Origin of the sequence: Brevundimonas diminuta (assembly GCF_050310045.1) — a bacterium.
GTDB classification, from domain to species: domain Bacteria; phylum Pseudomonadota; class Alphaproteobacteria; order Caulobacterales; family Caulobacteraceae; genus Brevundimonas; species Brevundimonas diminuta_F.
In genome coordinates this window covers 1201042-1255406 of sequence record NZ_CP190005.1, presented here as the reverse complement: position 1 = coordinate 1255406, position 54365 = coordinate 1201042, and the positions used below count along the sequence as shown (strand labels likewise).

Annotated in this window: 62 protein-coding genes and 2 tRNA genes (1 of these 64 running past the window's edge); 18 read left to right on the top strand and 46 right to left on the bottom strand. The window is 66.5% G+C overall.

Going from position 1 to position 54365, the window contains the following annotated elements:
* On the top strand, positions 1–549 hold the 3' portion of the coding sequence (locus ACORJG_RS06060) for a glycosyltransferase family 2 protein (RefSeq protein ID WP_427792403.1). Its footprint begins 405 nt before the window's first position; 549 of the gene's 954 nt are visible here — the last part of the coding sequence; its start codon lies beyond the left edge, outside the window; it ends in the stop codon at positions 547–549.
* Positions 550–555: 6 nt separating this feature from the next.
* Here the strand turns inward: ACORJG_RS06060 and ACORJG_RS06055 are convergent, their stop codons facing one another.
* Positions 556–1761, bottom strand: a complete 1206-nt coding sequence (locus ACORJG_RS06055) for an MFS transporter (protein WP_427792401.1) — start codon at positions 1759–1761, stop codon at positions 556–558.
* A 64-nt stretch (positions 1762–1825) separates the two neighbouring features.
* Here ACORJG_RS06055 and ACORJG_RS06050 point away from each other — a divergent pair, with 64 nt between their 5' ends.
* On the top strand, positions 1826–2317 hold the full coding sequence (locus ACORJG_RS06050; RefSeq protein WP_427792400.1) for a MarR family winged helix-turn-helix transcriptional regulator: 492 nt from the start codon (positions 1826–1828) through the stop codon (positions 2315–2317).
* Here ACORJG_RS06050 and ACORJG_RS06045 read toward each other — a convergent pair.
* The 12 genes from ACORJG_RS06045 to ACORJG_RS05990 form a co-directional block, all read right to left on the bottom strand.
* Positions 2314–2847 carry a rhodanese family protein gene (locus tag ACORJG_RS06045; RefSeq protein WP_427792398.1) on the bottom strand — a complete coding sequence of 178 codons (534 nt, stop codon included), beginning with the start codon at positions 2845–2847 and terminating at the stop codon, positions 2314–2316. The genes ACORJG_RS06050 and ACORJG_RS06045 overlap by 4 nt on opposite strands.
* A 26-nt stretch (positions 2848–2873) precedes the next feature.
* Positions 2874–3191 carry an ArsR/SmtB family transcription factor gene (locus tag ACORJG_RS06040; protein ID WP_427792396.1) on the bottom strand — a complete coding sequence of 106 codons (318 nt, stop codon included), beginning with the start codon at positions 3189–3191 and terminating at the stop codon, positions 2874–2876.
* A gap of 59 nt (positions 3192–3250) precedes the next feature.
* Positions 3251–3877, bottom strand: a complete 627-nt coding sequence (locus ACORJG_RS06035; RefSeq protein WP_427792394.1) for a squalene/phytoene synthase family protein — start codon at positions 3875–3877, stop codon at positions 3251–3253.
* 107 nt (positions 3878–3984) lie between these two features.
* Positions 3985–4977, bottom strand: a complete 993-nt coding sequence (gene secF, locus ACORJG_RS06030; RefSeq protein WP_427792392.1) for a protein translocase subunit SecF — start codon at positions 4975–4977, stop codon at positions 3985–3987.
* The gene (secD, locus tag ACORJG_RS06025) at positions 4977–6575 is read right to left on the bottom strand and encodes a protein translocase subunit SecD (RefSeq protein WP_427792390.1); all 1599 of its coding nucleotides are present in this window, start codon (positions 6573–6575) and stop codon (positions 4977–4979) included. Before secD ends, secF begins: the two co-directional genes overlap by 1 nt.
* A 48-nt stretch (positions 6576–6623) precedes the next feature.
* Entirely contained in the window at positions 6624–6938 is a 315-nt protein-coding gene (gene yajC / locus ACORJG_RS06020; RefSeq protein ID WP_427792389.1) for a preprotein translocase subunit YajC, read from the bottom strand.
* Between the two features lie 147 nt (positions 6939–7085).
* The gene (locus ACORJG_RS06015; protein ID WP_427792387.1) at positions 7086–8159 is read right to left on the bottom strand and encodes a peptidoglycan DD-metalloendopeptidase family protein; all 1074 of its coding nucleotides are present in this window, start codon (positions 8157–8159) and stop codon (positions 7086–7088) included.
* Positions 8160–8286: 127 nt separating this feature from the next.
* On the bottom strand, positions 8287–8931 hold the full coding sequence (locus tag ACORJG_RS06010) for a protein-L-isoaspartate(D-aspartate) O-methyltransferase (protein WP_427792385.1): 645 nt from the start codon (positions 8929–8931) through the stop codon (positions 8287–8289).
* The gene (surE, locus tag ACORJG_RS06005; RefSeq protein ID WP_427792383.1) at positions 8928–9719 is read right to left on the bottom strand and encodes a 5'/3'-nucleotidase SurE; all 792 of its coding nucleotides are present in this window, start codon (positions 9717–9719) and stop codon (positions 8928–8930) included. The genes ACORJG_RS06010 and surE overlap by 4 nt, the downstream gene beginning before the upstream one ends.
* Positions 9719–11014 carry a serine--tRNA ligase gene (gene serS, locus ACORJG_RS06000; RefSeq protein WP_427792381.1) on the bottom strand — a complete coding sequence of 432 codons (1296 nt, stop codon included), beginning with the start codon at positions 11012–11014 and terminating at the stop codon, positions 9719–9721. Before serS ends, surE begins: the two co-directional genes overlap by 1 nt.
* Positions 11015–11099: 85 nt before the next feature.
* Complete coding sequence (locus ACORJG_RS05995) at positions 11100–12404, bottom strand: YceI family protein (RefSeq protein ID WP_427792379.1); 1305 nt, start codon at positions 12402–12404, stop codon at positions 11100–11102.
* Positions 12405–12480: 76 nt separating this feature from the next.
* Entirely contained in the window at positions 12481–13185 is a 705-nt protein-coding gene (locus tag ACORJG_RS05990; protein ID WP_427792378.1) for a YceI family protein, read from the bottom strand.
* A gap of 212 nt (positions 13186–13397) precedes the next feature.
* Here ACORJG_RS05990 and mutL point away from each other — a divergent pair, with 212 nt between their 5' ends.
* Positions 13398–15320: a DNA mismatch repair endonuclease MutL gene (mutL, locus tag ACORJG_RS05985; protein ID WP_427792376.1), complete on the top strand. Its 1923-nt coding sequence runs from the start codon at positions 13398–13400 to the stop codon at positions 15318–15320.
* A gap of 36 nt (positions 15321–15356) precedes the next feature.
* Positions 15357–15848, top strand: a complete 492-nt coding sequence (locus tag ACORJG_RS05980; RefSeq protein WP_427792374.1) for a low molecular weight protein-tyrosine-phosphatase — start codon at positions 15357–15359, stop codon at positions 15846–15848.
* Here the strand turns inward: ACORJG_RS05980 and rsmD are convergent.
* Together rsmD and ACORJG_RS05970 are read right to left on the bottom strand one after the other, a co-directional pair.
* A complete protein-coding gene (gene rsmD / locus ACORJG_RS05975; protein ID WP_427792372.1) occupies positions 15831–16406 on the bottom strand; it encodes a 16S rRNA (guanine(966)-N(2))-methyltransferase RsmD in 576 nt (191 codons plus the stop codon). The genes ACORJG_RS05980 and rsmD overlap by 18 nt on opposite strands.
* 5 nt (positions 16407–16411) lie before the next feature.
* Positions 16412–17932: a pseudouridine synthase gene (locus tag ACORJG_RS05970; protein ID WP_427792370.1), complete on the bottom strand. Its 1521-nt coding sequence runs from the start codon at positions 17930–17932 to the stop codon at positions 16412–16414.
* Between ACORJG_RS05970 and tadA the strand changes: the two genes are divergently transcribed.
* Together tadA and ACORJG_RS05960 are read left to right on the top strand one after the other, a co-directional pair.
* A complete protein-coding gene (gene tadA / locus ACORJG_RS05965) occupies positions 17921–18415 on the top strand; it encodes a tRNA adenosine(34) deaminase TadA (protein ID WP_427792368.1) in 495 nt (164 codons plus the stop codon). The two genes, ACORJG_RS05970 and tadA, sit on opposite strands and share 12 nt — an antisense overlap.
* A 10-nt stretch (positions 18416–18425) precedes the next feature.
* Complete coding sequence (locus ACORJG_RS05960) at positions 18426–18863, top strand: MliC family protein (protein ID WP_427792367.1); 438 nt, start codon at positions 18426–18428, stop codon at positions 18861–18863.
* Here the strand turns inward: ACORJG_RS05960 and ACORJG_RS05955 are convergent.
* From ACORJG_RS05955 to ACORJG_RS05945, 3 genes are read right to left on the bottom strand one after another with little or no spacing between them, the layout of a single operon-like run.
* Complete coding sequence (locus ACORJG_RS05955; RefSeq protein ID WP_427792365.1) at positions 18860–19447, bottom strand: GNAT family N-acetyltransferase; 588 nt, start codon at positions 19445–19447, stop codon at positions 18860–18862. The genes ACORJG_RS05960 and ACORJG_RS05955 overlap by 4 nt on opposite strands.
* On the bottom strand, positions 19444–20550 hold the full coding sequence (gene aroB, locus ACORJG_RS05950) for a 3-dehydroquinate synthase (protein WP_427792978.1): 1107 nt from the start codon (positions 20548–20550) through the stop codon (positions 19444–19446). Before aroB ends, ACORJG_RS05955 begins: the two co-directional genes overlap by 4 nt.
* On the bottom strand, positions 20550–21116 hold the full coding sequence (locus ACORJG_RS05945; protein WP_427792363.1) for a shikimate kinase: 567 nt from the start codon (positions 21114–21116) through the stop codon (positions 20550–20552). Before ACORJG_RS05945 ends, aroB begins: the two co-directional genes overlap by 1 nt.
* A gap of 72 nt (positions 21117–21188) precedes the next feature.
* Here ACORJG_RS05945 and ACORJG_RS05940 point away from each other — a divergent pair, with 72 nt between their 5' ends.
* From ACORJG_RS05940 to ACORJG_RS05925, 4 genes are all read left to right on the top strand, one after another.
* A complete protein-coding gene (locus ACORJG_RS05940; RefSeq protein ID WP_427792361.1) occupies positions 21189–22091 on the top strand; it encodes a tyrosine recombinase in 903 nt (300 codons plus the stop codon).
* Between the two features lie 85 nt (positions 22092–22176).
* Positions 22177–23127, top strand: a complete 951-nt coding sequence (locus ACORJG_RS05935) for an acetyl-CoA carboxylase carboxyltransferase subunit alpha (protein ID WP_427792360.1) — start codon at positions 22177–22179, stop codon at positions 23125–23127.
* A gap of 118 nt (positions 23128–23245) precedes the next feature.
* Positions 23246–23821, top strand: a complete 576-nt coding sequence (locus ACORJG_RS05930; RefSeq protein WP_427792358.1) for a response regulator — start codon at positions 23246–23248, stop codon at positions 23819–23821.
* Positions 23818–24297 carry a chemotaxis protein CheE gene (locus tag ACORJG_RS05925; RefSeq protein ID WP_427792356.1) on the top strand — a complete coding sequence of 160 codons (480 nt, stop codon included), beginning with the start codon at positions 23818–23820 and terminating at the stop codon, positions 24295–24297. Before ACORJG_RS05930 ends, ACORJG_RS05925 begins: the two co-directional genes overlap by 4 nt.
* On the opposite strand, the gene ACORJG_RS05920 is transcribed toward ACORJG_RS05925, so the two are convergent.
* From ACORJG_RS05920 to ACORJG_RS05900, 5 genes are all read right to left on the bottom strand, one after another.
* Positions 24294–26174 (bottom strand): ABCB family ABC transporter ATP-binding protein/permease, encoded by a 1881-nt coding sequence (locus tag ACORJG_RS05920; RefSeq protein WP_427792355.1) that lies wholly within the window; start codon positions 26172–26174, stop codon positions 24294–24296. The two genes, ACORJG_RS05925 and ACORJG_RS05920, sit on opposite strands and share 4 nt — an antisense overlap.
* A gap of 51 nt (positions 26175–26225) precedes the next feature.
* Positions 26226–27242, bottom strand: coding sequence for a threonine aldolase family protein (locus ACORJG_RS05915; protein ID WP_427792353.1), 1017 nt, complete (start codon positions 27240–27242; stop codon positions 26226–26228).
* Positions 27243–27245: 3 nt separating this feature from the next.
* Entirely contained in the window at positions 27246–28211 is a 966-nt protein-coding gene (locus ACORJG_RS05910) for a mechanosensitive ion channel family protein (RefSeq protein WP_427792351.1), read from the bottom strand.
* 151 nt (positions 28212–28362) lie between these two features.
* Positions 28363–30177 carry an ATP-binding protein gene (locus tag ACORJG_RS05905; protein ID WP_427792349.1) on the bottom strand — a complete coding sequence of 605 codons (1815 nt, stop codon included), beginning with the start codon at positions 30175–30177 and terminating at the stop codon, positions 28363–28365.
* 124 nt (positions 30178–30301) lie between these two features.
* On the bottom strand, positions 30302–30598 hold the full coding sequence (locus ACORJG_RS05900) for a BolA family protein (RefSeq protein ID WP_427792348.1): 297 nt from the start codon (positions 30596–30598) through the stop codon (positions 30302–30304).
* Between the two features lie 44 nt (positions 30599–30642).
* Here ACORJG_RS05900 and ACORJG_RS05895 point away from each other — a divergent pair, with 44 nt between their 5' ends.
* The 3 genes from ACORJG_RS05895 (at position 30643) to cobS (ending at position 33216) form a co-directional block, all read left to right on the top strand.
* Positions 30643–31317 (top strand): J domain-containing protein, encoded by a 675-nt coding sequence (locus ACORJG_RS05895; protein WP_427792346.1) that lies wholly within the window; start codon positions 30643–30645, stop codon positions 31315–31317.
* Between the two features lie 373 nt (positions 31318–31690).
* The gene (locus ACORJG_RS05890; RefSeq protein WP_427792345.1) at positions 31691–32119 is read left to right on the top strand and encodes an organic hydroperoxide resistance protein; all 429 of its coding nucleotides are present in this window, start codon (positions 31691–31693) and stop codon (positions 32117–32119) included.
* Between the two features lie 92 nt (positions 32120–32211).
* The gene (gene cobS / locus ACORJG_RS05885) at positions 32212–33216 is read left to right on the top strand and encodes a cobaltochelatase subunit CobS (RefSeq protein ID WP_427792343.1); all 1005 of its coding nucleotides are present in this window, start codon (positions 32212–32214) and stop codon (positions 33214–33216) included.
* 79 nt (positions 33217–33295) lie between these two features.
* Here cobS and ACORJG_RS05880 read toward each other — a convergent pair whose 3' ends face one another.
* A complete protein-coding gene (locus ACORJG_RS05880; protein WP_427792341.1) occupies positions 33296–34351 on the bottom strand; it encodes a COX15/CtaA family protein in 1056 nt (351 codons plus the stop codon).
* 141 nt (positions 34352–34492) lie between these two features.
* Between ACORJG_RS05880 and ACORJG_RS05875 the strand changes: the two genes are divergently transcribed.
* Together ACORJG_RS05875 and ACORJG_RS05870 are read left to right on the top strand one after the other, a co-directional pair.
* Positions 34493–34744, top strand: coding sequence for a transglycosylase (locus ACORJG_RS05875; RefSeq protein ID WP_427792339.1), 252 nt, complete (start codon positions 34493–34495; stop codon positions 34742–34744).
* Complete coding sequence (locus ACORJG_RS05870) at positions 34744–34959, top strand: DUF2842 domain-containing protein (protein ID WP_427792338.1); 216 nt, start codon at positions 34744–34746, stop codon at positions 34957–34959. Before ACORJG_RS05875 ends, ACORJG_RS05870 begins: the two co-directional genes overlap by 1 nt.
* A gap of 65 nt (positions 34960–35024) precedes the next feature.
* Here the strand turns inward: ACORJG_RS05870 and ACORJG_RS05865 are convergent.
* From ACORJG_RS05865 to ACORJG_RS05835, 7 genes are all read right to left on the bottom strand, one after another.
* A tRNA-Pro gene (locus tag ACORJG_RS05865) sits at positions 35025–35101 on the bottom strand.
* A 72-nt stretch (positions 35102–35173) separates the two neighbouring features.
* Positions 35174–35590 (bottom strand): MerR family transcriptional regulator, encoded by a 417-nt coding sequence (locus ACORJG_RS05860; protein ID WP_427792336.1) that lies wholly within the window; start codon positions 35588–35590, stop codon positions 35174–35176.
* A gap of 5 nt (positions 35591–35595) precedes the next feature.
* Positions 35596–35904, bottom strand: a complete 309-nt coding sequence (locus ACORJG_RS05855; RefSeq protein WP_427792335.1) for an integration host factor subunit alpha — start codon at positions 35902–35904, stop codon at positions 35596–35598.
* Between the two features lie 73 nt (positions 35905–35977).
* Positions 35978–36955 (bottom strand): beta-ketoacyl-ACP synthase III, encoded by a 978-nt coding sequence (locus ACORJG_RS05850; RefSeq protein ID WP_427792333.1) that lies wholly within the window; start codon positions 36953–36955, stop codon positions 35978–35980.
* Complete coding sequence (gene plsX / locus ACORJG_RS05845) at positions 36952–38022, bottom strand: phosphate acyltransferase PlsX (RefSeq protein ID WP_427792331.1); 1071 nt, start codon at positions 38020–38022, stop codon at positions 36952–36954. Before plsX ends, ACORJG_RS05850 begins: the two co-directional genes overlap by 4 nt.
* A gap of 113 nt (positions 38023–38135) precedes the next feature.
* Entirely contained in the window at positions 38136–38663 is a 528-nt protein-coding gene (locus ACORJG_RS05840; RefSeq protein ID WP_427792329.1) for a YceD family protein, read from the bottom strand.
* Positions 38660–39190, bottom strand: a complete 531-nt coding sequence (locus ACORJG_RS05835; RefSeq protein ID WP_427792327.1) for a ubiquinol-cytochrome C chaperone family protein — start codon at positions 39188–39190, stop codon at positions 38660–38662. The genes ACORJG_RS05840 and ACORJG_RS05835 overlap by 4 nt, the downstream gene beginning before the upstream one ends.
* A gap of 90 nt (positions 39191–39280) precedes the next feature.
* Here ACORJG_RS05835 and bamE point away from each other — a divergent pair, with 90 nt between their 5' ends.
* Complete coding sequence (gene bamE, locus ACORJG_RS05830) at positions 39281–39760, top strand: outer membrane protein assembly factor BamE domain-containing protein (RefSeq protein ID WP_427792326.1); 480 nt, start codon at positions 39281–39283, stop codon at positions 39758–39760.
* 131 nt (positions 39761–39891) lie between these two features.
* Here the strand turns inward: bamE and ACORJG_RS05825 are convergent, their stop codons facing one another.
* The 15 genes from ACORJG_RS05825 to ACORJG_RS05755 all read right to left on the bottom strand — a co-directional run bounded on the left by ACORJG_RS05825 (position 39892) and on the right by ACORJG_RS05755 (position 53095).
* A complete protein-coding gene (locus tag ACORJG_RS05825) occupies positions 39892–42042 on the bottom strand; it encodes a sodium-translocating pyrophosphatase (RefSeq protein WP_427792324.1) in 2151 nt (716 codons plus the stop codon).
* 187 nt (positions 42043–42229) lie between these two features.
* The gene (locus ACORJG_RS05820) at positions 42230–42658 is read right to left on the bottom strand and encodes a hypothetical protein (protein ID WP_427792323.1); all 429 of its coding nucleotides are present in this window, start codon (positions 42656–42658) and stop codon (positions 42230–42232) included.
* Between the two features lie 40 nt (positions 42659–42698).
* Positions 42699–43688, bottom strand: coding sequence for a thiamine-phosphate kinase (gene thiL / locus ACORJG_RS05815; protein ID WP_427792321.1), 990 nt, complete (start codon positions 43686–43688; stop codon positions 42699–42701).
* A complete protein-coding gene (gene nusB, locus ACORJG_RS05810) occupies positions 43675–44211 on the bottom strand; it encodes a transcription antitermination factor NusB (RefSeq protein ID WP_427792319.1) in 537 nt (178 codons plus the stop codon). Before nusB ends, thiL begins: the two co-directional genes overlap by 14 nt.
* Complete coding sequence (gene ribH, locus ACORJG_RS05805) at positions 44208–44669, bottom strand: 6,7-dimethyl-8-ribityllumazine synthase (RefSeq protein ID WP_427792317.1); 462 nt, start codon at positions 44667–44669, stop codon at positions 44208–44210. Before ribH ends, nusB begins: the two co-directional genes overlap by 4 nt.
* Positions 44666–45802, bottom strand: a complete 1137-nt coding sequence (ribB, locus tag ACORJG_RS05800; protein ID WP_427792315.1) for a 3,4-dihydroxy-2-butanone-4-phosphate synthase — start codon at positions 45800–45802, stop codon at positions 44666–44668. Before ribB ends, ribH begins: the two co-directional genes overlap by 4 nt.
* Positions 45799–46389 (bottom strand): riboflavin synthase, encoded by a 591-nt coding sequence (locus ACORJG_RS05795; RefSeq protein ID WP_427792313.1) that lies wholly within the window; start codon positions 46387–46389, stop codon positions 45799–45801. The genes ribB and ACORJG_RS05795 overlap by 4 nt, the downstream gene beginning before the upstream one ends.
* An 89-nt stretch (positions 46390–46478) precedes the next feature.
* Positions 46479–47105 carry a RibD family protein gene (locus ACORJG_RS05790; protein WP_427792311.1) on the bottom strand — a complete coding sequence of 209 codons (627 nt, stop codon included), beginning with the start codon at positions 47103–47105 and terminating at the stop codon, positions 46479–46481.
* The gene (gene nrdR / locus ACORJG_RS05785; protein WP_024352817.1) at positions 47105–47578 is read right to left on the bottom strand and encodes a transcriptional regulator NrdR; all 474 of its coding nucleotides are present in this window, start codon (positions 47576–47578) and stop codon (positions 47105–47107) included. The genes ACORJG_RS05790 and nrdR overlap by 1 nt, the downstream gene beginning before the upstream one ends.
* A gap of 12 nt (positions 47579–47590) precedes the next feature.
* Positions 47591–48883 carry a serine hydroxymethyltransferase gene (gene glyA / locus ACORJG_RS05780; RefSeq protein ID WP_427792308.1) on the bottom strand — a complete coding sequence of 431 codons (1293 nt, stop codon included), beginning with the start codon at positions 48881–48883 and terminating at the stop codon, positions 47591–47593.
* A gap of 105 nt (positions 48884–48988) precedes the next feature.
* Positions 48989–49792: an MBL fold metallo-hydrolase gene (locus ACORJG_RS05775; RefSeq protein WP_427792976.1), complete on the bottom strand. Its 804-nt coding sequence runs from the start codon at positions 49790–49792 to the stop codon at positions 48989–48991.
* 2 nt (positions 49793–49794) lie between these two features.
* Positions 49795–50580, bottom strand: a complete 786-nt coding sequence (locus ACORJG_RS05770; protein ID WP_427792307.1) for a TatD family hydrolase — start codon at positions 50578–50580, stop codon at positions 49795–49797.
* 1 nt (position 50581) lies between these two features.
* Positions 50582–51562, bottom strand: coding sequence for a DNA polymerase III subunit delta' (locus ACORJG_RS05765; RefSeq protein ID WP_427792305.1), 981 nt, complete (start codon positions 51560–51562; stop codon positions 50582–50584).
* Entirely contained in the window at positions 51559–52185 is a 627-nt protein-coding gene (tmk, locus tag ACORJG_RS05760; protein WP_427792304.1) for a dTMP kinase, read from the bottom strand. The genes ACORJG_RS05765 and tmk overlap by 4 nt, the downstream gene beginning before the upstream one ends.
* A gap of 40 nt (positions 52186–52225) precedes the next feature.
* A complete protein-coding gene (locus tag ACORJG_RS05755) occupies positions 52226–53095 on the bottom strand; it encodes a septal ring lytic transglycosylase RlpA family protein (RefSeq protein WP_427792303.1) in 870 nt (289 codons plus the stop codon).
* 154 nt (positions 53096–53249) lie between these two features.
* On the opposite strand from ACORJG_RS05755, the gene ACORJG_RS05750 reads away from it, so the two are divergent.
* Together ACORJG_RS05750 and ACORJG_RS05745 are read left to right on the top strand one after the other, a co-directional pair.
* Entirely contained in the window at positions 53250–54191 is a 942-nt protein-coding gene (locus tag ACORJG_RS05750) for a DMT family transporter (protein WP_427792302.1), read from the top strand.
* 62 nt (positions 54192–54253) lie between these two features.
* Positions 54254–54343 (top strand) — tRNA-Ser (locus ACORJG_RS05745).
* Positions 54344–54365 lie beyond the last annotated feature (22 nt).

Below are 54365 nucleotides of genomic sequence, written 5' to 3'. Positions count from 1 at the left end.
ACGCCCTATCTGGAGCGGTTCTTCGGCCGACAGGGGCCAGACCGCGACGGCGTGCTCGATCACGCCCACGGCTGCGGCAACTCCCTGCTGGTGCGGGCCACGGCCCTGCCCGGCGACCAGCCTTTCCATGTCGGCTCGGACCAGATCGGCGGCGAGGACGATGTGTTGTTCGCGGCCCTTGAGGCGCGCGGCGGCCGTTTCGGCTGGAGTGCAGACGCATGGGTGGACGAGTTCGCCCCGCCCCACCGCGCCACCCTGCGCTACGCCCTGACCCGAGCCTTCGCCTATGGCCAGGGGCCGAGCCAGACCGCCGCCGAGGCGAAGAAATGGCCCAGCCTCGCCCGCTGGATGACCATCGGCATGGCGCAAACAGCCGTCTGGGGCGCCGCGACGCTGGCCTTCACCCTGATCCGCCACCCCAGGCGCGCCGAAATGGCCGATCGCACAGCGCGGGGCCTGGGGAAAGTCTTCTGGATGAAGGGGTTCGAGCCACAGTTCTACGGCCAGCGCGAACTGGATCGGTTACAGCGCGCCTCACGCTTTAACTGAAACGCGCTAGCGCAGCTTCGCGCCGCCGGGTTTGAAGGTCAGGGTCATCGCCGCCATGGCGATGAGGCACAGCCCCATCAGCATCCAGGCCTGGCTCAGGTCCGACAGGCGGTCGCGCAGCAGCCCCGCCGCCAGCGGCGACAGGCTGGCGATGATGTAGCCGCCGCCCTGCACGAAGGCGAGCAGGTCCCCTGAGCGGACCGGATCGTCGATCTGGTCCATCGCCAGAATCAGGGTCAATGGAAACACCGCTCCGATCCCCAGACCCAGCAGCAGCATGACCGGGACCGCCAGACTGACCGGCGTCAGCACCAGCCCCGCCAGGCCCAACAGCGCCAGAGCCACCGCTGTCAGCATCGGCCCGCGTCGGTCGGGAAAGCGGGCGATGAACAGGGACACCAGCACGCCTGCGGCGACCTCTGCGCCTGTCATGCCGCTGAGCAGGAAACCCGCCGTCGCGCGCGTCTGTCCCATGTCGACATAGTAAGGCGGCAACCACGCCAGCACGAGCGTATAGGCCGAGGTTCCCAGCCCCAGAATCGGCACCAAAGCCCAGGCTCTGGGCTGTTTCCAGAACGGAAGTTCAGGATGGGTTCCTTCGGCCACGGCGACGCGGTTCGGCTCTTCCGCCGCGGGGGTGCGCGAAGCGATGATCCAGACGACCGCCGCCATAAAAGCCGGAACCGCCCACAGCGCCAGTGTCCCCGCCCAGCCGACAGTCTCGGCCAATCCAGCCGCTGTCGCCGCCGCCACCGCAGCACCGCCCATGATGCCGGTCGTGTAGACGCCCATGACCGTACCGAATCGTGAGGGAAACGCTCGCTTGATCACCACAGGCGCCAGAGCCTGAATCAGGGCGACTCCGACGCCCACGACAAGGGCGCTGGCGATCAGACCGGCCGTGTCGTCGAAAACCACGCGCGCCAGACAGGCCAGACCGATCAGGACGGCGCCCAGCAGAACGCCCATGCGCTCGCCCAGACGCCGCCTTAGCGGTCGGATCGACAGGGCGCCGACGCCGATCATCGCCACCGGCAGGGTGGTCAGCAAACTGGCCGTGGTCGAATCCATGCCGGTGGCCGCTTCGATCAGATCCAGCAACGGCCCGACCGCCGCCATCGCCGGGCGCAGATTCAGCGCAAGGGCGAAGATCGCCGCGATCAACAGCAGGCTTTCGCCGCGCGACGGCTGCGAAGCGTTTGGTTGATCCATGCGAAGTGACTCCGGCAGCAGAAGGCGATAGTGTCTCGATATCAAATATCTTGATGTCAAGACAATGACCGATCGCGCATCCCGCGCCGCCGCCCAGTGGGCAGTCGCGCGCCCCGACCTCGACCTGCTGGCCATGGAGACTCTGGGCCGTCTGCATGAAGCCTCCATACTCGTGGCGCGCGAGCGGCAGGCGCCGCTCTATGCGCGCCACGGCCTTCAGCATGGCGAGTTCGACGTGCTGGCCACTCTGCGCCGCGCGCCCTCGCCCGATGGGCTGACGCCGACGGCCCTCTATGAAGCGACGATGATGTCGTCCGGCGGAATGACGGCGCGGCTGGATCGGTTGCAGAAATCCGGCTTGATCGAGCGCACGCCCCACCCCAGCGACCGGCGCGCCTCGCTGGTCCGGCTTACGCCCAAGGGTTTCGACCTGATCGACGGCCTGATGCCGCTGCACATGGCGGAAAGTCAGGCCATTCTGGCTGACCTGTCACGCGAAGAACAGGTCGCGCTGGGCGCCCTGCTCTCTCGCCTGATCGGCGCGCTGGAGCCTTAGGCCCGCTTCATCCGGCGGTTCCAGGGCATAATCGCCAGCAGGCGCGCCATGCCGCAGAAGCCGGTCGCCCCCGCCACGAACAGGCCCACGCCGACGAAGGCGCTGATCCCCCAGAAGGCGGGATGGACCATGACGCCCAGCGCTCCGCCCAGCAGGATCAGTCCGCCCGCCGCCATCTGCACCTGACGCATCAGTTCCAGCGGTTGCTTGCGGTCGGCGACGACCGGCAGGCCCGCCTTCTTCCAGCCATCCAGACCGCCTGCCAGCACGTGCGCCGGGCCGTCGATCCTGGCCGCCAGACGGTCGCAGCTCCCGGCCGTGCGGTTGCCGCTGCGGCACATGAAGATCGCGTCGCCACCGGGCTTGAGGCCCAGGTCGGCGCTCTCGAAAGCCGACAAAGGCGCAGTGACAGCGCCCGCGATATGTTCGCGCGCGTGTTCGTCCGGCTCGCGCACGTCGATCAGCACGGCCCGACCGCCCTTCAGGCGAGCGGCGACATCGGCGGGCGTCAGAGAGATCAGCGTATTCATCGGTTTTTCCTTCAGTGAGGCGGCGCTCAACGCGCCTCAGGCGGACAAAAGATTTCGGCCAGCACCGCGATCACTTTCAGGGCGGCCGGGTCGGCGATTCGATAGAAGACGGCAGTGCCGTTCCGGCGGGCGCTGACCAGCCCATCCTCGCGCAGCCGCGCCAGATGCTGGGACAGGGCCGATTGCGATAGGCCCACGCAAAGATCAGCGACCTGACGCTCGCCCTCGCCGATCTGACAGAGGATCATCAGACGGTGCGGGTTCGACAGAGCTTTCAACAGGCGGGACGCATCGCCCGCGCTGGCCTGAAAACGCTCAAGCGTCATGTGTTCGGGATCAAACATGAACCCAATATATGCGTAATTTCTAAATTAGCAAATTCTTATATATAAAGCCGTGCGGTTCAGACCCGTCCGCGCAGCACGGCCCAGAACAGGCGCAGGCGTTTAAACGGTTCCGGTTCGTCCGCGCGTATCAGAGCCGCCGCCGCCACGGCCGGAAAGGCGCGTGCAGGCAGGCTTTTCAACGCAGCATTGGCCTGTCGGCGCGCCGCTTGTGTCTGATCCCCCTGCCCCGTCTGGGCCAGGCCGCGCAGGCGTCCCGCCGGGCTGACGGCCGCGTCATGCCCCTCGCCCGCCAGTATGCGCGCCGCCGCCTGCATCGGTCCGACGTAGAAGGCGTCCAGATCATGCGGTTGACCGTGCACGCGGTCGATATGCGCCTCGATCAGGGCGTCGAAGGGCGCACGCGGCAACCCGTGGCGCGTCACCGCCGCCGTCAGGGCCTCAAGCACGGGATGGCCGACGCGAGGCGTATCGGCAAAAACGCCGTCCATCTGTTCCGCCCACCACGTGTAACGCATCTCGGCTAATAGAGGCTGGGTCACGCGTGCAGGTATGGCCATCAGTTCTGCCTCGAACGCGTAGAGCGCGATCAGGTCGGCGCGCGCCTGCTCATCGGCGACGAAGCGGCTGGCCAGCCAGCGGTCGGCGTCGGCGTCCCGAACCCGTGCATCAAGATCAACAGTCATGGCGACAGGCCCTTCGACCATTGCGGCGGATGCATCAAGCCCGCGAAAGCAAACGGCCCGCCTTCCGTTCGGAAAGCGGGCCGTGATCTCAGGGTTGGCGAGCGTTCTTACGGACGGCTGGCCATGCCCAGTTTGACCGGCGCGGCGTCGGCCTTGTTGCCGCCGCTGCGGTCCACGCCCCACAGCAGGATGATCGGCGCGCCCACATAGATGGACGAGAAGGTGCCCAGCACCACGCCCAGCGCCAGGGTGATCGAGAAGCCGCGCAGGGCCTCGCCGCCGAAGATCGCCAGAGCGATCAGCACCAGCACCGTGGTGACGCCGGTGATGATGGTCCGCGACAGGGTCTCGTTGATCGACAGGTCGATCACATCACGCAAAGGCATGACCTTGTACTTGCGCAGGTTCTCACGGAGGCGGTCGAACACGACGACGGTGTCGTTCATCGAATAGCCGATGACCGTCAGCAGCGCCGCGACCAGCGTCAGGCTGAATTCCATGCGCAGGGCGACGATCAGGCCGAACGTCAGCGCCACGTCATGCAGCAGTCCCGCGACCGCCCCGATCCCGAACTGCCACGGGAAGCGGAAGGCGATGTAGAGGAACATCAGCACCACGGCCACGACCAGCGCCAGCACGCCGTTCAGCAGCAGTTCGCCCGACACCTTGGAGCCGACGACGCTGACGCCGGAATAGGAGACATCGCCGACCGCCTGACTGATGGCGCCTTCGACGCGCTCGACCACGGCGGTCTGGTTTTCATTGTCCGGCACCTGGAAGCGAACGATGGCGGTCGAGCCGTCGTCCAGATTGCTGTCGCGCCTTGCGATGCCCTGCACCTGGACATCACCCAGATTCAGGCCGGTGACCGCGCCGCGCAGCTTGTCCAGTTCCAGAACCTGACCGGCAGGCTTGGCGACTTCCATCGAGGCGCCGCCCCGGAAGTCGATGCCCATGTTCAGGCCCGGATAGAAGCAGCCGATGATCGCCGCGACCGTCAGGATCGCCGATACAATGGCGAAGCCCTTGGCGTATTTGACGAACTGGAAGTTCGTCTTGTGCGGCAGGATTTTGATTAGAGGCCATCCACGCATCGCCATCACTCCGCAATCGGCAGTTTCTTGGGCTTGGCGACCTTGAGCCAGTAGCCAAGCAGGACCTGGGCCGTCAGCACGGCCGAGAAGACGGAGGTGAACACGCCGATGGTCAGGGTCCAGGCGAACCCGCGCACGGGGCCTGCGCCGAACATGAACATGATGACGGCCGCCACCAGGGTCGTCAGGTTGGCGTCGATGATCGTGCCCATGGCGCGGTTGAAGCCCGCATCCATCGACGCCACCACAGAACGTCCCTGACGCGCCTCGTCACGCATCCGCTCATAGATCAGCACGTTGGCGTCAACGGCCACGGCGAAGGTCAGGATCAGACCCGCAATACCGGGCAGCGTCAGCGTCGCCTGGGTCAGCGACATGGCCGCAACGATCAGGATGCCGTTCAACAACAGGCCGATCACCGAAATACCGCCGAACACGAAGCCATAGGCCAGGATCATGAAGACGACGATGATGACAAAGCCCAGGGCGGTCGACAGGGCGCCCGCGGCCACGGCGTCGGCGCCCAGTTCAGCGGTGACGACGCGGCGTTCTTCGACCTTCAGCGGGGCCGGAAGCGCGCCGCCGTTCAGCAGGTTCACCAGTTCAGACGCCGAGGCGATGGTGAAGCTGCCGGTAATCTGGCCACGGCCGCCGGTGATGGGCGACTGAATGGTCGGCGCCGAGATGACCTTGCCGTCCAGAATGATGGCGAAGGGCTTGCCCAGGTTCTGAGCCGTCGCCTCGCCGAAGCGACGCGAACCCTGGCTGTCGAACTGGAAGTCGATGGCCGGGCGATTGTTCTGATCGGAACCGACGCTGGCTCGGGTCAGGTTCTCGCCTGAAACCAGAACGCGCTTCTTGACCAGGTAGGGCGTGCCCGCATCATCGACCAACAGCTCGGCATCCGGCGGCACGCGGCCTGCCATGGCGTCGGTCAGCCCCGTGGGCGAGGTATCAACCATCTGGAAGGTCAACTGCGCCGTGCGGCCCACCAGTCGTTCCAATTCGGCTGGGTCGCTCTGGCCCGGCGCCTGAATGACGATTCTGTCCGCCCCCTGACGGGTGATGGCGATTTCCTTGGTGCCCGAACTGTCCAGACGGCGGCGGACCACTTCGATCGACTGATCGACCGCCGTCGCGCCCATGCCGTTCAGGGCGGCGTCGGTGAAGGCGAAGCGGATGCGACCGCCGCCCAACTTCGTCGCCACACGATCCGGCTGGCCGGTCGGGCCGACGCCCTGCTGGCTCATGGTGCGCAGGGTGTTGAAGGCCGTATCGTAAGCTGCGCCCTCGGCGACCGTCACGACGACGCCGCCTGCTTCGCGCTGCATTCCGGCGATATTGACCTGATCTTCCCGCAGGCTGACGCGGACGTCTTCCATCAGGTTGGTTATGCGCTTGGCGCGCATCTCGGGCACATCGACCTCGAGCAGGAGGTAGGAGCCCCCCTGAAGGTCAAGGCCCAGGTTCAGGCCATTGCTCGGCAGCCAGCTCGGCAGGGCCTCGCGCTGTGCAGGCGACAGCACGCTCGGATAGGCCAGAAACAGGCCCAAAACGAGCGACAGCGCGAGCAGTGTGATCTTCCAGCGTGAAAGCTGAATCATGTCTCGGTTCTCTTCAGGGCCGGCGCACGGGGCGCCGGGGCGAGGCTATCAGCCCTTGTCGTTGGCGGCGATGGCGGTGCGGTTGCGCACCTCGGCGATCATCGACTTGACCACGCGGACGTTCACGCCCTGCGAGATCTCGACCATGGCTTCCGCATCCTCGACGCGCGTGACCTTGCCGACCATGCCGTTCGACAGGACGACTTCGTCGCCGCGCTTGACGCCGGCGATCAGAGCCTGATGCGCCTTCATCCGCTTCTGCTGCGGACGGATCATCAGGAAGTAGAACAGGATGAAGATCGCGACGATCGGCGCGATTTGAACGACAAGAGCCATCAGGCCGCCGTCTTGGGCTGCAGACATTAGGAAACTCCCCGACGCGGGCCGCGCCTCCATTGGGGGCCCTTCGAAATCAAGGCGCGGAAACTAGGGTGCGCCGGGCCGATTTGCAACGCGACCTGATGACAAGAGCGTCCGGACGCAGCCGCCCGGACGCGTCTTTTTACAACATCAGCGCGGCAGGACCGTCAGCGGGTCCAGCGCGACCGGATCATCGCCGCGCATCTGACGCACTTCATAGTGGATCGACGGACGACCGTCTCCAGCGGTCAGCCCCACCGTGCCGATGCTCTGACCGGCGCGAACCTGCGTCCCGTCACGCACCGTGGCCGAGCCCAGATGGCCGTAGACCGTGCGCCAGCCGTCGCGGTGAACGACCAGCACCGTCAGCCCCTGCCCCACGATGTCGTCGCCGACATAGGCCACGGTTCCGGCGGCCGAGGCCTTCACCTCTGTTCCGGCCGCAGCGCCGATGTTGATGCCGTTGTTGCGCTCGCCCATGCCCACCGGGCCGAAACGACGCAGGATGTCGCCGCGCACCGGCCACTGCAGGGCCAGCGGCTGGCCGACCGGAGCCGCAGGGGCCGTCGGCGCTGTCGCCGCAGGCGCTCTGGTCGGCGGCGGCAGGGGCGCATTGCCGCTGGGCGGCGGCGGCGGAGGCGGCGCCACGCCGTTATTCGGCGTCCTGACCCCGACCGGCGAAGGCCCGGTAGCATAGGGGTCCGAGCCTCCATCCACCGCGCTGTCAGGCAGGATGATGCGTTGGCCGGCTGAAATGGCGCCGCGCGGCCCCAGACCGTTCAGGTCGATCAAAATCTGAACCGGGGTGCGGAAACGGCGGCCCACGCCGGAAATCGTGTCGCCCTGCTGGATCACATAGGTCGCGCCCGGCATCCTCGGATTGCCCGCCGCTGGCGGCGGCGTCACCGTGACCGGCGCGCCCGTCGACGGATAGGCCGGGCCGCCCGCAGGCGGCAGACCGCCTCCCTCGATATTGCCCGCCGGGGCGCGCGGCCCTTCATCGACCGGCGGCTGGACAGGCTGTTGGGGCTGAGTCGGTTGGCCCTGATAGTAGGGATTGTTCGGATTGGCGCCGGGCTGTTGGCCCGGCTGCTGCGGATAGGCGCCCGGCATGTTCGGCCGGGTCGAATAGCGCGGCTCGCTCGGATAGGTCGAACACGCCGTAACCGCCAGCGCTCCGCCGACGACCGCCGCCGCCCTGATCCAGCCTGTAAAGCCGCTCATGCGTCTCTCCGTATTAACCTTGATCCAGCATTCAGAAGCCGGTTTGCCCCGACCCGTGGCCGAATCCAACCCGGTAACCCGCGCGAAAGTGGGGCGGAAAGGTTAATGGAGCGGTGAGATTTCGCCCTCAACCCTCTTTTGCCGTTCCCTCGACCAGAGGGACAAAGCGGACTTCGCACAGGCTTTCGCGCTGGAAACTGCCGTCCGGCTGGCCGGTGTAGCGGTTCAGCATCTGCACCGAAGTGCGCCCGACCGGCGCAACCAGAACGCCGCCCAGCTTCAACTGTTTCAGCAACTCCGTCGGCTCATGGGGCGAAGCAGCCGTGACCATGATCCGGTCGAACGGCGCCTGTTCCACCCAGCCCTGCCCGCCGTCGCCATGACGGGTGAAGACGTTGTCGATACCCAGGATTTTCAACCGGTTCTCAGCCTCGGTTAAGAGGCTTCTGTAACGCTCGACCGAATAGACGAAGCGCGCCATGCGGCTGAGCACCGCGCACTGATATCCGCTGCCGGTGCCGATCTCGAGCACGCGGTGGCGCGGTCCGACCTGCAGCGCCTGGGTCATCAGGCCGACGATATAGGGCTGGCTGATCGTCTGGGCGCAGTCGATCGGCAGGGCCTGATCCTCCCACGCCTGATCGAGGAATTTCTCATGGACGAAGACGGCGCGGTCGATGGACTCCATCGCCTTCAGCACCCGCGCGTCCGTCACCCCCTGACGCCGCAGCGACAGGATCAATCGGCCCGCGCGGTCGTCCTTGAGACTCATTTTTCCTGCGGCCCCTTGGGCGGGGCGCCGCCCAGCACCTTCTTCAGGTCATTGACCGACTGCATGTGCGTCAGGTCGATGTGCAGCGGCGTGACCGAGATACGGCCCTCGTCCATCGCCCGCAGGTCGGTGCCGTCGGCGTGCTCCTGCGGCGCGCCGCGGAAGGCCATCCAGTAGTAGTCGCGTCCGCGCAGGTCGGTACGGCGCACGGCGTGCATCTCGCCGATGTCGCGGAAGCCCTGACGCGTCACCTCGACCGTCTTGACCAGTTCCGGCGGCAGGCGCGGGAAGTTGACGTTCATGACCACGCCCTCACCCCATTTCTGCTCCAGCAGACGGGCGACGATGCCGGGACCGAAGGCCTCGGCCGTTTCCCAATGGGCGATCGCCTCGTCGTGGAAACGCTCCAGCGACTGCGACAGGGCGATGGAGCGAATGCCGAAGGCCATGCCCTGAAGGGCGCCCGCCACCGTGCCGGAATAGCTGACGTCCTCGCCGACGTTGTGGCCGCGATTGACGCCCGACAGCACCAGATCGGGCTTCTCGGGCATGATGTCGTTGACGGCCAGGATGACGCAGTCGGTCGGGGTGCCGGTCACGGCGAACCGCTTGTCGCCCAGTTGATTGACGCGCAGCGGCTCGGTCAGGGTGATGCCCCGCCCCTTGGCCGACTGCTCGGTCTGGGGCGCGACGACCCAGACGTCGTCCGACAGCGCGCGGGCGATCTTCTCAAGGCAGGCCAGGCCCTCGGCCTCGATGCCGTCGTCGTTGGTCAGAAGGATACGCATCAGTTGGACGCCACGCCTACAGTCTTGAGTCCGCCCATATAGGGCTGCAGGGCGGCCGGAACCGCGATGGTCCCGTCCTCCTGCTGATAGTTTTCCATCACCGCGACCAGGGTGCGGCCGACCGCCAGTCCCGAACCGTTCAGGGTGTGCAGGAACTCGGTCTTCTTCTCGCCCGCGCGCTTGAACCGGGCGTCCATTCGCCGGGCCTGGAAGTCGCCGCAGTTCGAGCAGGAGCTGATCTCGCGATAGGTGTTCTGCGAAGGCAGCCAGACCTCGAGGTCATAGGTCTTCTGCGCCGAGAAACCCATGTCGCCCTTGCACAACAGCACCTTGCGATAAGGCAGCTCCAGCGCCTGAAGCACCGCCTCGGCGCAAGCAGTCATGCGTTCGTGCTCGGCCTCGGAATCCTCCGGGCGGCAGATGGAGACCATCTCGACCTTGGAGAACTGATGCTGGCGGATCAGGCCGCGCGTATCGCGCCCCGCCGAACCGGCCTCGGCGCGGAAGCACGGCGTCAGCGCGGTCATACGCATGGGCTGGGCGACATCGTCCTCGGACAAAATCTGCTCGCGCACGAGGTTGGTCAGGGAGACTTCGGCGGTGGGGATGAGCAGGTGTTCGCCAGCGCGGAACAGGTCTTCCTCGAACTTCGGCAACTGGCCGGTGCCGAACATGGCGTCGTCCTTGACCATGTAGGGCGGAGCGACTTCCTGATACCCGTGCTTGTCAGTCTGCATATCCAGCATGAACTGGCCGATGGCGCGTTCCAGACGCGCCAGTTGGCCTTTCAGCACGGCGAAGCGCGAGCCGGACATCTTGGCGGCGGCTTCAAAGTCCAGCAGGCCCAGAGCCTCGCCCAGATCGGCGTGATCCTTGGCCGGGCCGGTCGTGCGGGGCTCGCCCCACTTCAGGACTTCGACGTTGTCGTTCTCGTCCTCGCCGTCCGGCACGTCGGCGGCAGCCAGGTTCTTCAGCCCGGCCAGCAGGTCGCGCAGTTCGGCGCCCTTGGCGGTTTCAGCATCGCCCGCCTCGGCGATTTCGCCCTTGAGCGCCTCGACCTCGGCCTTCAGGCGGTCGGCCTCGTCCATGTCCTTCTTGCCCATGGCGGCGCCGATGGCCTTGGACGCGGCGTTGCGCTTGGCCAGGGCGTCCTGACCGCGCGTCTGGGCGGCGCGCAGGTCGACATCCAGCGCCAGAATGCGCGCGACGACATCGGCCGCGTCATCCACGCCGCGCGACGACCAGCCCGCAACGAAGGCTTCGGGATTGTCGCGAATGGCTCGGATATCGTGCATGGCGTCGCTCTTTCGGCGCTCAGGGAAGGAGAGCCGAAGGCTGTAGCGCCCCGCGCGGAGTCGGGCAAACCCCGCGCCCGATTTCTTAACCCTGACGCGCCGCCTTGACCTTGATCTCGACGCCGATGGCCTTGGACACCCAGTCGCCGCCCGCGTCGGACGCCATGCCCATGTTCAGCGCCGTGCGGTCCAGTTCCAGCTTGCCCGCGACCGTCGCCGTTCCACCCGCCTCGTCGAAGGTGAAAGGCAGGACGACCGGGACCGTCGTCGTCTTGATGCGCAGGGTTCCGGTCGCCTCATAACGGTTTCCGCCCAGCGCCTTGAACGCCGTCGCCTCGAAGCGCGCGGTCGGATAGGTCGAGGTGTCGAACCATTCGGCGCCCGGCAGGCTGCCTTCCTGCGTCGCGTCGCCGGTCTTGGCCGTGCCGGTCTGGACCGTCACCACGGCTTTGGAGCCCGCCAGATCGGCCGGGTCGAACCAGACCTGCGCGTCCCACTGCTCGAACCGGCCGGTGAAGGCCTTGCCGGTGTGGGTTCCGGTGAACTGGATCGTCGAGGCGGCCTTGTCTACGGTCCAGGCGGCGGCCGTGCCCGGCGTTACGGTCGCGTCCGTCGCAGGCGCGGCGGCAGGGGCCGAGGCGACCGCCTGCCCTTCCGTCTTCGGCGCAGGCTTGGCGGCCAGACCGAAGGCGACGCCGATCACGACCACAAAGGCCACGCCCGCCAGCCGCTCGGCCCAGCGGACGGCCGGCGTCGGCTCGGCCGCGACGCCGTGCGCGTCATCGCCATGCGGCAGGACAGGGATCATGTGCGACAGCACGCCGTCGCGCTCTAAGAACTGGTGTTTCAGCGCCGCCCCGATGTGCAGGGCGACCAGCACGATCGCGCCCCACGCCAGCTTGCTGTGCGCGCCCATGGCCATCCACGCTGTCGCGCGGCGAGCGGCTTCAGAAGCGTGCTCGATGAAGGGCAGGTGCGGAATGGTGAACAGGCCGAACCAGCTGGTGGCCACGGCCAGCGGCGTGTCCGTGACCACGGCCCAGCCGGTCGAGACATAGATCCACCCCGTCAGCGGCAGGGCCAGCATCAGGGCGTAGAAGGCCGCGTGCGTCGCCCTCGCAGCGAACTGCTCCCACCCCTTCATGGCGCCGGGCAGAGCCGGGACCGGATGCGTCAGCCGCCACACGATCCGCAGCACGGTCAGCGCCAGGATCAGAAAGCCGATCGACTTGTGAATCTGGAAGACGCGATAGGCCAGCGCCTGAGTATCCGGCTGAACAATCGCGTCGCTCATCCACCAGCCCATCGGGATCATCGACAGGATGGCGACCGCGATCAGCCAGTGCAGGGTGATGGCGACAGCGCTGTATCGGCTGGGGCGGCGGGTCATGAGAAGTCTCGCGTTCGGTCTGAACATGAAGAGGGCGGGACCGAACGGCCCCGCCCTCTTGTCGTGCGTTCGCCTATCAGGCGGCCGGAGCCGCCGGCGCGGCTTCCTTGATGAACTCGGCGTCGAAGCGGATCGTCACCTCGTCGCCGACCGGACCCAGCGGCATGCCGAAGTCGGTACGTTTGAACTTGCCCTCAGCCGCAAAACCGATGGCCGGAACCGGCATGAAGGGGTGCTTTTCCAGATCGCCATTGAAGGTGGCGTCCAGCGTCACCGGCTTGGTGACGCCCAGGAAGGTCAGATCGCCCGTCACCTTGGCCGTGCGCGCGCCGGTCAGCTCGACCTTGGTCGACTTGAAGGTGATCTGCGGGAAGGCCGTGGCGTTCAGGAAGTTCTTGTTCTTGGCGATGTCCTCGCTCCAGCTCTTGAAGCCGGTTGCGGCGTGGGTGCCGACGTAGTCGCCCTGATAGTTGGCGTCGACCGAGGTCGGGTCGATGGTCGCCTCAACCGTGCTGTTGGCCAGGTTGGCGGTGTCCAGCGTGATCTTGGCGTCGAACTTGTTGAAGCGCGCCGTGTAGTTCGAGATCGAGTTGTGCGGCAGCGACCACTGCAGCGAGGCGTGGGTCGGATCCATCACATAGACGCCAGAGGTCGCCTTCAGCGCGACCGGAGCGGTCGAGGCTGCATCGGTCGTCGGAGCGCCGGCGGTGTCGGCAGGCTGGCTGCAGGCGGCCAGCAGGGCGGCGGCCGAAACGGCGATCAGGGCGGCTTTGATCTTCATGGAGAGAAAACCTCAATCAGGCGGTTGAAACGATAAGTGGACAGAAGGTCCATAAACAGGTCGTGTGTCACTTCGGCCTCGCCGATAGACTGCAACAGTATATGTTGCCATTGACGCGCCGCAAGCCCCTGCATCACGAAAATCGTCATCCTGCTCACGAAAAAAGGATTGAGGTGCGCCGGGCGACGACGGCGCCTATCCTTGCGACTCAGATGACCATTCGCCGCCTCCCCCCCGAAACCGTCAACCGCATCGCCGCCGGCGAGGTGGTCGAACGCCCGGCCAGCGCCATCAAGGAACTGGTCGAGAACGCCATCGACGCCGACGCCCGCAGTATCGAGATCCAGGCGGACGGCGGCGGCCTGACCCGTATCCTGATCGCCGATGACGGCAAGGGCATCCCGCGCGACGAACTGCCCGTCGCCGTCGAGCGCCACGCCACATCGAAGCTGGAGCCGGACGACGCGGGCGATGTGGACCTGCTGCGCATCTTCACCCTGGGCTTCCGGGGCGAGGCCCTGCCCTCCATCGGCTCGGTCGCCCGCCTGAACATCACGACCCGCGCCAGAGCCGAGGCGGGCCAGCCCCAGAACGACGCCTGGGCCGTTTCCGTCGAGGGCGGCGCCCAGCGCCCCCTGTCGCCCGCCGCCTTCCCCGGCCCGCACGGCGCGCGGGTCGAGGTGCGCGACCTGTTCTACGCCACCCCCGCCCGCCTGAAGTTCATGAAGTCCGAGCGGGCCGAGGCCATGGCCATCTCCGAAGAGATCAAGCGTCAGGCCATGGCGCACGAGGCCGTCGCCTTCACCCTGACGCTGGACGGCAAGACGACGCTTCGCCTGCCCGCCGAACATCCCGGCGACGAGGGCCGGCTGAAGCGTCTCGGCGCCCTGCTGGGCCGCGACTTCGAGGCCAACGCCCTGCTGATCGATCAGGAACGCGACGGTGTACGCCTGTCCGGCTATGCGGGCCTGCCGACCTATTCGCGTGGCAATGCGGCGCACCAGTTCCTGTTCGTCAACGGCCGCCCGGTGCGCGACCGTCTGCTGCAGGGCGCCCTGCGCGGCGCCTACGCCGACTTCCTGGCGCGCGACCGACATCCGGCGGCGGCCCTCTTCATCGACATCGACCCGCTGTATGTCGACGTGAACGTCCATCCGGCAAAGGCGGAGGTGCGCTTCCGCGATCCGGCGCTGGTGCGGGGCCTGATCGTCGGAGCCCTGCGCCACGCCCTGCACGCGGCAGGACACCGCGCCTCGACCACGGTCGCCGCTGACGCCCTGTCAGGTTTCCGGCCGCATACGGGCGAGGCCCTCTACAATCCTGCCGCGTCGCAATCTTTCAGCAACGCCGCGCCGGGCTGGAGCGGATGGCAGGGCTGGTCGCAACCGGCCGCCGCCGCACAGAACCTGCCCGGCCTGAACGAACGCTCCGCCCGCGTCGAGCATACGTGGAGCGGCGAGGCCAGCGCCCCCAGCTTCCGCACCCTGGGCGAGATTCAGGCCGAACACGCGGGTCAGATCGCGCCCGGCGCCTCGGCCCCCGTCGACCTGATCGACTATCCGCTGGGCGCCGCGCGAGCCCAGCTTCACGCCAACTACATCGTGGCCCAGACCCGCGACGGCCTGGTCATCGTCGACCAGCACGCCGCCCACGAACGGCTGGTTTATGAGCGGATGAAGGCCCAGATGGCCGACGGCGCCGTCACCCGCCAGGCACTGCTGACGCCCGAAGTGGTCGAACTGGACCCCGCCGAGGCCGAGCGCGTCGCGGCCAAGGCCGATGAACTGGCCGAGATGGGCCTGATCGTCGAGGCGTTCGGCGCGGGCGCGGTGCTGGTGCGTGAGACGCCCGCCCTGCTGGGCGACACCGACGTTCAGGGCCTGATCCGCGACATCGCCGACGACCTGTCAGAACACGGCGCCGCCCTGTCGCTGAAAGAGCGTATGGCCGAGGTCTGCGGCACCATGGCCTGTCACGGCTCGGTCCGCTCGGGCCGTGTCCTGTCGGCGCCCGAAATGAACGCCCTGCTGCGCCAGATGGAGGCCACGCCCCACTCCGGCCAGTGCAACCACGGCCGTCCGACCTATGTGGAGCTGAAGCTTCACGATCTCGAAAAGCTGTTCGGGCGGCGCTGATCTTTTCGTCGCCCTACCGCTTCACTACTTGAGCGTATGACCCCTTCCGTCCTCTTCGTCTGTCTCGGCAACATCTGTCGCTCACCGCTGGCCGAGGCTGCCTTCCGCGAAGAAGCGCCGCGCCTGAAGCTGGACGCCATCACGGATTCCGCCGGAACCGGCGGCTGGCACATCGGTTCCCCGCCCGACCCGCGCGCACAGGCGGTCGCCCTGAAGAACGGCGTCGATATCTCGGCCCTGCGCGGTCGTCAGGTGAAGCCCGCAGACTTCCGCCGCTTCACCCATCTGGTCGCGATGGATCACGACAATCTGGCGAACCTGCGCCGCCTCGCCCCGCCCGACGCCACGGCGGAGTTGTCCCTGCTGCTGGATCATGTGGAGGGCCGCGCCGGTCAGGCCGTTGCCGATCCCTATTATGGCGAGGACGACGGTTTCGCCGTCACCTGGGCCGATGTGACAGTCGGCGTCCGCGCCCTGGCCGCCCGGCTCAGGCGCCTCAACGACCGCACCTCAGGCCGAATCTTCTGACGCCCTGAGGAACAGGACGCGCGCGGCGCCGTAGTCGCGCGCGTCCAACCGCTCATAGCCGGGCGTGTCGATCTCGGGCTCGTTCGATCCGCGCTCAAACACCACGATGGCGCCCGGCGCCAGCCAGCCGCCCTCCAGCAGCCGTGACAGCGTCTGCTCCCCCAGGCCCTTGGCGTAGGGCGGGTCGAGAAACGCCAGGGTGAAGGCCTCGCCCGCCGAGCCGGGTCTCGGCCCCAGATCAGTCGCACTGCGCCGATGCACCCGGCACCGGCCGAACAGGCCATAGGCGTCCATGTTCTCGCGGATCGCGCCGCGCGCGCCGTCATCCGTATCCACGAACAGGCAGAAGGCCGCCCCGCGCGACAGAGCCTCGAAGCCCAACGCGCCCGAACCGGCGTACAGGTCGATCACCCGCGCCTCATGCAGGCCCTCGGCCCACGGCGCGTGCTCCAGCACGTTGAAGATCGCCTGACGCGCCCGATCGGAGGTCGGTCGCGTGTTCTGCCCTTCGGGCGTGACGATGGCGCGGCCCTTCAGGCTGCCCGCTACGATACGCATGGATCTCAGCCGCGCCCGCGCGGGCCGCCACGACCACCGCCCGAAGGCTTGCCGCCGAAGGGTTTGCCGCCAAACGGCTTGCCGCCGCCTCGCGGGCCGCCCGGCCGATCTCCCGGACGAGAATCGGAGCGTTCGCCGAAGCGCGTGTCGGAACGCGCGTCCGATCGACCGCCAGCGCCGCCGGGACGACCGAAAGGCTTGCCGCCGGGCTTGGCGCCGGGACGGGCGCCCTTGGGCGGACCACGGCGGTCGTCGATAAATTGATCGGCGCGCGGTTCGCGCGGCTTGAACGGACGACGCGGACGCTCGCCGTCTGCTGTCGCCTCGCCTTCACCCGGGCGGGCGCGAGGCTTGAAGGTCTTGGCGTGCTCGAACTTCGGCTTGGCCTTGGCCCAGCCGTCCTTCTTTACGGGCTTGCCGAACTCGGCGCCTTCTTCGGCCGCCGTTTCTGCGGCGCGCACGCGGCTGGGCTTGCGTGAGGGGTCCGACATGGCCGAGCCGGACTTGCCGCGCACGATCGGCGTGCCGGTGCGGCGACCCGGAACCGGCGCGGGCGTCGCGACCGTGTTGCCGGTCGGCAGGTTTTCAGGGCGAATATGCTCGGCCAGCATCTCGCGGATCACGCGCGGGCCGACTTCCTCGACGGCGCCGACCGGCAGGGTGCCGAGCTGGAACGGACCATAGGCCAGGCGGATCAGGCGGTTGACCGTCAGACCGACGCTTTCCAGCACCTTGCGGACCTCGCGGTTCTTGCCCTCGGTGATCTGGACGCTGAGCCACAGGTTGGCCGAAGACTTCTCGCCCTCGGCCTTTTCCTTGGCCTTGTCGATGGTGGCCTCGACCGGGCCATAGCGGATGCCGTCGACGACGACGCCGTCCTTCAGCTTGTCCAGCTGTTCCTGAGTGATGCGGCCGCGCGCACGGGCGCGATACTGGCGCACCAGCGCCGTGTCAGGCAGTTCCAGCGCCCGGCTGAGTTCGCCGTCGTTGGTCAGCAGCAGCAGGCCCTCGGTCGCCAGATCGAGACGGCCGACCGAAATCACGCGCGGCATTCCGCTGGGCAGGGCGTCGAACACATTGGGGCGGCCCGCCGGGTCGTTATGGCTGGTGATCAGGCCCGCAGGCTTGTGATAGCGCCAGACGCGCGTGGCCTGCGCGGCGCCGATCGGCTTGCCGTCGACGGTGATCTTGTCGTCGCGCTTCACCAGCACGGCGGGCGTGGCCAGGATGCGGCCGTTCACCGCAACCTTGCCCAGACCGATCAGGCGCTCGACCTCGCGGCGCGAGGCGATGCCCGCGCGCGCCATGACCTTGGCGATTCGTTCGGTGCGTTCCGACCCCTTGGTTTCGGGCGCAGACCTGTCGCCCGGCTTGCCTCCAGCACGGTCGCGAGGCTTGCCGCCCGGCTTTCCGTCCTTGTCGAAGGGCTTTCGCGGGCCTTTATCGGCGAAATTGCGGGGACCGCGCGCGCCGTCGTCTTGACGGGAGCGGGGCTTCTTGTCGTTGTCTTTGGGATGGCGATCCATGATGAGCGGTTCATGAGCATGGCGCTCGATCTGGCGCAAGCGGCGGCTGAGGCTGGCGAGGTGCCTGTCGGGGCTGTGATCGTGGATGAAAACACCGGCGAAGTGCTTGGGCGCGGGCAAAACGGGCCCATCACAGCCCATGATCCGACCGCCCATGCCGAGATCGTCGCCCTGCGCGATGCTGCGGCCAAGTTGCAGAATTATCGCCTTACAGACCTGACTCTCTATGTCACCCTTGAGCCGTGCGCCATGTGCGCGGGCGCCATCAGCCATGCCCGCATCGGCCGCGTGGTCTGGGGTGCGGACGATCCCAAGGGCGGCGCCGTGATCCACGGCGGGCGTTTCTTCGATCAGCCGACCTGCCACTGGCGACCGCAGAGCGACGGCGGTGTGATGGCCGATCCGGCGGCCCGGATGTTGCGGGGCTTTTTCCGCTCACGACGCAAATCACGCGCAGGAACGACGCCCGACGCAGGGCGTTGACCTGACAAGCTTGACACTGGAAGAGGTTCAATTGCCGATCCGCACCCTGCGACTGACCGCCGCCGCAACCGCTCTTGTCCTTGTGGCCGCCTGCGGGCCGGAACCACGCGAAGCCCCGACAGACAGCGATCAGGTTCGTGAACGTGCGCTGGAGGCTCAGACCGCACGGCGTCGCACAGGCGCGGAAATCCAGGATCGCGCCCTGAACCGCGTCATCAGCGCCGTCTACCTGTGCGGAAGCGCCGAGCGCCTGTCGGTCGACTTCGACAACCCGCGCCAGATGGCCACGGTGCGCACCTCACGCGGCGAAGCCTTCGACCTGTATCAGGAGCGCGCCGCGTCCGGCATCTGGTATCGCGCCACCGGCCATGAGTTGCGCGGCAAGGGCAATGAAGCCACCTGGACGGCCGCCGGTCGCGACCCCGTCGAATGCCGAGCCGTGGATTAGGCGTAGCGCGCCAGACGCTCGTCCAGCCCCTGCCGCACCTGCGGCCACTCATCATCAAGGATGGAGAACTGGGCCGTGTCGCGTTCCCGCCCGGTCCAGGTGATCTTGTGTCGACGCAGCACGCCCTCGAACGTCGCGCCCAGCTTGCGGATGGCGGCCTGACTGGGCGCGTTCAGGGCGTCGGTGATGATCTCGACCCGGACCGCGCCGTTGGAGAAGGCGTGGTCCAGCAGCAGCCGCTTGCACGCCGGATTGATCGGCCCGCCGCGCGCCTCGGGCCGATAGAAGGTCGAGCCGACCTCGCAGCGCCGGTGTTCAGGCTTGATCTCATAGAGGCTGGTCGTGCCAACGATCACGCCGTCGCTGCGGCGGCGCACGGCGAAGGCGATGCGCGAGCCCGCCGCCATCGCCTTCATGGCCGCATCCCACCAGCCGTCGAAATGCGGACCGCAGGCCGCGCCGACCATGCCGTTCCATGCTTCGGGATCGCAGTCCAGCGCCGCCCTCACCTCATCCCTCAACGCCGCATTGAACGGCTCCAGCCGAACGAAGGCGTCTTCAAGGACGACGGGCGGCAGGTTCACGCCGCGCCCTCCTCGATCAGGAAGGCGCGCGCTGCATCGGCATCCACATCCTTGTCGGTGAAAGCGTCGCCCACGGCCCGCGCCAGAATAAGCGTCAGGCGGCCGCCCTCGGCCTTCTTGTCCCCCGCCATCCGCGCGATCAGGGCGTCGGCGGTGAAGACGTGATCTACCTCTGACAGCCGCGTCGGCAGGCCCGCCGCGCGGATGCCCGCCTCGGCGCGCTCGGCTTCGGACGCCGGACACAGCCCCTGTTGCACCGAATAACGGAAGGCCATGGCGCAGCCCAGCGCCACCGCCTCGCCGTGGGTCAGGGTCTCGCCAAAGGCCAGTTCCGCCTCCAGCGCATGGCCGAAAGTGTGGCCCAGATTCAGCAGGGCGCGACGCCCCGCCTCCTTCTCATCCTCGCCGACGATCTGGGCCTTGATCTCGACCGAGCGGATCACCGCCCGCTCCAGCGCGTCAGGGTCGCCCTGCGCGCCCGCAGCGCCTTCACCGCCCAGCCAGTCGAAGAAGGCCGCGTCGCAGATCAGACCGTGCTTCAGCACCTCGGCCCAGCCCGAGCGCACCTGCCGCGCAGGCAGGGTGGCCAGGGCCTCGATATCCGCCAGCACGCGGCGCGGCTGATGGAAGGCGCCGATCAGGTTCTTGCCGCGCGGCGTGTCGATCGCCGTCTTGCCGCCGACCGAGGAATCCACCTGCGCCAGAAGGGTGGTCGGCACCTGCACGAAGTCGACGCCGCGCATGAACAGCGCGGCCGCCAGACCGGCCAGATCGCCCACAACGCCGCCGCCCAGAGCAACGACCATGCTCTTGCGGTCCAGCCCTTCGGCCAGCAGACGATCCAGCACGGCTTCAAGCTGCTCAAAGGACTTGGAGGCCTCGCCCGCCGGGACCGTCACGATGCCTGTCGACAGGCCCGCCGCCTCCAGCGATGCACGCAACGTCTCGCCATGGATGGCGGCCACCGTTTCGTCGCTGACGATGAAGGCGCGTGTCGGCTTCAGCGCCACGATCTCGGCGCCCGCCGCCTTCAGCAGCCCCCGCCCGACAACGACCTCATAGGGGGCGAAGGCGCCGCCTGCGACCGCGATCGTGGTCGTCATCATTTACTCTCCTGCCGTCCGAAGCGGCGTAACTCTTTCAGGATGACCTCGACGCCCTGAGCGTGCGAACCGCTGCCGACATCGACCGTCAGATCCGCCTCGCCGTAGATCGGATAGCGCACCTTCGCCAACTCCCTCAGCGTCGTCAGCGGATCACGATTGCGCAACAGGGGGCGGGTGTCGCGCCGTCCCACGCGGTCGGCGATGATCTTCAGGTCCGCCTTCATCCATACGCTGACGGCGTGCTGCTTCATCAGGGCGCGCGTCTCGGCGTTAAGCACCGCCCCGCCGCCGGTGGCCAGCACGATCGGCGGCCCTTCCAGCAGACGGCGCATGACCCGCGCCTCGCCCGCCCGAAACTCGCCCTCGCCGCGTGTGGCGAAGATTTCATTGATGGTCATGCCCGCCGCTTCTTCGATCACATGATCGCCATCGGCGAACGGCAGGCCCAGCCGGGTCGCCAGTCGTCGCCCCACGGTCGATTTGCCGACACCCATCAACCCCACCAGGGCTATGGTGCGGACGGAAGGCAGCGGAAAGGAATCAGGCGGGGCGTCAGAAGGCATGGTCCGTATACCCTCTACACCAGACGCCGCCCGGCTCCACACTCCGATGCAGGCGCCGCCGCAAGAGACAGCATGACCCCACAGATCGAAGCCTTTCTGGAAATGATGGCGGTGGAGCGCGACGCATCGCCCCACACCCTGTCGGCCTATGGCCGCGATCTGGCGGATGCGGAAACCTGGCTGGGCGACGCCGGGGGACTGATGGCCGCTCCTCAAGAGGCGCTGGAGGCATGGTTCGCCGACCTGTCGCGACGCGGCCTGTCCGCCGCCACGGCCGCACGGCGTCGCGCATCTGTGCGCCAGTTCTATCGGTTCGCGCTGGGCGAAGGCTGGCGCGCCGACGACCCTTCGCGCCGTCTCGACGCGCCCAGACAGGGCCGCAGCCTGCCCAAGACCCTCAGCCGCGACGAAATCGAGGCCCTGCTGGCGTCGGCGGCCGCCGACGACGGCGCGGCGGGCGTGCGCCTGATCGCCCTGATGGAGATGGCCTACGCCTCGGGCCTGCGGGTGTCTGAACTTCTGGCGCTGAAGGTTGAGGCCGTGCGGCGCGACCCGGCCTATCTGATCGTGCGCGGCAAGGGAGGCAAGGAGCGGCTGGCCCCCCTGAACACCGCCGCGCGCGAGGCGATCCGCGCGTGGCTGGACGCCCGCGACGCCGCTCGCAAGCCCGGCGCGCCGGACAGCCCGTGGCTGTTCCCCTCACACGGCAAGAGCGGCCATCTGACGCCGCGCCGCTTCGCCCAGCTTCTCGATCAGGCGGCCATCACGGCGGGGATCGATCCGACCCGCGTCAGCCCTCACGTCCTGCGTCACGCCTTCGCCACCCACCTGCTGGAAGGGGGCGCGGACCTGCGCGTGGTGCAGACCCTGCTGGGCCACGCCGACATTTCGACCACCCAGATCTACACCCATGTCGCGACCGACCGGCTGTCTCAGGTCGTCCACGCCAACCACCCTCTGGCGAAGGATGACTGAACCCCCGCTTGCCCCTTGGCTCTGCGCACTCTAGTTTCCGCCGCCTTCCGTAGCGCAATGCGCGCTTCCTCCTCACGGACGCCTAATGGCCACGCACTATCTCGAATTCGAAAAGCCGATCGCCGAACTGGACGCCAAGATCGCCGAGCTGTCGCTGCTGGCGCCCACCAGCGGTTCGTTCGAGGCCGAGATCGCCGCCCTGCGCAAAAAGGCCGACGCCATGCGCACCAAGGCCTACGCCAACCTTGACCCGTGGATGCGCACCCAGGTCGCGCGCCACCCGCAGCGTCCGCACTTCATCGACTACGTCGACGGCCTGTTCACCGATTTCGTTGAACTGCACGGCGACCGTCAGTTCGGTGACGATCAGGCCATTCTGGGCGGTCTGGCGCGTTTCCGCGGCCAGCCGGTCGTCATCATGGGCCATGAAAAGGGCCACGACACCCAGACCCGCATCACCCACAACTTCGGCATGGCCATGCCCGAGGGCTATCGCAAGGCGATCCGCCTGATGGACATGGCCGAGCAGTTCGGCCTGCCCGTCATGACCTTTGTCGACACGGCGGGCGCCTATCCGGGCATCGGCGCCGAACAGCGCGGTCAGGCCGAGGCCATCGCCCGCTCGACCGAGCGCGGCCTGACCCTCGCCGTCCCCTCCATCGCCACGGTGACGGGCGAAGGCGGATCGGGCGGCGCCATCGCCATCGCCTGCGCCAACCGCGTGCTGATGCTGGAGCATTCCATCTATTCGGTGATCTCGCCCGAGGGCGCAGCCGGCATCCTGTGGCGCGACGGTTCGCGGGCCAAGGACGCGGCCAACGCCATGAAGATCACGGCGCCGGACCTGATCGAGCTGAAGATCGTCGATCGCGTGATCCCCGAACCGCTGGGCGGCGCCCACGCCGACCGCGAAAAGACCATGCAGAACGTCGGTCAGGCGCTGGAAGAAGAGCTGAAGGCCCTGTCCAACCTGTCGCCCGAACAACTGAAGCAACAACGCGCCGACCGCTTCTACGCCATCGGTCGCCTTGGTTGATCTGGGGTTGATCTGAGGTTGATCTGGCGCTGATCGCGATTGCGCGGCGCCGTTTCGCCGCCGAAGCTGACATGATGCGATTCGCCCACACCCCTTCCGCAACAGCCGGGAGGCCCCCATGCGCGGCATGAACGGGGTCGGCGAATCCCTGCGCGAAAGCGCGGTGTTCAACTTCGACGGCGCGGTGACCATGGTCATCGACGATTCGCCGTTCTCGCTGGAGTTGACGGCGCAGGCGCTGCTGGGCTTCGGCATCAAGGTGCGTCACGCCTGTGAAAGCGCGGCAGACGCCATCGCCATTCTGCAGGACTGCCCGGTCGATCTCATCATGGTCGACTGCGAAATGCCGGGCATGAGCGGTTATGAGTTCGTGCGCTGGCTGCGCCGTTCGGGGCTTGAGCCGAACGCCTATGCCCCCGTCATCATGACCGCGGCCCACGTCCGCCGCTCCAAGGTGTCCGACGCGCGCGACTGCGGCGCCAACTTCCTGATCACCAAGCCGTTCAGCGCGGGTCTGTTGCTGGAGCGCATCGTCTGGGTGGCGCGCGACAACCGGCCCTTCCTTGAGGTCGGCGACTATTTCGGCCCTGACCGGCGTTTCCGCAGCGAGGAATGGCCCGGCCCCGAGCGCCGCGCCGAGGAACGTCGCAAGGCGGCTTTTGAACAGGAACGCAGGGCGGCAGCGCATCCATGACGGTCATCACGCACAATCGTCGCCGCAGCCGCCTGTCGACCCTGGTCGATCAACCCGGAGGCGTCAGCGTCGGCGTCGCCCTGAACCAGGCCCGCGCCAATCTGGCGGAGTTGGAGCCTCGCAGCCGCGAAATCATCCAGCAACAGGTTACAGCCCTGGGCGCCCTGCCCGTCCCCGAAGGCGTCGACACGGCGGCGCTGGACGCCGCCTATGCCCACGCCAGCGCGGTGATCGACGCCGCCGGGCCGTTTGAACTCAACGACCTGTGCGCCGCAGCGGCCAACCTGTGCGACCTGATCGACGCGGCGCCCGAGGGGCGTCCCTTCGACTGGCGCGTGGTCACGGTTCATGCCCAGGCGCTGCGCCTGCTGCTGACCCTGCCCGCCGACGCCGCCGACGCCCGCGCCAAGGTGCTGGACAGCCTCAAGGACGTGTTGAAAGCCAAGGTTCCGGGCGCCGCAGAACCCGAAGCCTAATCGACCTGCGTCTTCGCCCCGCGCGTCTGCTTGCGCCACAGGGCCGCATATTCCCCGCCCTGACGCGCCACCAGTTCATGATGGGCGCCGCGTTCGACGATCCGGCCTGCCTTCAGCACCAGAATTTGGTCGGCGTCAGCCACGGTCGACAACCTGTGCGCGACCACCAGCGTCGTGCGGCCCGTGCGGGCGCGCCGCAGGGTCTTCTGGATGGCGGCCTCGGTGCGGCTGTCCAGCGCGCTGGTCGCCTCATCAAGGATCAGGACGCAAGGGTCGGCCAGCAGGGCGCGGGCGATGCCGACCCGCTGACGCTCGCCGCCGGACAGCTTCAGACCACGCTCGCCCACCCGCGTGTCCATGCCCTCGGGCAGGTTGCGGATGAAGTCCGCCAGTTCCGCCGCCTCAGCCGCCGCCCAGACGGCCGCCTCATCCGCATCGGGTCGGGCGAAGGCGATGTTGGCCGCCAGCGTATCATTGAACAGGGCCACGTCCTGAGGCACCAGCGCGACCGCCGCCCGCAACGACGCCTGAGTGACGCTACGGGCATCCCGGCCGTCGATCAGTACGGCGCCTTCCTGCGGGTCCAGCAGACGCAGAGCCAGTTTTACGATGGTGGACTTGCCCGCCCCCGACGGCCCGACCAGAGCCGTCGTCGTGCCTGCAGCCGTGACGAAGCTGACGTCATCCAGTCCCGCCGCCCGTGCGTCGTGCCGGAAGCCCACATGATCGAAGACGATCTCGGCGCCGCAGCCGCTATCGGGGCGCGTCAGGTCGATGGCGCCGGGCGCATCGGCCACCTGCGGCGCCTGACGCGTCACCTTCAGCATCTCCTCCATGTCGATGAAAGACTGGCGGATTTCCCGATAGGCGAAACCCAGAATGTTCAACGGCGCATACAGGGAGATCATGATCAGCACCGCCGCCGTCACATCCCCCGGTCCCATCCGCCCGGCCGCCGCCTCGAACCCGGCCATGACGGCCATGATCCCCAGCCCGACGTTCATGATCAGCGCCTGAATCAGGTTCAGCGCCGCCAGCGAGGTGTTGGCCTTCAGCGACGCCTTGGCATAGGTCGCCAGCGAGGCTTCATAGGCCTGCGCCGCCCGGCCCTCGGCGCCGAATGATTTGACGGTTTCGTAGTTCAGCAGGGCGTCGACCGAAAGGCCCGCCGCCTCGCTGTCGGCGGCGTTCATGGCGCGGCGGTGCTCCAGTCGCCAGTTGCCCATAGCGAAGGTCGTGACTGCATAGACCAGCACCACGGCCACCGCCACGGCGCCGAAACGCCAGTTGTATTTGCCGCCCAGCACCGCTGCCGCCAGCGCCAGCTCCAGCACCGTCGGGCCCAGGTTGAACATCAGGATCCGCAGCAGGAAGTCCACCGCGCGCGATCCCCGGTCCATCACCCGCGACAGGGCGCCGGAGCGCTTGGTCTGATGGAAATCCAGCGACAGGCTAAGCGCGTGGGCGAAGGTCTCGGCCGCTGTCTTGCGCTGGGCCGCCGCCCGCACGGGGGCGAACACCACGTCAGACAACTGCGGCGTCGCCGCCGACAGGAAGCGCACCAGCGCCCAGCCCACGGCGAAGGCGGCGAAGCCCAGCCCCACCGACGCCGCCGGTCCCTGATCCGCCGCCAGATGGTTGACTGCCGCGCCCAGCACCAGCGGCGCCAGCACGCCCAGCCCCTTGCCCGCCAGCGTCAGCAGGATCGCCCCCGCTACGCGCCACGGCAGTTGCGGCGCGCCCGAACGGGCCACGACGCCAATCAGGTTTTTCAGCGCCTCCAGCGTCGGCGGCGCTTCCTGTTGGGCGGGATCGACGCCCGCGTTCATGGCCTTGGTCGCCACATCGCCGCGTCGGCCCGAACGTTCACCGCGCATCTGCAGACCCCGCCGCCATCATGTCTCCGCAGCGGGCCATGACCGCCATGTTCAGTCCAGACTCGCCACGGCGTCGATCAGGGCGTCGACCGACGCCTCGTCCGTCGCCCATGAACAGACAAAACGCACCGAGCCGTCATCGAACTGATAGCAGGCCCAGCCTGCTGCATTCAGCGCCTGATGCGCCTCGTCAGGCATCCGCACGAAGACGGTGTTGGACTCCACCGGATGGGCCAGCACGAAGGGCGTCCGCGCCTCAATGCCGTCGGCCAGCCGCTGGGCCATCAGATTGGCGTGAGCAGCGCCCGACAGCCAGTCGCCGGACTCCAGCAGGCCCAGCATCGGCGCGGCCAGCAGCCGCCCCTTGGACGCCGTCTGCCCCGCCTGTTTCAGCCGGTTGTCGATCCTGCGCGTCAGCGAACGGTTGAAGATCACCAGCGCCTCGACGCAATTCGCCCCGGCCTTGGCTCCTCCGAACGACAGGACATCAACGCCCAGACGAGGAATGTCCTTGGGGTCGAAACCCGCCGCCACGGCGTTGGACAGGCGCGCTCCATCCATATGCACGCCCAGACCGGCCTGCCGGGCCGGTTCGATCAGCAGGCGCAATTCCTCTTCGGAATAGACAGCGCCGTATTCCGTCGTCTGGGTCACGCTGAGCGCCGCCGCCGGTTGGCGATGGGCGACCTCGGCTTCTTCCAGTGCGGCATAGAGAGCCGCCACCTCGATCTTGCCCGAATACCCCGGCAGACCGATCAGCCCCACGCCCTGCCCAAAGAAGCCGGGCGCGCCCGTTTCATCGGTGCAGACATGGGCCGCGTGATGCGCCAGCACGGCCTCATAGGGCCGCGCCAGCATAGACAGGCCGATGGCGTTGGCGGCCGTGCCGCTGAAGACAAAGCGAACCTCGGCGTCCGCATCCAGCGTCTGGCGGATCAGGTCTGCCGCCCGCGCCGAGGTTTCATCCGCCCCATAGGCCCGCGCAAACCCCGCATTGGCGTCGACCATGGCCTGTAGCGCCGAGGGCGCCATGCCTGAGGTATTGTCGGAACCGAAATCAAAACGCACGGCTCATTCTCCCCCTTGGGTCGGCGTTTCATCCGGGATCGGCGCCATGACGACCCGGGCGAATTTAGCGTCCTTCGCCGGCACCTCGACCTGATGCGGGAAGGGAATCTCGATACCGGCCTCGTCCAGCGCTTCCTTGCCGGACTGCATCAGGTCGGCCAGCGTCTGCCACCAGTCAGCGGTATGCACCCAGGCGTGCAACGTGATCTCGACAGAGCTGTCCAGCAGGGCCGTCACCCCGGTCCAGACCGCCGGATCCTTCAGCACCTTGTCATGCAGCCGCGCGACCGCCGACAGCACGTCGCGCGCCTCTTTCAGGTTCTCGCCGTAGCCGACGGTGAATTTGATCTCGATTCGGCGCGTCCGCTGCCCCGTCACATTGACAATGACATCGCTCAGCACCTTGGAATTCGGAATGACGATCCTGTGGTTGTTGGCGTTCATCAGTTGGGTCGTGAACAGGTCCAGCTTCTGCACAGTGCCGGAAGCGCCGCCGACCTCAATGGCCTCTCCCACGCGATAGGGGCGCAGGATCAGCAGCATCACGCCCGCCGCGACATTCGACAGCGTCCCCTGCAGCGCCAGACCCACGGCCAGCGACGCCGCGCCCAGAACCGCGATGATGGAGGTCGTCTGCACGCCCAGTCGCTGCAGCACCGCGATCATGCCGATGATGATGACGACCACGCGCACGATCTGGACCAGGAAGGCCAGCACCGTCGGATCGCGTCGCACCAGCCGGGTGCGCGCCAGAATCTTCCGCGCTGCCCCTGACGCCCACCGCGCCGCCACCAGCGTCAGCACGAAAATGAGCGCCGCCACCGTCAGATTGATGGCGAAATCGCCCAGCATATCCATCGCCTTGGCGACGATGGCCGCGTCAGAGGTCAATCGCTGTTCACCGGCGGCGACCACCTTGGCAATGGGGTCCGTGACAGCGACTAGGGTATGCGGAGAATTCACGGGCATGGTCCGGGTCTAACGCACGTGCAGCCGATTGGAAGCCCCGCCGGTCAAGCTTTTTCACCGTTTCAGGGCAAGCCCGCCCCGCCTTCGATGGCGACCTGCAATTCAGGCAAGCCCTGAAGGGCGCTGTGACGCCGGGTCATGACAGGCCGCCTCAGGCCGCGGCGACGTCCTGACCGTCGTCATACAGGCCGCGCAGGGCCTCGCGTCCTCCCCTGGCCTGGCCCATCAAGGCCGAGAGGCTGCGGAAATCGATCGGCTTATTCAGATAGGCGTCGGCGCCGGCCGCAAGGCCGACTTCATGATCCTCGCTGCGGGCCGAGGCGGACAGGACGATGATGGGCGTCTGTGTATTGGCGCCGCCGTTGCGGATCATCCGCGTCGCCGTCAGGCCGTCCATGACCGGCATGTTGACGTCCATGACGATGAGATCGAAGCGCTGATTGCGGGCGATGTCCACCGCCTCCTGCCCATTTTCAGCCATGCTGGTGCGCCGCCCTGTCGACGCCATCCACGCCTCAAGGATCATGCGGTTGACGGCGTGATCCTCAACCACCAGCACCTCCATGCCATCGCCCTGATCCGTATCGCCTTCGATCCGATGCATCTGAGGCGCGGATCGCCAGGCCACGACATCTCCCTCAACGGTGAAGGTGAAGACGGAACCTTCGCCGTGGCGCGAGGCGACGGTGATGTCCCCGCCCATGATATTGGCCAGACGACGCGAAATCGTCAGCCCCAATCCCGTCCCGCCGAAACGCCGCGTTGAGGATGCGTCCACCTGGCTGAAAGGCTGGAACAACTGGTCCATGTCCTCTTCGGAAATGCCGGCGCCGTTGTCGATCACGGCGAACTCGAAGGCCGCCCGACGGTTGGAAATACGCCGCCCGCGCGTGACGAAGCGCACCTGTCCGTGATCGGTGAACTTCACCGCGTTGGACAGCAGGTTCTGCACGACCTGACAGACCCGCAGGGGATCGCCGCGCACAACGGCGGGAATATCCCCCTCGAACGTGGTGATGAACTCCAACCCCTTGGCCTCGGCCTGCGCCTCGAACGGACCGACGATGCGGCGGTGCAGATCCTCCAGATCAACGTCCACGGACTCGAAGTTCATCCGCCCCGCCTCGATCTTGGTCATGTCGAGGATGTCGTTCAACAGACTGAGCAGATTGTCGCCCGAGTTACGGATGATGGCCAGATATTCACGCTGGGCGCCTTCCAGCCGCGTCGCGCTCAGCAGTTGCGCCGCGCCCAGCACGCCGTTCATCGGCGTGCGCAGTTCGTGAGAGATGACGCCCAGGAAACTGGACTTTGCTTCATTGGCCGCATCGGCCCTGTCGCGGGCGGCCTCAAGTTCTTCGATCAGATGGGCCTGATGAGTCTGGAAGGCGCGGATGCGCTCTTCCCGCAACATCGTCACCATCACCAGGACGAACAGACTGATGGCGGTCAGGGGGGCCACCGCCACAAAGGGCCAGAACATCGGCTCGCCGATCAGACTGGCCGTGATGACCAGACCGACCAGACTATAGGGCGAAGAGATCAGGACCGCCTGTCGGGGCGAGTTCCGCAGTTGGGCGAACACCAGCATATAGCCGGAGAACAGCAGGGCGATCGCCAGCTCATGTCCAAACGGCGCCTCGGAAAACCACGCCATCAGGGGCGCGATGGCCCATACGACCGTCGTGGCCGTCGCCACAGCCGGAAACACCATGCCCCAATGCGCGCCGACCCTGTGGCTGACGTCTTTCTCTACGATGCTGCGCAGCAGACCCGCCGCAAGGGTGGCCATGAACCAGAGCAGCCCATGCGCCCAGCCGATCGTCGCCATCAGGCCCACGGCCCAGCTGAAGATGATCAGATAGCGCAGATGCTGGGTCTGAAGGATGGCGGCCAGCGCCTGAGCCGCGTCGGCGGGCGACTGACCCGCCTCCACTTCCTTTGTAAACCCATCCGAACCCACCATAGCGATGGCCCCCGCCCGCTGAAAAATGCTTCGGGCGGAGAACCTAATGCGAAAGGTTCTAAAAGGATATGAACAAAAATAACCCCGTAATCTGAATTTTTCAGCGGTCAGCGTCGAATGATCTTCAGCCCGCTTCCTGCGGCGTCTGCGCCCGGATGGACAGGGCGTGGACCGGGCCGGACAGCTCTTCTTTCAGCACGGTATTGACCGCACGCTGTCGCGCGACCCGTCCCTGACCGGCGAAGGCTTCGGAAACGATGGTCAGCTGGAAATGGCTTTCGCCGCCGTCCCTGGCGTCGATACCGCCCTCATGATGGTGGCCCGCGTGCTTCCAGCTGTCATCTTCCAGCTCCAGCCGCTCTGGAGCGAAGGCTTCGGTCAGTTTTCTGCGCATAACTGTCGCGATCGGGCCGTCAGACATAGGGACTCCTTGAAGCTGTCCAATTCGGCCCTACACTTCGGGTGATGTCTGCGTCTTTTCAATACAAACCACGCTTCACCGACATTCGGGTGAAGCCGCCGCGTTCTGACGATGAGCAGGAGGCGGCGGAGGACGTCCTGCGCCTCAAGCCCGGCGAAAAACCCTGCGAGTGGGCCGAGTGCTCGCGGCCGGCCACCGCCCGTGCGCCCAAGTCGCGTGAGCAGCTGAACGAGTTCTACGATTTCTGCCAGCCGCACGCCGCCCAGTACAACAAGAGCTGGAACTTCTACGCCGGCATGAACGAGGACCAGATCCGCGCGGCCCAGGAAAACGAAGCCATGACCGGCGGGCGTCCGACCTGGCAGATGAAGGCGGGGCCGCAAACGCGCGAGGCCGCAGCCGCCGCCGCCAAGGCAGGCACGGCCGACAACGCCGGCGCGGGCTCATGGCGCGACAGCTTCGGCCTGTTCGGCCGCAGGGTGTACGCCGACGCGCCGGCCCAGAACGACCCTCATCACGGGATCGGACGCCTGGAGCGCGCCGCACTGGCTGATTTGGGTCTGGAGCCGGGCGCCGACAAGGCCGCCGTCAAGGCGCGCTATCATGAGATGCTGAAGCGTTTTCACCCCGACACCAACGGCGGTGATCGCGGGGCCGAGGCCAAACTTCAGAGCGTCATCAAGGCCTGGAAAACCTTGAAGAAAGCCGGCCACGCCTGAGAACGCGCAGCAGGCCGCCCCTTGCGGGCGGCGCCTCAATGCGGATCATGACCTGATCATCGGCCCATGAGTCCCATATCTCGGCGAACGCCCCGGCCTCGCCTTCGTCGCGCATGACGCGCCGTGTCTCATTGACCGCGTCGGCGAAGGTGTCGGCTTCCAGCGGATACATCTGCGGCGTGCACTCGGGCGCATCGTAAACGTAGCAAAAGAACTGCGTCTGCGTTTCCATCATCCCCTCCCCATCGGGAGCGATGCCTCATTTATTAACATCCTGCGGGGCTTTTCCCGAATCACAGAACCGTTGGCCCTGCGGGGCGTTGGCTATTCATCCATTCATTTCATCCACAGCCTGGGGATAAGGAGACGACAGATGGAAGTCCTGTACCGCGCCCACGCCACCGCCTCGGGCGGAGGGCGTGAAGGAGGCCGCTCGGCCACGGACGACGGCAAGATCGACGTGCGCCTGTCCACGCCGTCGGAAATGGGCGGCAAGGGCGGCGACGGAACCAACCCCGAGCAGTTGTTCGCAACCGGCTACGCCGCCTGCTATCTGGGCGCTCTGCGGCTTGTATCCGGCAAGGCTGGAACCCCCGTCGGCCCGGACACCAGGGTCACAGCCGGGATCGGCTTCGGCAAGAACACGCATGGCGAAGGCTTCAATCTGGATGTCGAACTGAAGGTCACGGACCACGGTCTGGACCGGGAAATCATCGATGAGCTGATCCAGAAGGCGCATCAGGTCTGCCCCTATTCCAACGCCACGCGCGGCAACGTCGAGGTCGCCCTTTCGGCTGAATAGGCCGACCGGCCCCATGACCGGCCCATGACGAATAATCCATCCGGCCCCTCGCGCGTGTTGAGCCACGCGCGCGAGGGCGCTAGTTGGATGCCATGACCTCTCCGCTCGACGCCTCCCCCGACCCGCTCGTCACGCTGGAACCGCATCGCAAGGTCACGCTGAAGGAAGCATTCGGTATCGACTCCGACATGGTCGTGCCCGCTTTCGAGACGCGCGACAGCCATGTGCCCGAAATCGACGAATCCTATCGTTTCGACCCGCAGACGACGCTCGCGATCTGCGCGGGCTTCGCCTACGACCGCCGCGTGATGGTTCAGGGCTATCACGGCACCGGCAAGTCGACCCACATCGAACAGGTCGCCGCCCGTCTGAACTGGCCGATGGTGCGCGTGAACCTGGACGCCCACGTCAGCCGGATCGACCTGATCGGCAAGGACGCCATCGTCCTGAAGGACGGCAAGCAGATCACCGAGTTCCGCGAGGGCATCCTGCCGTGGTCGCTGCAGCGCCCGGTCGCCCTGGTGTTCGACGAATATGATGCGGGCCGCCCAGACGTCATGTTCGTCATCCAGCGCGTGCTGGAGGCGCAGGGCCGCCTGACTCTGCTGGACCAGAACCGCGTCATCCGCCCCAACAAGTGGTTCCGCCTGTTCGCCACCTCGAACACGGTCGGCCTGGGCGACACGACGGGCCTGTATCACGGCGCCCAACAGATCAACCAGGCGCAGCTGGACCGCTGGAACATCGTCACCACGCTGAACTATCTCGACCACGACGTGGAAGCCGAGATCGTCGCCGCCAAGGTGCCGGAATGGAACGATGCCGAGGGCAAGCGCCGGATCGCCGCCATGGTCCGCGTCGCTGACATGACCCGCAACGCCTTCATGAACGGCGACATCTCGACCGTCATGTCGCCCCGCACGGTCATTACCTGGGCCCAGAACGCCATCATCTTCGGCGACGACGTGGCCCTGAGCTTCCGCCTGACCTTCCTGAACAAGTGCGACGAGCTGGAACGGCCGACCATCGCTGAATTCTATCAGCGCGCTTTCGGCGAGGACCTGCCGGAATCGGCCACCCGGGTAAAAGTCGGCTGACACAGCCGCCCAACGCCAAATGAAAAGGCCGCCCTCCGATCTGGAGGGCGGCCTTTTTGTTGATCGCTGTCCAACAGCCTCAGCGGAAGCCCGAAGCGAACATCCGCGGCCGCGAGCGCCGTACCAGCCACAGGTTCACCGTCGCCGCAGCAAGCACCAGAGCCGCAACCGCCTGATGCAGGACGCCCAGCGTTACCGGCACCGCATGGATCAGCGTCAGAACGCCCAGCCCGGCCTGTAGCCACAGCGCGCCCGCCAGAACCACGGCCGAAGCGCCCAGCCCCTCTTCCAGCCGCCCGCGCACGGACTGGACGGCATAGAAAGTGCCCGCGAACAGCAGGAGATAGGCGCAGATGCGGTGGTTCAACTGCACCAGCCCCTGATCGTGCAGGAAGGCCAGCGCCCCCTGCCCCCACGCGACCGGCGGGAACAGCGCCCCGTTCATCAAGGGCCAGTCGGTATAGATCATGCCCGCCTTGGCGCCCGCCACGAGGCCGCCCAGCAGGCATTGCAGGAAGACGCCGCCCAGCAGCAGCCCTGCGCCCCAGCTCCAGCCACGCGGCGCACGGTTGAAGTCGGATCCGGCCCAGGCCTCCAGCCCCGTCCAGATCAGGCCCGCGAAGATCAGGAAGGCCAGACCCAGATGGGTCATCAGGCGCTCAGGCGCCACATCGACCCGCTCGGCCAGACCGCTGGACACCATCCACCAGCCGATCAGCCCCTGCAGGCCGCCCAGGCCCAGCAGGATGACACAACGCAGGATCAGACGGCGCGGAATGGCCCGGAAAATCAGGAAGCCGATAAAGGGCAAGGCGAAGACTACGCCGATAAGCCTGCCCAGCAGACGGTGCGCCCATTCCCACCAGAAGATGTACTGGAACTGCGCCATGCTCATGCCGGCGTTGACTTCGACGTATTGGGGAATGGCCTTGTATTTGTCGAACGCTTCGACCCATTCGGCGTGGTTCATCGGCGGCAGGGCGCCCATGATGGGCTTCCATTCCGTGATCGACAGGCCCGAGCCGGTCAGTCGCGTCGCGCCGCCCACAACCACCATGGCGAACACGAGGCCCGCGCAAAGAAACAGCCACAGCGCCACCACGCGGCTGTGGTCCAATTCACCAATACGCTTCATTCGACGCCTGCCGTTCGCCCCGATATGCTTGCCGCCTCATTTACAGGCGGCGGAACCGAGGGATATGCCCCTCCCGCGTGGCAAGATCGAGTCGGTTTCTGAGCCAAAGCGTCACACATCACTCAACGGGAGCGCCAAGCGGTGCAATATCTCGAGATCGCCATCGCCGCCGCCGGCGCCGTGGCCCTGGCGTGGATCGCCAATCTGCTGGCCAGACGCCGCGAATTAGGGCCAAGCATTCTGGTCGCTCTGGTCAGCGCCGCCTGCGGCGCCTTCCTGGCCATCCGGGTGTTCGCGGTCGCTGACCTCGCGGACTGGAAATGGCTGCCCTGGGCGTTCGCCGCCGTGGTGCTGGGTCTGATCGCCTTCTTCCTGTTCCGGAGAAAACGCTGATGTCTCCCCGCCTACGCCGTTTTATCGCCACCCTGGGCGTCATCTTCTTTCTGGCTTTCTGGGTGTGGGGCGCCGTCAGCCTGCACAATCTGTTGCCCAAGGCCTGGTGGATCGACCTGATCTTCTTCGCCGTGGCGGGGATCGGCTGGGGTCTGCCGCTTATTCCCATGTTGCGCTGGGCCGAACGCGAACCGGACAACAAGACCAAGAGCTGAACAGCAGAACGGCCGGTGAGGTTTCCCTCACCGGCCGTTTCAGCCTGCTGATAACCTTCAGCAAATGGTCGGAGCGACAGGATTCGAACCTGCGACCCCTTGACCCCCAGTCAAGTGCGCTACCAGGCTGCGCCACGCTCCGAAGGCGCTCCCTATAGACGGCGGTTCAGTGCTCCGCAAACCCTAAAACGCTCTATCGACAACAACTTCCGCCTTATCGGCGCAGAACGGCCTCCAACCGGGCCCTGGCCGTCTCCAGTTCGCCCAACAGCGCCTCAAGAGGCCCCGAAGCGACGGGCGTCGAGGTCGTCGGCTGGATCGTTTCGTCCCTGTCGCCCGAATCAATTTCCAGCGTGGCGGCCGGGTCGGCATAGGCGGTCAGACGCGCCAGACCCTGATCCTGCACCAACCGCTGGACGCCGCGAATCGTCAGCCCCTCGTCATGCAGCAACCGCCGCACGGCCTTCAGCACCATGACGTCGTCAGGACGATAGAAACGGCGGCCGCCCGCGCGCTTCACCGGGACGATGAAGTCGAACTTCGTCTCCCAGAACCTCAGCACGTGCTGGGGAGCGCCGACTTCTTCGGCCGCTTCGGAAATGGTGCGGAAGGCTTTGGGGCTTTTGGCCAAGGATCTCAGGTCTCGACGACGGCGTCGTGCACCCGGCTCTTCATGATCTGGGAGGCGCGGAAGCTGATGACGCGGCGGGGGTTGATGGCGGCCGGTTCGCCGGTCTTTGGGTTTCGGCCCATGCGGGCGCGTTTCTCACGCACCTGAAAGACGCCGAATCCCGACAGTTTGACCGTCTCGCCCTGTTCAAGCGAATCGACGATCAGGTCCAGCGTGCGCTCGACCAGTCCTGAGCATTCCTGTCGGGACAGCCCGACTTCCTCATGGACCGCTTCGCACAAGTCGGCACGGGTAAGGGTCTGATGTCCGGTCACCTGCATCTCCCGCAATCAATCGGCAGGGCATTGAAGGGCAAAACGGCCGAAAATCAAAGTCCTCAATGCGAATCTAGAAGCGGAAGGCGCAGGCGCCCCACGTCAGACCGCCGCCCATGGCCTCGACCAGCACCAGATCGCCCTTCTTGATCCGCCCGTCCTTGATGGCGACATCCATCGCCAGCGGGATGGAGGCGGCCGAGGTGTTGGCGTGCATGGCCACGGTCGAGATCACCTTGTCCTCGTCCAGGCCCAGACGATCGCCCACGCCCCGGATGATGCGCTGATTGGCCTGGTGCGGCACGAACCAGTCGATTTCGGGGATGTCGACGCCTGCGACCTCGGCGGCGGCGGTGATGGCCTCAGAGATATTCACCACGGCGTGACGGAAGACCTGATTGCCCAGCATCCGCAGATGACCGACCGTCCCCGTCGTGGACGGACCGCCGTCGACATAGAGCATATCGGCCTTGGCGCCCTCGCAGCGCAGGGCGAAACCCAGCACGCCGCGATCCTCCTTGGTTCCCTGCCCTTCGCCCGGCTCAAGAACAAAGGCCCCGGCGCCGTCGCCGAACAGGACGCAGGTCGTGCGATCGGTCCAGTCCATCAGCCGGGTCATTTCCTCGGCGCCGATGACCAGGGCGCATTTGGCCTGACCACGAGCCACAAAGCCGTCGGCCACGCTCATCGCGTAGACGAAGCCCGAGCAGACCGCCTGAACGTCGAAGGCGATGCCCACAGGCGCGCCCAGCTTGCGCTGGACGATGGCGGCCGTCGCCGGGAAGGTCTGGTCCGGCGTGGTGGTGGCGACGATGATCAGGTCGACGTCCGCCGCCGTCTTGCCGGCGTCAGCCAGAGCGCGCTCGGCGGCCTTGACCGCCAGGTCGCTGGTCGGTTCGTCATCGCGCGCCTTGTGGCGCTGGCGGATGCCGGTGCGTTCGATGATCCACTCGTCGGAGGTGTCGACGATCCTGGTCAGATCGGCGTTGGTGACGACCTGTTCGGGCAGGAAGGAACCAACCCCGGTGACGACGCTGCGGATGACGCTCACTGTTCGGTCTCTCCAATGACGGCGGGCGCAGGCTCGTCCATCGCGGCCGCCAGACGTGCGAAATTGGCGCTGACCTTGGTCAGGTAGTCGCTGCGGGCCAATTCGACAGCCACGCGGATGGCGTTAGCGTAGCCCTCGGCCGTGGCGCCGCCGTGGCTTTTCACCACAATGCCGTTCAGGCCCAGCAAGGGGCCGCCGTTGACGCTGCTGGGATCAATGCGGCGCGCCATCTTCTTCAGCGCAGGCATGGCGATCAGGGCGCCCAGCTTGGCCGTCACGCCGGACGTCAGCGCTTCTTTCAGCAGGCCCGAGATGAAGCGCGCGGTGCCTTCGGCCGTCTTCAGGGCGATATTGCCGGTGAAGCCGTCGGTCACCACCACGTCCACCGTTCCGGCGGCGATGTCATGGCCCTCGACGAAGCCGGTGTAGTTCACCGGTACAGCATCGGTACGCAGCACGGCGTGGGCCTCGCGCACTTCTTCGTGGCCCTTCATCTCTTCGGAGCCGACGTTCAGCAGGCCGACCGTCGGCCGCGCCACGCCATGCACTGCGGCCTGAAACGCCTCGCCCATGATGGCGAACTCGACCAATTGGCGCGCATCGCTTCCGATGTTGGCGCCGACGTCCAGAACAGCGGTGACGCCGCGCTTGGTCGGCCAGCTGGCGACGATGGCCGGGCGCTCCAGCCCATCGACCGCCATGCGCAGGATCAGCTTGGAGATCGCCATCAGGGCGCCGGTGTTGCCCGCAGAGACCGCGCCCTGCGCCTCGCCGGTTTTCACCGCCTCGATCGCATTCCACAGGCTGGAGCCCTTGCCCCGCCTCATGGCCTGGGCGGGCTTTTCGTCCATGGCGACGACCTTGTCGGTATGCCGGACCTCGCAGACGTCGCCCGAGACGTGCAGGCGCGCCATCTCGGCGCGGATCGCCGCCTCGTCGCCATGCAGCAGGAAGCGCACGCCGTCGCCGCCGTACAGGGAATAATAAGCCTTCACGCCCCCGACCACGACGGCGGGGCCATGGTCGCCCCCCATGGCGTCGAGCGAAATCAGTGTGGAAGATGCCAAGTGGAAATCGACTCCGTCGCCGTCTTGTCGCGGCGCTTCATATGTAGGGCGGGCGAGCGCAAATGTCGCACTGTGTGGATGCAATGCGGCTGCCCCCGGGTCAACCTTGGGGGTCAACTCTTGTCGGCGTCGTCCTGTTTCAGCGCCCGCAAAACCCCAAATGGCGAGATTTCACCGGGTTCGGGCGGCTGCTCGAACACAGCACCCTCCTTGCGAGGATAGGGGTCCAGCTGCAGAGCCAGCTGCTCGACCGCATACTGCCCCAGATCGATCTGGCCGTTTTCCGCCACGTCGGGCGAATCATCGTCCAGCTCCAGGTCGATTTCACCGTCTTCCGAGGTCATGACCTCGGCCGCTTCGATCAGATTGACCTCGAAACGCGCGTCGACATGAACCGGCAGCGGCTCAAGCGTCAGGACACAGGACTGAACGGCATCCGCCGTGACGCGACCGGTCAACCGCCAGCCCGACACCGTGGCCGTAAGATCCAGTTCGGCGACAAAATGATCCAGCGACTTCAGCTCCAGCGCGCGCGCGACACGGACGCGGGCCTCGGCGTCCAGCTCAAGGCGTCGGGACAGCCCGGCGCCGATCTGGTGCAGTCGGACAGGATCACTGAAAGGAAGAGGGGGAATGGTCATGCGACGATCATGGCCCAGTCCGGCGCCTTTTCCACGGCGGACGGCGACTGGCGCGAAAGGCGGTCGTGCGATTCCAGCGCATAACGGGTCAGTGCGGCGCCGTCGGCGGGGTTTTCGCTCTCGAACACATTGCGGGCGATGGAGGCCTGAAAGCCTTCATGATCGCCTTCTCGCAGAGCCTTTTCATAGGCGCTCATCCGGCCATACAGGGCCTCGCCCAGTTTGCGCATCTTCTTGCCGACCGACACATCGCCCACGCCCAGTTCGCGCAGGACGTTGTCCAGCGCCGAGACGTAGGTGTCGAACATCTTCTGGGCCAGGTCGGCGCCGCGCTCGCCCTCAGCCTTCATCCGCACGAACAGCAGCAGGACGTGCAGGGTGTAGAGTTCAAACCGCGCATCGATTCGGTCCTGCACCCCCAGTTGGGCGTAGAAGTCGGGCTGGCGCGCCTGATCCACAGCCAGTGCGTAAAGCGCCTGAGCTTGACGCTCTTGCGTCTGCTGTCGTCTGAAGAGAGTCTTGAACATAGGATTTCACGGCCCCTTTTCCGCCGCGCCGTTGCACTAGGACGCAGCGACGGTTAGGTCAAAGACCTTCTTCCTTGAGGCCCATCGCCGATGCCCCGTTTTACGTCGCTCATCATCGCCGCCTCGCTCGCCGCCGCCGCAGGCGCCTGCGCGCCGGTTGTCGCCACCCAGGGCTTCCAGGCCGTGGACGTCAAACCTCAGGATATCGAGGCCGGGGTCGACACCCGCGAAACCGTGCTGACCAAGCTGGGCACGCCATCCACGACCTCGACCTTCGAGTCGGAAAGCGTCTGGTACTATCTGACGCAGACCACCCAGCGCTACACCTACAACAAGCCGAAAGTGTCGCAGCGTACGGTGACCGAGATCACCTTCAACGACGCCGACGGCAAGGTCGCGGCGATCCGCAACCTGGGCCTGGAAGACGGCCGCCAGATCGCCATGGAACGTCGCGAAACGCCCACCCGCGGTCGCCAGCTGACCATCCTTGAACAACTACTGGGCAACGTCGGCCGCGGCCAGTTGCCGCGCACCGAAGACAACGTCCCCGGCCAGCGCCGCCCGGACTAAGACGCCGGAGGCCAGACGCCAGAACTCGGCGCTCTCAAGTCGTGAGCGACCGCGTCGCGAACGTAGGGCCTAATAAAGATAACGCCCCGGAGATCGCTCTCCGGGGCGTTTTCAGTTTCAGCCGATCGCTGTCAGACGATCTTACCGCTCGCCAGCACCGCCAGCAGCAGAAGAGCGACGATGTTGGTGATCTTGATCATCGGGTTCACTGCGGGGCCTGACGTGTCCTTATACGGATCGCCCACAGTGTCGCCGGTGACGGCGGCCTTGTGCGCTTCGGACCCCTTGCCGTGAACGACGCCGTTCTTGTCGGTGAAGCCTTCCTCGATCACCTTCTTGGCGTTGTCCCAGGCGCCGCCGCCCGAGGTCATGGAGACGGCGACGAACAGACCCGTCACGATCACCCCCATCAGCATGGCCCCCAGCGCGGCGAAGGCGTTGGCCTTGTCCGGCTGGATGAACAGGATGACGACGAACAGCACGATCGGCGACAGCACCGGCAGCAGGGACGGCACGATCATCTCGCGAATGGCCGCGCTGGTCAGGATGTCGACCGCCCGCCCGTATTCCGGCTTGGTCTCGAACGTCATGATGCCGGGGTTTTCACGGAACTGACGCCGCACCTCGGCCACGACAGCCTCGGCCGCGCGCCCCACGGCCGTCATCGCCAGCCCTCCGAACAGGAAGGGCAGCAAGCCGCCGAACAACAGCCCGACCACGACATAGGGGTTGGACAGATCAAACGCGACCGTCCCCAGACCGTAGAAGAAGCTGCCCGGCGCCGCCTCGGCCGCGAAGAACTTCAGATCCTCCACATAGGCCGCGAACAGGACCAGCGCCCCCAGCCCCGCCGAACCGATGGCGTAGCCCTTGGTCACGGCCTTGGTGGTGTTGCCCACGGCGTCCAGAGCATCAGTCGAGACCCGCACTTCCGGCGGCAGGCCCGCCATCTCAGCGATGCCGCCCGCGTTGTCCGTGACCGGACCGAAGGCGTCCAGCGCCACGATCATCCCCGCCACGCCCAGCATGGTCGTGGTGGCGATCGCGATGCCGAACAGACCCGCCAACTGGAAGGCCGCGATGATGCCGACGATGATGGTAAGGGCCGGAAGCGCCGTAGCCTCCAGCGACATGGCCAGCCCCTGAATGACGTTGGTGCCGTGACCCGAGACCGAGGCGTTGGCTACCGACTTCACCGGCCGGAAGCCCGTGCCGGTATAGTATTCGGTGATGACCACGATCGCCGCCGTCACCACCAGACCCACAGCACCCGCCCAGAACAGGTTCATCGGCTGGATCAACAGTCCGCCTGAGGTCTCGACCGCGCCCGGCAGCAAGGTGTTGATCACCCACCAGACGGCGACCAGCGACAGCACCCCGGTCACGATCAGCCCCTGATACAGGGCTCCCATGATATTGCCGCTCTTGCCCAGACGGACAAAGAAGGTGCCGATGATCGAGGTCACGATGCAGACGCCGCAGATCGCCAGCGGCAGCAGCATCAGCACGTCGACATAGGGCTGGTTGCGGAAGAAGATGGCCGCCAGCACCATGGTCGCCACTGTCGTCACCGCATAGGTCTCGAACAGGTCGGCGGCCATGCCGGCGCAGTCGCCGACGTTGTCGCCGACATTGTCCGCGATGGTGGCGGCGTTGCGGGGGTCGTCCTCGGGAATGCCCGCCTCGACCTTGCCCACCATGTCGCCGCCGACGTCAGCCCCCTTTGTGAAGATGCCGCCGCCCAGTCGCGCGAAGATGGAGATCAGCGAGGCGCCGAAGCCCAGCGCCACCAGGCCGTCGATGACCTCGCGGCTGGTCGAGGCGTGGCCCAGACCCTGCGTCATGAAGGCGTAGTAGCCCGACACGCCCAGAAGCGCGCCGCCCGCCACGAACATGCCGGTGATGGCGCCCGAGCGGAAGGCCAGATCAAGACCCTTGGACAGGCTCTGCGACGCGGCCTGCGCCGTGCGGACGTTGGCGCGCACGGAGATCAGCATCCCCGCATAGCCCGCCGCGCCCGACAGGACCGCGCCGATCAGGAAGCCGAGCGCAGCCCAGGTTCCGATAAGAAAAAAGGCCGCGACCAAGATCACGACCCCTACAATGCCAATCGTTGTGTACTGGCGCTTCAGATAGGCGGATGCCCCTTCCTGGATCGCCGCGGCGATCTCACGCATCCGTTCATTACCACTGTCGGCCTTCATCAGGGCGGCGGTCTGAACGGCGCCGTAAAGCACCCCCAAGCCGCCGGCCGCAATGACCAGCCAAAGATATGACGTCATGGCGTTTCCAAGCCCTATGCAACTGGGCGCGCGGATCCATGGGCTGCGCTACGGGCGTTTTCGCCTCTCGGCCGCCTTCCGGTCCCCCCGTGCGCTTAACGGACGCAAATTCACGCCCCTCGGGAATTGCGGCTAAATCGTGCCAAATGCGAAGGCTTCGCGCAACCGCGCTCTTTCACGGTGCAGATCAGAAGGGGCGCACCGCCGTGCGGCGGCGGGGCGTCTGGCTGACGACCTCGACGCGGGCGATGGCGCCCTTGCCGATCAGGGCGTCGGCCGCGCGGATCAGGCTGGCGCTCATGGCCTCGGCGTCCAGCCGGTTCCAGTCATCGGCCAGCACGAATGGCGTGCGGTGCCCGGTGCGGACCAAGGCGTCGCGCAGATAGGGCTCCTTGCCCCTGAGCGCGTCCGTCGCGTGGCCTGCGCCGGGATACAGCTTCAGCACCACGAAGACATGATTGCGGACGCGCCCGTTGACGATCACCGGCAGACCCACGCCGGTCATGTCGAAGGCGGCGGGCGCAGCCGGCGCATCGGCCGAGGGCGAGGCGGCCGTGGGACCGGAAAAGGCCAGACCGGACAGAGCGGCGGCGAGGATCAGGGTGCGGCGGCGCATGAAGCCAGTCTGGACCTGTCCCGTTAGCAATCCGTTGCCCTCAGGCGTGGGTCCACCCCGTGCGGGTGGGCGTGATGGCGTGGCCGAGATAGCGGGGCGACAGCCCCCTGCCCGCCCCGACCCGGCCGATACAGGTCAGGCGAAGATGGCGGCGCTCGGCCTCATGGCGCAGGGCGGCTTCGGCGCCGGGCGGCGCGGTCAGCAGGATCTCATAATCGTCGCCGCCGCTGGCCAGTTGCTCCAGCGCCGCCTGCGGATCGACGCGCCCGTCGAACCAGGCATGAGCCGCCGCTGACATCGGCAGCTGCTCCAGATCGAGGATCACCTCGACGCCGCTGACCTCGGCGATATGGGCGGCGTCGGCCAGCAGGCCGTCAGAGACGTCTGCGCTGGCGGTCGCCAGCTTCTGGATCACCGGGGCGAACTCCACACGCGGCATGGGGGTGCGATAGGCGGCCTCAAGCGCATCCATGCGCTCAGGCTCCAGCGTCAGGGTCGCCTGAACGGCCTGAAGGCCGAGCCAGCCGTCGCCGATCGTGCCGGTGACGAAGACCAGATCGCCCGGTCGCGCTCCGGCCCGGCTGACCGCCGCATCCGTCGGCGCCCAGCCCAGCAGGGTGGCCGAAAAGCTGGCCGGTCCCGGCGTCTTCACCGTGTCCCCGCCCAACAGGGAAATGTCGAAAATCGCTTGATCGCGTCGCAGTCCGGCGACAAAGGCCTCACGCTCGGGCCAGCCGCAGCGTTCGGACCAGTGGCAGGCCAGCAGATAACCGAACGGCTCGGCGCCCTTGGCCGCCAGATCGGACAGGTTCACCCGCAGCAGCTTCTGCGCCACCGTGTCCAGCGGGTCGTCGGGCAGGAAGTGGACGCCCTCAATGATGGCGTCCTTGGTCAGGATCAGGTCGTATCCGGGTCGCGAGGGCAGCACGGCCACGTCGTCGGCCAGCCCCCGCGCCCATTCCGGATGGGCCAGCGGCTTCAGCAGCCGCTGGATGGTCTCGAATTCGCCCGCGACGTCAATCGCGGGCATCGCGCGCCACGCCGTCCAGCGCCGCGTTCACGAACTTCGCCTCTGCATCGTCGAAGAAGGCCTTGGCCAGTTCGACATACTCGTCGATCACGATTTCACGCGGCACGTCGGGCTTGTGCTTCAGCTCCCATGCGCCGCTGCGCAGCAGGGCGCGCAGGGTCGCGTCCAGACGCTCCAGCCGCCAGTTGGAGGCCAGACGGGCCTTGATCGCCTCCTCCACCGCGCGCTGGTCCTCGACCACGCCGTGAACGACGGCGGCGAACCAGTCTTCGTCCGCCTCGGCCAGAGGGGCGCCGTCGATGTCGGCGTCGAAACGGTGATTGCGGAACTCGCGCACGACGCTGTCGACGCCCTCGCCCGCCAGTTCCATCTGATACAGAGCCTGAACGGCGGCCAGACGGGCGACCGTGCGGGCGCGGCGCTGGCGGCTGGTCAGCTGAGGTTCGGCGCGAGCTTTATCGGCCTCGGCCAGTTGGGCCATGACTTCGGCGACGGTCGCCGGGGCGCTGGTCGGTTCGGTCACGAGGCCAGACCCCCGCGCAGGCGCTTGCGGATGGCGATCAGGTCCAGACAGGCGCGGGCGGCGAAACCGCCCTTGTCGCCCTCGCTGAGGCGGGCGCGGGTCCAGGCCTGATCCTCGTCCTCGGTCGTCAGGATGCCGTTGCCGATGGCCAGACCCCTCAGGCCCAGATTGCGAATGCCGGCGGCCGACTGATCCGAAACGATCTCGAAATGATAGGTCTCGCCGCGGATCACGCAGCCCAGGGCGACATAGCCGTCATAGCGCGGCGCAGTCGGATAGCGACCGGCCTCTTCAGCCATGGCGATCACGGTTGGCACTTCCAGCGCGCCGGGGACGGTCACGACGTCATACTGGACGCCTTGCGCGCGCAGGGCGTCCTTCGCCCCTTCCAGAAGGGCGTCGGCCAGTTCGTCGTAGAAGCGCGCCTCGACGATGAGGACGCGAGTGGGGTCGTTCAAGATTGGTCTTCTCCGTCCATGTCGCGCCAACCCACGATGCGCAGGCCATAGCCTTCAAGCGCCGTCGGATTGGGTCGCGTCGAACTCATCACGATCATATCCTTGACGCCGAGGTCGAGCAGAATCTGCGCCCCGACGCCATAGGCTTTCAGCGAGCGATCCGCGGCCGCGGGCTTGGGCACGCCGCCCAGCCGCTCGGCCAGACCATGCAGGTCCGGATCGCGCAGGAAGACGACGACGCCCGGCCCGTCCTGGGCCGCCAGCGCCTGCATCGCCTTCGGAATATAGTCCTGGCGAGCCTCGACGTGGCCCAGCAGGTCGGCGGCGAAGTCGACCTGGTGCATCCGCACGACGGTCGGCTTGGCCGGGTCGATATCGCCGCGCACCAGGGCGACATGCTCGGCGCCCTCGATGGTGTTGCGATAGAGGATCAGCTTGAACGCGCCGCCGTGGACGCTCTCGAACGGCGTCTCCATCACGCGCTCGACAAAGCGCTCGGTGCGGCGGCGATAGGCGATCAGGTCGGCGATGGTGCCGATCTTCAGCCCGTGCAACTGGGCGAAGGCGATCAGGTCGGGCATCCGCGCCATCGTCCCGTCGTCCTTGATGATCTCGCAGATCACGCCGGCGGGGATCAGGCCCGCCATACGGCTGATGTCGACGGCGGCCTCGGTGTGGCCGGTGCGGACCAGGACGCCGCCGTCGCGCGCGACCAGCGGGAAGATGTGGCCCGGCGAGACGATGTCGTCGGCGTTCTTTTCCAGATCGACCGCGACCTGAATGGTGCGCGCCCGGTCGGCGGCGGAAATGCCGGTCGACACGCCTTCCTTCGCCTCGATCGAGACGGTGAAGGCGGTGCCCATGCGGGTGCGGTTCTCGGCGGCCATCGGCGGCAGGCGCAGTTGGCGCGCGCGCTCGGCCGTCATGGCCAGACAGACCAGACCGCGCGCATAGCGGATCATGAAGTTGATCTGATCCGGCGTGGCGAACTGCGCCGGAATGACGATGTCGCCTTCGTTTTCGCGGTCTTCGGCGTCGACGAGGATGTAGGGGCGGCCGTTGCGGGCGTCCTCCAGAATATCCTCGATCGGGCTGACCGGGCTGTCGGTATTATAGACGGCCAGTTTCATCATGCTGTCTCCTGCCAACGCGCGAGGTAGCGCGCCAGCATATCGATCTCCAGATTGACCCTGTCGCCGACCTTGAGGGCGCCGAGGGTCGTGACATCCCACGTATGCGGGATGATGTTCACGTCGAACTGACGCTCATGCACCCCATTCACGGTCAGGGAAACCCCGTCGACGGTGATTGAGCCCTTGGGCGCGATGAATCTGTGCAGAGGCGCGGGCGCCGCGATCACCACGCGGTGCGAACCGCCCTCGGGCGTGATGGAGACGACCTGCCCCAGACCATCGACATGGCCCGAAACGATGTGGCCGCCCAGTTCGTCGCCCAGTCGCGCCGCGCGCTCCAGATTGACGCGCGAACCCTCGGCCCAGTCGCCCAGCTTGGTCAGGCCCAGCGTCTCGCCCGACGCCTCGACCGCGAACCAGCCCTCGCCCTTTTCCGTCACGGTCAGGCAGCAGCCCGCGTGGCTGATGGAGGCGCCGATCTCTATGGTCGCGGTGTCCCACGCCGTCTCGATTTCATAGCGACGGTCGCGGTTGGTGTCGCGAACGCTGCGGACGCGCCCGATGTCGGTAACGATGCCGGTGAACATGCAAGCTCCGGTCCCTTCGGACCCAAAAAACAGAGTCTAATTCGTCTGAATCGTCTGAAATCAGCCGCCGCAGAGGGCCTGAAAGAGGGTCACACGCACTGGTAACGCTCCCACAGGTCGTCTCCGACAGGCTCGACGCCCAGACGACGGAACTTGGGGGCGTCGGCCAGCTTTGCAAGCGCCAGAGACGCAATGCAGGGCCGCCCTTCCCCGCCCAGCAGGATCGGCGCGCGGAACCACTCGATGGCGTCGACTGCGCCGGCCCGGATGAAGGCGGCGGCGACGCGGCCACCGCCCTCGATCAGGACCGAGCCGACACCGCGCGCAGACAGGGCGTCCAGAACGGCGGAGATGGCCGGACGGCCGTCTTCGGCGGCGACTGCGAGGACTTCGGCCTGACCGATGGGATGGGACGCGGCGGTCGTCAGGATCAGGGTGTTACCGCTGGCGACCTTGGCCGTCGCGGGCGTGCGCAGGCGACTGTCGAGGACAACGCGGAGCGGATGCAGCCCGGCATGATCCGGCAGGCGCACCGTCAGTTCCGGATCATCGGCCAACAGTGTCTCAACGCCGACCAGAATGGCGTCATGCATCGCGCGCAGGCGGTGGCCCTGAAGGCGCGCCTCCGGTCCGGTGATCCACCGGCTTTCGCCCGTCGCCGTGGCGATGCGGCCGTCCAGCGAGGTGGCCAGCTTCAGGGTGACGCGCGGGCGCATCAGTCCTGGCCGGACTTGGTCTCGTCGAAGCCCTCGTCTCCGAGGAATTTGGCGAAGTCCGAGGTGTGGCGGAAGTCCTTGTAGACCGAGGCGTAGCGGACGTAGGCGACCTCATCGACCGACTTCAGCGCCTTCATGATGAAGTCGCCGACGATGCTGGACGGGATCTCCGTCTCGCCCAGGCTTTCCAGCTGGCGCACGATGCGGCTGACCAGCAGCTCGACCTGATCGGGCTGGACCGGGCGTTTACGCAGGGCGATGCCCAGCGAGCGTTCCAGCTTGTCGCGGTCGAAGGGGGTGCGGCGGCCGTTCCGTTTCAGAATGACCAGTTCACGCAGTTGCACCCGCTCGAAGGTGGTGAAGCGCCCGTTGCACTGCGGGCAGGACCGACGGCGCCGGATGGCCGCGCCGTCGTCAGACGGGCGGCTGTCCTTGACCTGAGTGTCGGCGTTTCCGCAGAACGGGCACTTCATCCGATGGGCCTCTTAGCGATAGATCGGGAAGCGCGCGGTCAGTTCGCGCACCTGGGCCGCAACGCCCGCGACGACGGCCGGATCGGCTTCATCGCCGCCGTTCATCGACGAGACGACGTCAGCGATCCAGTGGCCGATCTGCTCGAACTCCGCCACGCCGAAGCCGCGCGTGGTGCCGGCCGGGGTGCCCAGACGGATGCCCGAGGTGACGGTGAACGGCGCAGTGTCGAACGGCACGCCGTTCTTGTTGCAGGTCATCAGCGCCTTTTCGAGCTCATGCTCGGTGGCCTTGCCGGTCACGCCCTTGGGACGCAGGTCGACCAGAATCAGGTGGCTGTCCGTGCCGCCCGAAACGATCGCCAGACCGCGATCAACCAGAACGGCGGCCAGGGCCTGAGCGTTCTTCACGACCTGTTGGGCGTACAGCTTGAACTCGGGCTTCAGCGCCTCGCCGAAAGCCACGGCCTTGGCGGCGATGACGTGCTCCAGCGGGCCGCCCTGCAGGCCGGGGAAGACAGCCGAGTTGATCTTCTTGGAGATGTCGCCGTCATTGGTCAGGATCATGCCGCCGCGCGGACCGCGCAGGGTCTTGTGCGTCGTGGTGGTGACGACGTGGGCGTGCGGCATCGGGTCCGGATAGGCGCCGCCCGCGATCAGACCGGCGTAGTGAGCCATGTCGACCATCAGACAGGCGCCGACCGAATCCGCGATCTCACGGAAGCGCTTGAAGTCGATCTGACGGCTGTAGGCCGAGCCGCCGGCCAGGATCAGCTTGGGCTTTTCCTTCTGGGCCATTTCGGCGACGTGATCATAATCAATGAGATGGTCGTCTTCGTTCACCTTATAGGTGACGGGACGGAACCACTTACCCGACTGATTGGCAGGCGAGCCGTGGGTCAGGTGACCGCCGCAGGCCAGGTCCATGCCCAGGAAGGTGTCGCCCGGCTGCAGCAGGGAGAAGAACACCGCCTGGTTGGCCTGCGCGCCCGAGTGCGGCTGGACGTTCACATAGGCGGCGCCGAACAGTTCCTTGGCGCGCTCACGAGCGAGGTCCTCGGTGATGTCGACGAATTCACAGCCGCCGTAATAGCGACGGCCCGGATAGCCCTCGGCGTATTTGTTGGTCAGGACCGAGCCCTGCGCGTCCAGCACCGCCTGGGAGACGATGTTTTCCGAAGCGATCAGCTCGATCTGCTCCTTCTGGCGGCCAAGCTCGCCCTGGATGCCCTTGAAGATCGCCGGATCGGCGTCGGCGAGGCTCTTGGTGAAGTAGGAATCGTGCGTGAAGGCGGTCACTGGAGGCATCCCGGTGGCTGAAAGCTGAAACGGCGCTCCCTTCTAGGCCGCGCCGCCTGACACCACAACATCTAGGGGGTGGAAGCGTCACAGACACAGCCATGGCAATCGCCCTTAGACGCTGAAGACGCCGCGCCAGCCGTCGAAGGCGACCTCTACGTTCGACGGCACGGATCGCGCCAAAGCGTTATAATCCAGATCAATATGCAGATTGGTCAGGACAGCCTTCTTCACCCCTGCGCGAGCGATCCAGTCCAGTGCAAGGTCGACGTGGGCGTGGGTTGGGTGGGGCGTGTAACGCAGGGCGTCCACGATCCAGAGGTCGGCGCCATGCACGGCTTCAAGCGCCGCTTCATCCAAGCCTGACACGTCGCTGGAATAGGCGATAGGGCCGAGGCGATAGCCGACCGAGCGGATCGGGCCGTGAGCCTGATCGAAGGTGATGACCGGAATGGCGCCGCCGGGGCCTTCAACCTGCCAGGTCTGGCCATGCGGCGGGATAGAGCGCGCCTCGACAATGGCTGGATAGCCGTGCTGGCTTTCGAAAATATAGTCGAAGCGGCGCGTCAGGGCGTCATGGGTCGCCTCGTCCATCCATGCCGGAATACGGCGGCGGGCGTGAGCGGCGAAGACGCGCAGGTCGTCGATGCCGTGGGTCTGGTCCGCATGGTCGTGGGTGTAGAGAACGGCGTCGATATGGCGCACGTCGGCGGCCAGCATCTGCTGGCGGAAGTCGGGCGAGGTATCGATCACCACGCTTGTGACGCCATCCGGCCCATTCAGGCGCGCCAGCATGGAACAGCGGGTGCGCCGGTTGCGCGGCTCGGCCGGATCGCAGTCGCCCCAGTCGCCGTCGCCGCGCGGCACGCCGCCGGACGAACCACAGCCGAGGACGACGACTTCCAGTTGGCCCTGCATGCTCATTCGGCAGGCCTCGGAATACGGTCGAACAGGTTAAAGAAAGCGTCGGTCGTCCGTTGGTCGGCCTGTTCAGAGGTCCAGCCGCGAATTTCAGCCAGCTTCTCCAGCACCAGCCCCACATAGGCCGGTTCGTTGCGGCGCCCGCGATGCGGGATGGGCGCAAGATAGGGACAGTCGGTTTCAACGATGATGCGATCTTCGGGCATCCGGCGAATGACGTCCCTCACCTCTTCCGCCGCCTTGAAAGTGGCGATGCCTGAGACGGAGAACCACGCCCCAAGTTCAATAGCAACTTCAGCGAGTTCCATTCCACTCGTGTAACAATGCATTAACATCTTGAAGGGCGCTTGGGCATGTTCCTCGCGCAGGATTTCCGCCATCAGATCATCCGCTTCACGCGTGTGGATGACCAGAGGAAGCCCGGTGCGACGCGCCGCTTCGATATGCTGACGGAAAACCGTCGCCTGAACATCGCGCGGGCTGAGATCATAATGGAAGTCGAGGCCGCACTCGCCGATGCCGATGACACGCGGGCGACCTGCCAGTTCGACCAAGCGCTCTGCGGTCAGATCGGCGTAATCCTTGGCTTCATGCGGGTGAACGCCGACCGTGCACCAGATGTCGGCGTTGTTCATGGCCAGGGCGTGCGTCGCTTCAAACGTCGACAGCTTGTCGGAAATCTCAACCATCAACCGCACGCCCGCCTGACGCGCGCGGTCGATCACCGCCTCGCGATCCTCGTCGAACTGAGGGGCGTGAAGATTGACGTGACTGTCGATGAGCATATCAGATGGAGGCTTTCGTGCGGGCGATGTCGGCCAGAGCGCCGGCCAGAACATCCGCCTTATCAAGATTTAAGCCGACAGCGCGATCCGGCAGGTCCGACAGCCGTCCCCACAGTTCCGCCCAGCGTGCGCCTTCGCGGCCGCCGCTGTCGACGGCCCGACGTTTCACCGCTGCGATCAGGCGATCCATCAGGGCCTCGAAACGCGCTTGCCCTTCTGCGCCCCGGAAGCCGTCGGCGACGACCAATTGCTCGGCGCGATCGACCTCGGCGCTGTCGATCCAGTTCCGCGCCAGACGGTCGACTTCGGCCATGGAGCCGGACGCCAGATCCAGCGCCGCGCCGGGTGATCCGCCCGACATTTCGGCCGCCGCCAGCGCCTCATCCGCACTGACGCCGGTGCGTTGCTGAACCAGATCGGCCAGCCGCGCCTCGGGCCAGATCGGGAATGTCAGCCGCCGACAGCGCGAGCGAATGGTGGCCAACAACCTGCCCGGCGCGTGTGTCACAAGAAACAAGACGCCGCTTTCAGGCGGTTCCTCAAGAATCTTCAACAAGGCGTTGGCGGCATTGATATTCAGGTCGTCAGCGGCATCGATGATAGCCACCCTGTGCCGCGCCTGCGACGGGCTTTTGGCGAAGAACTCGGGCAGGTCGCGGGCCTGATCGACCGAGATGGCGCGCTTCAGCTTGCCGCCCTCGACCGCGCGCTCCAGCACCAGCAGGTCGGGGTGAGCCTGAGCAGACACCAGTCGACTGACCGGATCATGCGGCGCGGCGCCCAACGGTCCGCGCGACGGGTCCGGCGCGGCGCCCAGCAGACGACGCGCGGCGCGATAGGCGAAGCTGGCCTTGCCTGATCCCTCGACGCCGCACAGCAGCCAGGCGTGGTGCAGACGCCCGCGGTTCAGGGCGTCCAGAAAGGCTTCTTCAGCCTGAACATCGGCGATCAGATCGAAACGGTCGCGCGGATGCTCGCTCAAAGCAGCCGCTCCTCCACCACAGCCCACAACCGGGCCGCGACGTCTTCAACCTCGCCGGTCGCGTCAATGACGACACAGCGGTCAGGGTGGCGGCGCGCAACATCGAGAAAGCCGTCACGCAGCTTTTGATGGAAGGCTAATCCCTTGGATTCAAAGCGAGTCTCGAACAGTCCGCGCCCGAACGCCCGGTCCAGCCCTACCTCGACCGGCAGATCGAAGACAAGGGTCAGATGGGGCTGGTCGCCATTGACCACGGCGTCGTCCAGCGCCTCGATCAGGCTTTCCGGCGTGCCGCCGCCCGCGCCCTGATAGACGCGGCTGGAATCGGCGAAACGGTCACAGACGACCCAGCGCCCGGCCTCAAGCGCAGGCAGAATGGTCCGCTCCAGGTGGTCGGAACGCGCCGCATACATCAGCAGGGTTTCGGTCCGTGCGGACCAGCGATCCGCCTCGCCCGACACGGCGATGTTGCGGATTTCCTCCGCCCCAGGCGAGCCGCCGGGCTCACGCGTCTGAAGCACGTCCAGACCATGGGCGCGCAGGCGATCGACCAGAAGACGCGCCTGCGTCGTCTTTCCGGCCCCCTCGCCGCCTTCGAAAGTGATGAATCTGCCTCGCTGCACCCGCGCACAATGGCGAGCGCGACGCGGGAAGCAAGCCCGTTCAGCCGCCTATCAACAGGGCGTCGCTGAAGCCACGCGCCGCTACAGCCTGCCGAGCCCGCTCTGCGGTCGCTGCATCAGGCCACGGACCGACTACCACGCGAAACAGCGGACGACCGTCGCGGTCGATGTTCTGAACCACAGCCTTGTCGCCCAGACGCCGCGCGACTCGATCGGCGCCGCGTCGTTCGGAATAGGCGCCCGCCTGAACCCAATAGCCGCCTGTGGCCGTCTGCGCCGCCGCATAGACGGGCTGGGCCGTCGATTGAGCAACAGGCGCGGCGGCGGCGTCATAATAGGGACGAGGCCCCGGACCTGACGCCCGGACCGGCGCAGGAACCTGCGCAGGTTGTGCAGAAGCACCGGCATCGGCCTGACGCAGAGCCGTTCCGCCCCCGCCCTGACGCGGCGCCGGGCCGACATAGCGCACGCGCACCTCGCCCACCCCCTGTTGCAACAGGCCCAGTTCCTGAGCCGCGCCGCGCGACAGATCGATGATACGGCCGTCGACAAAAGGCCCGCGGTCGTTGACGCGCAGGATGGCGCGGCGACCATTGGCGCGGTTCGTGACTTCGACCAGACTAGGCAGAGGCAGGGTCTTGTGAGCGGCGGTCAGGGCGTTCATGTCGAACCGTTCGCCGGTCGAAGTGGGCCGCCCCTGATGATAGGCGCCATACCAGGAGGCCTGCCCCACCTCATCATAGTTGGGCTGTTCCTTGGGGTGATACCAGCGGCCGCGGATCTGATAGGGGCGCATGGTGCCCGAAACGATCGGCGCGGGATCCGTCACGACCGGCGCCCCGGCAGGCGCCCCGCCCTTGCCCCCGAAGCTGGCGCACGCCGCCAGGGTCGAGAAGGCGGCAGCGATCACGGCGCCTTTCAGCAGTCTCGCCCACATGATGTTGCTACTCCGGACAATCACAGGTTTCATCCCGAATTAGCGCCTGAGTTTTCCGGTTTGGTTAACGCGGCGTTTGCCCTATGCCGTGTCGTCATCGCCTCCCCGGCCCCGGAAACCAAAAGCCTTGAGCTCGCCCCTCTACAGAACCCGCACCGGGGTCTTTCTGCTGGCCACCCTGTGTTGCGCCCTGTGGGGCAGCGCCTTTCCGGCGGTGAAGAGCGGCTATGCGCTGATGCAGGTCGCGCCGACCGACACCGCCAGCCAGATCCTGTTCGCCGGATGGCGTTTCGCCCTGGCCGGAGCCATCCTCTTGGCCGCCGCGCTGGCGATGGAAAAGCCGATCATGGCCATGAACCGGCGACAGTTCGGGCAGGTCGCCCTGCTGGGCCTGACGCAGACAGCCATACAATATGTCTTCTTCTACATCGGACTGGCGCACGCGACAGGCGTGAAGTCTTCGATCATGAATGCGACCAGCGTCTTCTTCAGCGTCGTGCTGGCGCACTTCATCTATGCCGACGACCGGTTGAGCGGGCGCAAGGCGCTGGGCTGCCTGATCGGCTTCCTGGGCGTAGTGGTGGTCAATCTGAATGGCGTCGCGGGCGCCGGTTTCGATTTCACGCTGCAGGGCGAGGGCTTCATCGTCATCGCGGCCTTCGTGCTGGCGGCCGCCTCCATCTATGGCAAGCGGCTGTCGCGTGACCTCGACCCGATAGTCATGACAGGCTGGCAACTGCTGATCGGCGGACTGATCCTGACCGTGACAGGCATCGCGACGGGCGGCCATCTACAGAACCTGAACGCTGCGTCAGGCGCCCTGCTGCTTTACCTCGCCCTGCTCTCTTCAGCAGCATTTGCGATCTGGAGTTTGCTGCTGAAGCACAATCCTGTGGGCATGATCGCCGCCTTCAACTTCCTGATCCCCGTCTTCGGCGTTTCGCTGTCGGCAGCGTTTCTGGGAGAATCCCTGATGCAGTGGAGCTACCTGATCGCCCTTTTGCTTGTGTGCATGGGCATCTGGCTGGTGACGCGCCCCGGCGCAGCGCCAGAAGCAATCACAAGGTGACGCTTTCTGCTTGGGTCGCGCCCGCCTTGCCGCTATGCACAGGTCATCGTGCGACTCGCGCGGGACAGGTGGCCGAGTGGTTTAAGGCAGCGGTCTTGAAAACCGCCGTAGGTGGAAGCCTACCGTGGGTTCGAATCCCACCCTGTCCGCCACACACCATGAAATTCATTGTTT

Bases quoted from the DNA above. Each gene is read 5' to 3' on its own strand.
- surE (WP_427792383.1), bottom strand. From the start codon at position 9,719: ATGCGTATCCTTCTGACCAACGACGACGGCATCGAGGCCGAGGGCCTG.
- cobS (WP_427792343.1), top strand. From the start codon at position 32,212: ATGACCTCTCCGCTCGACGCCTCCCCCGACCCGCTCGTCACGCTGGAA.
- ACORJG_RS05840 (WP_427792329.1), bottom strand. From the start codon at position 38,663: ATGACCATTCCCCCTCTTCCTTTCAGTGATCCTGTCCGACTGCACCAG.
- ACORJG_RS05900 (WP_427792348.1), bottom strand. From the start codon at position 30,598: ATGTCTGACGGCCCGATCGCGACAGTTATGCGCAGAAAACTGACCGAA.
- ACORJG_RS06050 (WP_427792400.1), top strand. From the start codon at position 1,826: ATGACCGATCGCGCATCCCGCGCCGCCGCCCAGTGGGCAGTCGCGCGC.
- tadA (WP_427792368.1), top strand. From the start codon at position 17,921: ATGGCGATCCATGATGAGCGGTTCATGAGCATGGCGCTCGATCTGGCG.
- ACORJG_RS06040 (WP_427792396.1), bottom strand. From the start codon at position 3,191: ATGTTTGATCCCGAACACATGACGCTTGAGCGTTTTCAGGCCAGCGCG.
- ACORJG_RS05920 (WP_427792355.1), bottom strand. From the start codon at position 26,174: ATGCGCGGTGAACGTTCGGGCCGACGCGGCGATGTGGCGACCAAGGCC.
- ribB (WP_427792315.1), bottom strand. From the start codon at position 45,802: ATGATGAAACTGGCCGTCTATAATACCGACAGCCCGGTCAGCCCGATC.
- ACORJG_RS05940 (WP_427792361.1), top strand. From the start codon at position 21,189: ATGACCCCACAGATCGAAGCCTTTCTGGAAATGATGGCGGTGGAGCGC.
- ACORJG_RS05835 (WP_427792327.1), bottom strand. From the start codon at position 39,190: ATGTTCAAGACTCTCTTCAGACGACAGCAGACGCAAGAGCGTCAAGCT.
- ACORJG_RS05970 (WP_427792370.1), bottom strand. From the start codon at position 17,932: ATGGATCGCCATCCCAAAGACAACGACAAGAAGCCCCGCTCCCGTCAA.
- ACORJG_RS05770 (WP_427792307.1), bottom strand. From the start codon at position 50,580: ATGCTCATCGACAGTCACGTCAATCTTCACGCCCCTCAGTTCGACGAG.
- ACORJG_RS05930 (WP_427792358.1), top strand. From the start codon at position 23,246: ATGCGCGGCATGAACGGGGTCGGCGAATCCCTGCGCGAAAGCGCGGTG.
- ACORJG_RS05980 (WP_427792374.1), top strand. From the start codon at position 15,357: ATGACCCCTTCCGTCCTCTTCGTCTGTCTCGGCAACATCTGTCGCTCA.
- ACORJG_RS05795 (WP_427792313.1), bottom strand. From the start codon at position 46,389: ATGTTCACCGGCATCGTTACCGACATCGGGCGCGTCCGCAGCGTTCGC.
- secD (WP_427792390.1), bottom strand. From the start codon at position 6,575: ATGATTCAGCTTTCACGCTGGAAGATCACACTGCTCGCGCTGTCGCTC.
- ACORJG_RS05925 (WP_427792356.1), top strand. From the start codon at position 23,818: ATGACGGTCATCACGCACAATCGTCGCCGCAGCCGCCTGTCGACCCTG.
- aroB (WP_427792978.1), bottom strand. From the start codon at position 20,550: ATGACGACCACGATCGCGGTCGCAGGCGGCGCCTTCGCCCCCTATGAG.
- ACORJG_RS05825 (WP_427792324.1), bottom strand. From the start codon at position 42,042: ATGACGTCATATCTTTGGCTGGTCATTGCGGCCGGCGGCTTGGGGGTG.
- ACORJG_RS05870 (WP_427792338.1), top strand. From the start codon at position 34,744: ATGTCTCCCCGCCTACGCCGTTTTATCGCCACCCTGGGCGTCATCTTC.
- ACORJG_RS05895 (WP_427792346.1), top strand. From the start codon at position 30,643: ATGTCTGCGTCTTTTCAATACAAACCACGCTTCACCGACATTCGGGTG.
- ACORJG_RS05775 (WP_427792976.1), bottom strand. From the start codon at position 49,792: ATGCAGGGCCAACTGGAAGTCGTCGTCCTCGGCTGTGGTTCGTCCGGC.
- glyA (WP_427792308.1), bottom strand. From the start codon at position 48,883: ATGCCTCCAGTGACCGCCTTCACGCACGATTCCTACTTCACCAAGAGC.
- ACORJG_RS06055 (WP_427792401.1), bottom strand. From the start codon at position 1,761: ATGGATCAACCAAACGCTTCGCAGCCGTCGCGCGGCGAAAGCCTGCTG.
- ACORJG_RS05935 (WP_427792360.1), top strand. From the start codon at position 22,177: ATGGCCACGCACTATCTCGAATTCGAAAAGCCGATCGCCGAACTGGAC.
- ACORJG_RS06015 (WP_427792387.1), bottom strand. From the start codon at position 8,159: ATGAGCGGCTTTACAGGCTGGATCAGGGCGGCGGCGGTCGTCGGCGGA.
- ACORJG_RS05945 (WP_427792363.1), bottom strand. From the start codon at position 21,116: ATGCCTTCTGACGCCCCGCCTGATTCCTTTCCGCTGCCTTCCGTCCGC.
- ACORJG_RS05820 (WP_427792323.1), bottom strand. From the start codon at position 42,658: ATGCGCCGCCGCACCCTGATCCTCGCCGCCGCTCTGTCCGGTCTGGCC.
- ACORJG_RS05995 (WP_427792379.1), bottom strand. From the start codon at position 12,404: ATGACCCGCCGCCCCAGCCGATACAGCGCTGTCGCCATCACCCTGCAC.
- ACORJG_RS05910 (WP_427792351.1), bottom strand. From the start codon at position 28,211: ATGCCCGTGAATTCTCCGCATACCCTAGTCGCTGTCACGGACCCCATT.
- ACORJG_RS06010 (WP_427792385.1), bottom strand. From the start codon at position 8,931: ATGAGTCTCAAGGACGACCGCGCGGGCCGATTGATCCTGTCGCTGCGG.
- nrdR (WP_024352817.1), bottom strand. From the start codon at position 47,578: ATGAAGTGCCCGTTCTGCGGAAACGCCGACACTCAGGTCAAGGACAGC.
- yajC (WP_427792389.1), bottom strand. From the start codon at position 6,938: ATGTCTGCAGCCCAAGACGGCGGCCTGATGGCTCTTGTCGTTCAAATC.
- ACORJG_RS05905 (WP_427792349.1), bottom strand. From the start codon at position 30,177: ATGGTGGGTTCGGATGGGTTTACAAAGGAAGTGGAGGCGGGTCAGTCG.
- thiL (WP_427792321.1), bottom strand. From the start codon at position 43,688: ATGCCCGCGATTGACGTCGCGGGCGAATTCGAGACCATCCAGCGGCTG.
- bamE (WP_427792326.1), top strand. From the start codon at position 39,281: ATGCCCCGTTTTACGTCGCTCATCATCGCCGCCTCGCTCGCCGCCGCC.
- ACORJG_RS05890 (WP_427792345.1), top strand. From the start codon at position 31,691: ATGGAAGTCCTGTACCGCGCCCACGCCACCGCCTCGGGCGGAGGGCGT.
- secF (WP_427792392.1), bottom strand. From the start codon at position 4,977: ATGGCGATGCGTGGATGGCCTCTAATCAAAATCCTGCCGCACAAGACG.
- ACORJG_RS05990 (WP_427792378.1), bottom strand. From the start codon at position 13,185: ATGAAGATCAAAGCCGCCCTGATCGCCGTTTCGGCCGCCGCCCTGCTG.
- ACORJG_RS05790 (WP_427792311.1), bottom strand. From the start codon at position 47,105: ATGCGCCCGCGCGTCACCCTGAAGCTGGCCACCTCGCTGGACGGCCGC.
- ACORJG_RS05880 (WP_427792341.1), bottom strand. From the start codon at position 34,351: ATGAAGCGTATTGGTGAATTGGACCACAGCCGCGTGGTGGCGCTGTGG.
- serS (WP_427792381.1), bottom strand. From the start codon at position 11,014: ATGCACGATATCCGAGCCATTCGCGACAATCCCGAAGCCTTCGTTGCG.
- mutL (WP_427792376.1), top strand. From the start codon at position 13,398: ATGACCATTCGCCGCCTCCCCCCCGAAACCGTCAACCGCATCGCCGCC.
- ACORJG_RS06035 (WP_427792394.1), bottom strand. From the start codon at position 3,877: ATGACTGTTGATCTTGATGCACGGGTTCGGGACGCCGACGCCGACCGC.
- rsmD (WP_427792372.1), bottom strand. From the start codon at position 16,406: ATGCGTATCGTAGCGGGCAGCCTGAAGGGCCGCGCCATCGTCACGCCC.
- ACORJG_RS06045 (WP_427792398.1), bottom strand. From the start codon at position 2,847: ATGAATACGCTGATCTCTCTGACGCCCGCCGATGTCGCCGCTCGCCTG.